A 56,776-nucleotide genomic window follows, 5' to 3' on the forward strand; every position below is an offset into this window, starting at 1 on the left:
CTTGGCCTTCGTGATCTTGCCCAGCGCCGACTTCTCGACGTCGCTGTCGGCGAGGTCCGTCAGACCGTTCACGTCGCCGACGACGCTCTTGCCCTGCGGGTCCGTCAGCAGGAGGGACAGGGCGCCCGTCGTGGGGTCCGTGCCCTCCTTGACCGCCACGCTGGCCTTGTAGCGGGTCGAGCCAGGCACGACCTGGACGGAGTTGGCGACGATCTGCTTGACCGCCTCGTCCTTGGTGCCGAGGTGACCGTCACCGTAGTTGGTGAAGGACACCATGATCGTGAAGATGATGGGCCACACCTGCAGCGCCAGCAGGCAGAGCATTCCGGGGAGCAGGTACTTCATGGGCACGGCACGGCGGGTCGCGTAGACCGCGAGGATGCACAGGCCGACGAAGGCCACCGTGCTCACGCCGAGCCACATGCCCTGGGCCGACATGCGCGTCGCGATCCAGAAGACGAGCGCCATCGCCAGCGCGATGCCACCCCACTTCAGGACCAGCGCGGGGGCCGAGGTCCGAGACATAGGAGGGTCCTAACCAGTACGTCGTCGTAAAGGGGGTGGTGCAGGCATGCCGGCCCGCAGGGCGCGAGCCGGCATACCTGTCATGCGGGGCTCGGTCAGCCCTTGGCGATGTTGGTGGTGATCTCCTTGGCAGCGGCGTCCAGGCGAGCCTTGGGCTGGGCCTTGCCGGAGATGATGTCGGCGGTGGCGAGGCCGAAAGGCTCCCACACGGCGTTCATGGCCGGGATGTTGGGCATCGGAGCGCCGTCCTTGCCCGCCTCGAACCACGCCTTGATATCCGGGTTGGACGCCGCGACCTCGTCGTAGGCCTCCTTGAGGGCCGGCGGGCGCTGCCCGGCCTCGAAGAGCGCCAGCTGGAGGTCCTTGCGCGGCACGTAGTTCGTGACGAACTCCTGCGCCATCTGCGCGTTCTTGGCCTTGGCCGAGACGTAGAACATCTGGACCCCGCTGAACGGCTTCATCGCGCTGCCGCCCTCGAGGGACGGGAGGTTCGAGATGGCGTACTTGACGCCGGCCTTCTTGGCGGGGGCGACCGACCAGGGGCCGGTGATCATGAACGGCACCTTGCCGGTGTCGAACAGCTGGTCCATGTTGGTGTCGTCGACGTTGGTCGACAGGACCTTCTGCTGGCCGAGCTTGGCGAGGACCTCGCCGCCCTTGACCGAGCCGGCGCTGTTGACCAGGACCTGCTTGGGGTCGTAGTCGCCGTTGGCGCCCTTGGCGAAGATGCCACCACCCTCGAAGGCCGAGAGGTAGGGGTAGGAGTAGTAGGCGTTGCCCTTCTTGCCCACGAACTGGATGAGCGGCTGCGTCGCCTTGCCGGCCTTGACCAGCTCCTGGCCCTTGGCGACGAGCTCGTCCATGGTCTTGGGGGCGTCGGGGGCGAGCGCGGTGTTGCGCAGCAGGCCGATGTTCTCGATGGCGTAGGGGACGCCGTAGATCTGGTTGTTGAACTTGGTGCCGGCCATGGCCTGCGGCAGGAACTTGTCCTGGGTGGCCTGGTCGAGCTGGATCGGGCTCACGGTGCCGTTCTGCACGAGCTCACCGGCCCAGTCGTGGGCGCCCACGACGATGTCCGGGCCCTTGCCCACCTTGGTGGCGTCCTTGAACTGCTGGCGGGTGTCGGTGGCGATCTGGACGGCGACCTTCACGCCGTTCTCCTCGCCGAAGGCCTGCGCGTACTTGGTGACGGCGGGGGCGCGGTCGGCGTCGGACCAGATCACGAGGTCGGCGTTGGCGTCGCGCGCCGCGTCCTTGGTGCTCATCGTGGTCGGTGCGGCGGCCGTGGCACCAGCGCTGGACGAGGCGGAGGCCGAACCGGCAGGCGTGGTGCTGGACGAGGTCGTGGTGGCGCCACCGCCGCCACAGGCGGTCATGAGCAGAGCTGAGGCACCGACGACGGCGACGGGCCCGAATGCACGCTTGTGCATGTCATCTCCCTTGATGTTGGTCTCACGCGAAGTGCGCGTTGGCAAGATCTTGCAGCATCGACCGGTGGTTTGCAAGAAGTTGCAGGGAACCCCGGTCTTGAACGTTCCTAAACCGTTGCAGCCCCCTGACTCAGGGTCAGAGCAGGTCGACAGAGCTGCAACCTGTTGCATACTGGCCCGAGCGACAACGACGTCCGCCACCTCATCGGCAACGCCGGATCGCCTCCTGGAGCCCGCCGGGTTCCAGGACCACCTTTGCAACGGATCGTCCGGCACGTTCCTGCCGGTGAAGGAAGGCAGACCATGGCAACGGTCAAGTTCGACAACGCAACCCGTCTCTACCCGGGCAACGACAAGCCCAGCGTGGACCGGCTCAACATCGACATCGAGGACGGCGAGTTCCTCGTCCTCGTCGGTCCCTCCGGCTGCGGCAAGTCCACGTCGCTGCGCATGCTCGCCGGCCTCGAGGAGGTCAACGGCGGCAAGATCTGGATCGGTGACCGCGACGTCACCAACCTGTCCCCCAAGGACCGCGACGTGGCGATGGTCTTCCAGAACTACGCGCTCTACCCCCACATGAGCGTCGCCGACAACATGGGCTTCGCGCTCAAGATCGCCGGCGTCGACAAGGGCGAGATCCGCAAGCGCGTCGAGGAGGCCGCCAAGATCCTCGACCTCGAGCAGTACCTCGAGCGCAAGCCCAAGGCCCTGTCCGGTGGCCAGCGTCAGCGCGTGGCCATGGGCCGCGCCATCGTCCGCAACCCGCAGGTCTTCCTCATGGACGAGCCGCTGTCCAACCTGGACGCCAAGCTGCGCGTCCAGACCCGCACGCAGATCGCCTCGCTGCAGCGTCGCCTCGGCGTCACCACCGTCTACGTCACCCACGACCAGGTCGAGGCCATGACGATGGGCGACCGCGTCGCGGTCCTCAAGGACGGCATCCTGCAGCAGTGCGACTCCCCGCGCCGCATGTACGACCACCCGGACAACGTCTTCGTCGCCGGCTTCATCGGCTCCCCCGCCATGAACATCATGGAGGTCCCGGTCGCCGACGGTGGGGTCCGCCTCGGGCAGCACACCACCCCGGTCCCCCGCGACGCGCTCAACGACGCCGGCCGCAAGGTGATCATGGGCGTCCGTCCCGAGGACCTCGAGCTGTCCAACGAGGGCCTGCCCGTGACCGTCGACGTCGTCGAGGAGCTCGGCGCGGATGCCTACGTCTACGGCTCCACCGACGACGCCCACGGCTCGGGCCAGATCATCGCCCGCGTCGACGGCCGCCGCCCCCCGATGAAGGGCGAGCAGGTCTTCTTCGCGCCCAAGGCGGACCACATCCACCTGTTCGACAGCGAGTCGGGCCTGCGCCTCAACGACTGACCCACCTCAGGTAGTCACATCCACCCGAGCTAGCACGCCAGGCGGATGTGACCGACCCAGGCGGATCCCCAGCGCGAGCGGCGGTCACCCCACAGCGGGGCGGCCGCCGCTCGCGGCAGTCGACCCTACGGTCAGGGCGCCGGGGTGAGGGGCTTGTCCTTGAACCACGGCTGGGCGGCCTTTGTGTAGGTCCCGTCCCGCTTGGCGATCGCGAGCCAGCCGTCCACGACCTCCTCCCAGACGACGTCGCCCTGCGGCAGGAGATAGCCCTTCTGGGAGAAGTCGAAGGGCTTGTCGGGGTGCACCGCGCACAGCCGCGCACAGCTGCGGGTGCGTCGACGCCACCCACACCGTCTCGGAGGCGTCCGTGGTCATGACGTCGGCCCGGCCCGCGATGATCTCGTCGAAGATCGTGTTGTTGTCCTTCCACCGGATGATCCGGCCCTGCGGGTAGTGCTTGACCGCGAACTTCTCGTTGGTGCCGCCGATGGGTGTGATCGACCGGACGCCGGGCCTGTTGATCTCCGCCACGGTGTCGTAGTTGGCGACCTTGCTGCACAACGTGATCGGCGTCTTGCCCTCGGTCAGCAACGGCTCGGTGAAGAAGGCCTGCTGCAGCCGGTCGGTGCTGATCGAGATGCCACCCATCCCGGTGTCGCACCGAGCCGTGAAGTCCGGCATGAGCGTCTTTCACGTCGTCGGGACCCACTCGACCTTGACGCCGAGCCGTGCGGCCAGGTCCTGCGCCATGGTCACGTCGATGCCGCTGTAGGCACCCGTCCGTGGGTCCTTGTAGGTGAAGGGGCGGTAGGCCCCGGTGGTGCAGACGCGCACGCTGCCTCACGGATGCGAATCACGGTGGCCCTCCTCGGCATACGGCGGTGTGTGCCGTTGAACCTAGACCCCCCCGGTCGCGCCGCGGCGAGGCTCGTCTCGCCCGCCAAGATGTGGCAACCGCCGCCGGACCGGGTGTTCTGCCACGATGGGGGGATGGCGCTCGAGATCACCGCGGTCCGCCCTGACCCCGCCCTGCTGGACCTGCCCTGGTCCACCCCTCTGGAGGACTGGCCCGAGGAGAGGCTGGCTGCGCTCCCCCGCGGCATCTCCCGGCACATCGTGCGATTCGTGCGCGTCCCCGAGGGTGTGGTCGCGATCAAGGAGATCAAGGACGAGATCGCCTTCCGCGAGTACCACATGCTCCGCGCGCTCAACCGGCTGATGATCCCGTGCGTGCGCCCCTACGGCGTGGTCAGCGGACGGGTGGGCGCCGACGGCGAGCCCCTCGACTCCTGCCTGATCACCCACCACCTGAAGTACTCCCTGCCGTTCCGGGCGCTGTTCAGCCAGACCCTGCGCCCCGACACCGCGACCCGCCTCATCGACGCCCTCGCCGTGCTGCTCGTGCGACTGCACCTGCAGGGCTTCTGGTGGGGCGACGTGTCGCTGTCCAACACGCTCTTCCGGCGCGACGCGGGCGCCTTCGCGGCGTACGTCGTCGACGCGGAGACGGGCGAGCTGCGCGACCGGCTGTCCGACGGCCAGCGCGACCACGACCTCGACATCGCCCGGGTCAACATCGCCGGCGAGCTGATGGACCTCGAGGCCGGCGGGCTGCTGCCCGAGGGCAACGACCCCGTCGAGATCTCCAACCAGATCATGGCCCGCTACACCCAGCTGTGGCACGAGCTGACGGGCGTCGAGTCCTACAACGTCGGCGAGCGGTGGCGCGTCGACGAGCGGATCCGACAGCTCAACCAGCTCGGCTTCGACGTGGACGAGCTGGCCATGTCCACCGACATCGACGGGACCACGCTGCGCATCCAGCCCAAGGTCGTCGACGCCGGTCACCACAGCCGCCGCCTCCTGCGCCTGACGGGTCTCGACGTCGAGGAGAACCAGGCCCGCCGCCTGCTCAACGACCTCGACGCCTATCGCGCGGCGCTGGACGTGCAGGGCGAGGACGAGGCCATCACCGCCACGCGCTGGCTCAACGAGATCTTCCTGCCGATCACCCGCGCCATCCCCGCCGACCTGCGCGGCAAGCTCGAGCCCGCCGAGCTCTTCCACGAGCTGCTCGAGCACCGGTGGTACCTCTCCGAGCGCAACGGCCACGACGTGCCGATCGGGCAGGCGATGGCCGACTACATCCTGACGATCCTGCCGACCAAGCCGGTCGAGGAGACCGTCGTCGGCGTCGACACGGTGGAGATGCCGGTCGTCGCGCACCTGGACGACTGACTCGTCACAGATCGTGATCACCTGGGGGCATTCACGCACGAGGGGCGCCCTGCCGGTCCTATGCTTCGCGTGAAGCCATCACGAGGAGTGATCATGACCGACAACAGCAACAACCCGTATGCCGGACCGCCCGCCGGCTCGACGCCGTCAGGCTCGTCGCCGTACGGCGCCACCACGCCCGAGCCTTCGGCCTACGGCCAGGCAGGGGCGTACGGGCAGGCCCCCGCCGATGGGGAGTCCCACTCCTACGGGCAGGCCCCGGCATACGGGCAGGTCCCGGCATACGGCCAGGGCTCGGGTCCGACGGCGACGGCGGCGCTGGCGCCCTGGGGCAAGCGTGTGCTCGCCTCGGTGCTCGACGGACTGCTGACGCTGCCCGGCGCCCTCCTCATGACGATCGGCGCCGGCGTGATGGCCAGCGGGTCGGGCACCTCGACCGTCGACCCCACGACCGGTGAGATCCTGACGACCGGCGGCGACCAGGGCATGATCACGACCGGCCTGGTGCTGGTGGGCGTCGGCTGGCTGCTGGCGCTGGTCATCCAGATCTACAACCGCTGGGTGCGCGGCGGGCGCGGCCAGTCCTGGGGCAAGAAGGTCGCCGGGACCTGGCTGGTCTCCGAGCGCACCGGCCAGCCGATCGGCACGGGCATGGCCTTCGTGCGAGACCTGGCGCACTACCTCGACAGCCTGCCGCTCTACCTCGGCTACCTGTGGCCGCTGTGGGACGAGCGACGCCAGACCTTCGCCGACAAGATGTGCGGGACCGTCGTCACGACCGTCCCGCCGCGCCAGTCGTAGCGGCCGCGCACTACGGCGCAGCACGTCGCACCACACAGATCAGCCGGCCTTCGTCACACCCGCCTGGGGGACGAAGGCCGGCTGCTGTGACTGCCGGGGGTAGGTCAGCGGGTGGCGGCGCGCTGGCGGGCGATCTCGTAGAGCGTGACGCCGCAGGCGATGCCGGCGTTGAGCGACTCGTTGCCGGACGCCATCGGGATCGACACGATCTGGTCGCAGGTCTCGCCCACGAGACGCGACAGGCCCTTGGCCTCGGACCCCACGACCACGACGAGCGGCTGGTCGGCGAGGTCCAGCTGCGGCAGCTCGACGTCCCCGTCCATGTCGAGCCCGATCACGAAGTAGCCCTGCTTGCGGTAGTCCTGCAAGGTGCGAGTCAGGTTGGTGGCCTGCGCGACGGGGACGCGGGAGGCGGCACCGGCGGAGGTCTTCCACGCCGAGGCGGTCATGCCCACGCTGCGACGCTCGGGGACGACCACCCCGTGACCGCCGAAGGCCCCGACCGAGCGGATGATCGCGCCCAGGTTGCGGGGGTCGGTGATGCCGTCGAGCGCCACGACGAGCGGGATCCCCGGCGTCTGGGGGTCGACGAGCTCGGAGGGGTGGCGGTAGTCGTAGGGCGGGATCTGCAGCGCGAGCCCCTGGTGCACCGCGCCGTCGGTGAGCCGGTCCAGCTCGCCGCGGGGCGTCTCGAGGATGGGGATGTTGCGCTCGGTCGCGATCTTGAGGGCCTCGCGGACGCGGTCGTCGGAGTCGATGCGGCTCGCGACGTAGACCGTGCTCGCCGGGATGTCCGCGCGCAGGGCCTCCAGGACCGAGTTGCGGCCCGCGACGGTCTCGGTGCTGGTGCGGTTGCGGCGACCGCCGTGACCACCGGCACCGCCGCGACCGCCGCCGGCCCCACCGGTGCCCGGGCGACCACCCGCGGCACCCGCGGCGCCGGCCTTGGCGGCACGCTGCGCCTGCTTGTAGGCCTTGTGGTTGGGACGCTCCTCGGCCTTGGGCGTGGGGCCCTTGCCCTCGAGCGAGCGGCGGCGCTGGCCGCCGCTGCCGACGGAGGCGCCCTTGCGGGAGGCGCCCTTGCGCATCGCGCCGCGGCGCTGGGAGTTGCCTGGCATGGGATCAGTCCTTGGTGTCGGTGTTGCCGGTGGAGCCGGTGGTGCCCGCGGCGGCGGGGCGGGCCAGGGTCCAGCGCGCTCCGGACGGCGAGTCCTCGACGAGGATCCCGGCGGCCGTCAGGTCGTCACGGATGGCGTCGGCCGTGGCGAAGTCCCGCTCCTTGCGGGCCGCCGCACGGCGGTCGAGCTGCGCCTGGACGAGGACGTCGAGGGCGGAGCGCGCCACGTCGCCCTCGCCACCGCTCGCGTCCCAGTGCGGGTCGAGGGGGTTGACGCCGAGCACGTCCGTCATGGCCATGACCTGCGCCGCGAGACGTCGGGCCAGCTCACGGTCGCCGTCGTCGAGCGCGGTGTTGCCCGCCCTGACGGTGTCGTGGACGACGGCCAGGGCCCCGGAGACCCCGAGGTCGTCGTCCATCGCCGCGCGGAACTCGGCGGGGAACGGCTCGGCGGGCGCGTCCGGCATACCGTGCTCGACCGCACGACGCAGGAAACCCTCGATCCGCTCGACCGCCGCCTCGGCCTCGGCCAGGGAGCCCTCGTGGAACTCGATGGTGGAGCGGTAGTGCGCGGCCCCGAGGTAGTAGCGCAGCGCGAGCGGCCTGGTCTGGCGGGCGATCTCGGTGACGATCAGAGAGTTGCCGAGCGACTTGCTCATCTTTTCGCCCTGGACGGTCACCCAGGCGTTGTGCATCCAGTAGCGCGCGAACCCGAGCCCGGCCGCGTGCGACTGGGCCTGCTCGTTCTCGTGGTGCGGGAAGCGCAGGTCGACGCCGCCGCCGTGGATGTCGAACTCGTCGCCGAGGTACTTGCGAGCCATCGCGGAGCACTCGAGGTGCCAGCCGGGGCGGCCCGTGCCGTAGGGCGTCGGCCAGCTGGCCGTGGCGGGCTCGCCGGCCTTCCACCCCTTCCACAGGGCGAAGTCGCGCGGGTCGCGCTTGCCGCGCGGGTCGGCGTCCTCGGCAGCCTCCATGTCGTCGATCGACTGGCGGGTCAGCGCGCCGTAGGCCGGGAAGGACCGCACGTCGAAGTAGACGTCACCGCTGCCGTCGGGCGCCGCGTAGGCGTGGCCCTTGTCGACGAGGGTGTCCATCAGCGTGACCATCTCGGGGACGTGCCCGGTCGCGCGCGGCTCGTAGGTCGCGGGCAGCACGCCGAGCAGGTCCAGGGCCTCGGAGGTCTGGCGCTCGTGGTCATAGGACCAGGCCCACCACTCGGCGCCGTTCTCGGCGGACTTGCGCAGGATCTTGTCGTCGATGTCGGTGACGTTGCGCACCAGGGTCACGTCGTAGCCGTGGCCGGCGGTCAGCCAGCGCCGCAGGATGTCGAACGCGACGGCGAAGCGCACGTGACCGATGTGGGGGGCGCCCTGGGTGGTGAGGCCACAGATGTAGATGCCGACCTTGCCCTCGTGCAGTGGCTGGAACTCGCGCAGCTCGCGCGTGGCGGTGTCGTAGATGTGGAGACTCACCCGCCCCATGCTACCGGCGGCAGGCGTGGGGCCTCGCCTCCAGCGGACCTGCCCGAGGTAGTCACGTCCGCCCGGGTTGGCAGCCAACGGGCACCCCAGCGGATGTGACCAGGGCGGGTCGATTCCGTCAACGCCCCAGATATCGCCGTATGCCGGCGGCCAGCGCCACGGCCTCGCGCTGCCGGAAGGCCGCTGACCCCAGCAGGCGGGCGTCCCGCGGGTGGCGCAGGTTGCCCGCCTCGAGCATCACGGCGGGGACGGTCGACAGGTTGAGGCCCCCGATGTCGGTGCGCCGGCTGAGTGCGGTCCCCCGCCCGACATAGGTCGAGCGCGGCATCCCGGTCCCGGCCGCGAACGCGTCCCGCACCGCCACGGCCAGCCGCTCGGACCGCTGCTGCACGGCCGGCCCGCCCGCCATGCGCGGCGAGTGGATGACGTGGAAGCCCCTGGCCCGCGGCGAGAGGTTGCCGTCGTCATGGATGGACACGACCAGCGTCGCCCGCGCCTGATTGCCGATGGCGGCCCGCCGGTCGATGCACGGCCCGAAGCCCCGATCGTCGGCCCGGGTCAGCACCACGCGCGCGCCCTGGGCCCGCAGCACCGTCGCGAGCCGGGTGGCCGTGTCCCACACCTGCGCGTGCTCGGGGTAGCCGGCCGCGGTCTGGGTGCCGACGGTGTTGCAGGTCTTCCACAGGCCGTTGCCGGAGTAGACCTTGCGGGCGAGCGCCCTGGGGTTGCGGCCGTTGCCCCCGTTGTGACCAGGGTCGACGACGATCGTGGTGCCCGCGAGCGGCGCTCGGTTGCCGGCTGACCGGACCGCGGACGGTGGGCCGGCTGACGGGAGGGCCGTCGCCCCTGGGGCGAGGGCGGACGCGGCCGCGACGGCGGCGGTGATCATGGCGGCGACCCACGCGTGCCGCGGGCCTGCGTGGTGGCGGGCGTGGTTCGTCATACGGCCAGTGTCCTCGTCGCAGGCGACTCTCCCAACCCCGGCGGCTCGCGCTGCCGGCGGGCGCCAGATCAGCCTGGGTTGGTCACATCCGCCTGCCGTGCGAAGCCGGGCCGATGTGCCTACCTGAGGTAGGTCTATCGGCCTGGCGTGCGAAGCCGGGCGAGTGTGACTACCTGAGGTAGACGAGGGCGGTCGCGATGCCCAGCACGCCCTCCTCGCGGCCCGGGAAGCCCAGCCCGTCGGTGGTCGCGCCGCTGATCGACACCGGAGCGCCGACCACCTCGCTCATCAGCGCCTCGGCCTCGGCCCGCCGCCGGCCGACCTTGGGGCGGGTGCCGACGACCTGGACCGCGACGTTGCCGATCTCGAACCCCGCCTCCCGCACGATCCGGCAGGCCTCGGTGAGCAGCGTGACCCCGCTCGCCCCCGCCCACTGCGGCCGTCCGGTCCCGAAGTGCTGCCCGAGGTCACCGAGCCCCGCCGCCGAGAAGAGGGCGTTGCACGCCGCGTGGGCGACGACGTCGGCGTCCGAGTGCCCCTCGAGCCCGACCTCCCCCTCCCAGAGCAGCCCGGCCAGCCACAGCTCGCGCCCCGACCCGGCCGCCGCGAACGCGTGGATGTCGGTGCCGATGCCCACGCGGGGGACGACGGGGTTCATGCGACGGTCTCCGGCTCGAGGTCGGGGGTGGTGGACAGCGAGGCCGTATGCCGGTGCGCACGGTCCAGGTCCGCAGGTGTGGTCACCTTGAACGACAGGGGATCTCCCTCGACGACGAGGACATGGTGCCCGAGCGCCTCGAGCAGGGCGGCGTCGTCGGTGGCGGAGATCCCGCTCGCGTGGGCGGCCTCGAGCTCGTCCCGCACGAAGCCCTGGGGCGTCTGCACGGCGCGCAGCTGCTCGCGCGGCGGGGTGGAGCGCACGACCCCGCGCTCGTCGACGGCCTTGACCGTGTCGACGACGGGCAGCCCGGGCACCACGGCAACCCAGCCGTCACGCACCGCGTCGACCACCCGCTCGTAGACGTCCAGCGGGGTGAAGCAGCGGGCGGCGTCGTGGACGAGCACGACCTGCGGCTCGGCGAGGTCCCCCTGCGCGTCGGCGTCGTCGAGCTCGTCACCGAGGCCGTCGTCGAGGGCGGCGAGACCGGCCGCCACGGAGGCCGTGCGGTCCGCGCCCCCGGCGACCACGTGCACGGCACTGCTGGTGCGGATGCCGTCGATCAGCTCGATGACCGCCTCGAGGTGGGTCGCCGGCGCGACGACGACGACCTGCACGAGGCCGGGCACCTCCAGCGCGGTGCGGAGGCTGTGCTCCAGCAGGGTGCGCCCGCCGACCTCGACCAGGGCCTTGGGCAGGTCGGCCCCGAGTCGGCTGCCCGACCCGGCGGCCACGATGATGACGGCGACGCTCACGAGGTCACTGTAGACGCGGCGAGGCCCCCACCGCGGGCAGCGGTGGGGGCCTCCGGACGTTGCGGGGTGGAGCGCCTCAGGAAGCGAGGACCTCGTCGAGGATCGACTCGGCCTTCTCCTCGTCGGTCTTCTCCGCGAGCGCGAGCTCGGACACCAGGATCTGACGAGCCTTGGCCAGCATGCGCTTCTCGCCGGCGGACAGGCCGCGGTCCTTGTCGCGGCGCCACAGGTCACGCACGACCTCGGCGACCTTGTTGACGTCACCCGAGGCGAGCTTCTCCAGGTTGGCCTTGTAGCGGCGGGACCAGTTGGTCGGCTCCTCCGCGCACGTGGCCCGCAGGACCTCGAACACGTGGTCCAGACCCTCCTGGCCGACCACGTCGCGCACGCCGACGAGGTCGCAGTTCTCGGCGGGGACCTCGATGGTCAGGTCACCCTGGGACACCTTCAGCTTTAGGTAGATCTTGTCGACACCCTTGATGGTCCGGGTGTTGATCTCCTCGATGAGCGCCGCCCCGTGATGCGGGTAGACGACCGTTTCTCCGACCTTGAACGCCATGTAGTCAAGCCCCTTTCGCGACCGCCATCATATCACGCAAATCAGCCCGGATAAAGCCCGAGTACGGGCATTTGTGCAGGTCAGGGCCCACGGACCATAACGTGGGATCGTTCAACAGGGTCTTGACGAATGGTCAACGACGCGCTACGCGCGCGCCGTCGGTCGTCGCCCGGTCTTGGACGTCGCTGCGGTGGACGCGTGGCCAGGGCCGGGTTTGGCGCGCGTGGGCCGGGCCGGGTGAGGCGCGAGGCGATATGGTGTCGCCGTGACCCGTGACGACTCCCACCGCCCCGCGACCCCGATGGCTCGTGCCGCCCGGGTCCGCCGCGCCACCCTGACCCTCGGCACCGCGGCCCTGGCCACGGTCGGCCTCACCGCGTGCAACATGATGTCCCCGCAGCAGACGGACGTCAGCTATGCCCCGGCCGACGGCGTCGAGCTCGACCTCGGCCCGGTCAAGGTCCGCGACCTGCTCGTCGTCAGCGCGGGCGAGGGCAAGGGCGGCGCCCTGAACGGCCTCGTCGTCAACCAGGGCAACCAGCCCGCTCAGGTGTCCTTCTCCCTCGGGGAGTCCGGCTCACCCGTGACCACGACCGTGGAGCCCGGCCAGGCGGTCTCCCTGGCGTCCGAGAAGGTCTCGGTCCCCAGCGTCCCGGTCAAGCCCGGCGCCATGGTCAACCTCCAGGTGGGCACCGCCACCAACGGCATGCAGAACCCCCTCGTCCCCGTGCTCCCGCCGACCGGGTACTACGCCACCATGACGCCGACCGCGTCGAGCGGATCCGGCAGCGCCACGGCGACGCCCACCGGCACCGCGACCGGCAGCGCCACGACCACCCCGAGCACCAGCGAGAGCGCCACCGCGCCGACGCCGAGCACGTCCGCGGCGACCCCGTCCGAGACCGCGACCACGTCTGCGGGCTGACGGACCGGCATACGGCCGGACCAGCACCCGCGGAACCCGACCCGCGCCCCGGAGGCTCCCGGGCGCGGGTCGGTGGGGATCAGACCTCGAACTTGTAGCCCAGCCCGCGCACCGTCACGATGTGCACCGGGGCGCCGGGGTCCGGCTCGATCTTGGCGCGGAGCCGCTTGACGTGGACGTCCAGCGTCTTGGTGTCCCCCACGTAGTCGCTGCCCCAGACGCGGTCGATGAGCTGCATGCGGGTGAGGACCCGGCCGGCGTTGCGCAGCAGCATCTCGAGCAGCTCGAACTCCTTGAGCGGCAGGGCGGTCGGACCACCGTTGACCGACACCGTGTGCCGCTCGACGTCCATGCGGACGGGCCCGACCTCGAGGGTTGCCGGCACGAGGTCGTCCGGCTCGCTCATCCGCCGCAGCACCGCCTTGATCCGGGCGAGGAGCTCGCGGCTGGAGTAGGGCTTGGTGATGTAGTCGTCGGCGCCGATCTCGAGGCCCACGACCTTGTCGATCTCGCTGTCCTTGGCGGTGAGCATGATGATCGGGACCGACGACCGCTGGCGGATCGAACGGCAGACGTCGACGCCGGACAGGCCTGGCAGCATCAGGTCGAGGAGCACCAGGTCGGTGCTCGACCGCTCGAACTCCGCCAGCGCCTCGGGGCCGGTCGCGGCGATCGCCACGTCGTAGCCCTCCTTGCGCAGCAGGTAGGACAGCGGGTCGGAGATGGACTCCTCGTCCTCGACCACCAGGATGCGGGTCATGCTCACTACCTTTCCTCGTCCGGAGACCTCCGGTCGTGCTCGATCCTAGGGGCGCGGCTGCTGCTCGCCCAGGTCGGTCAGCGCGGCGGCGGGGAAGGACAGGGTGAACGTCGACCCCTGCCCCGTCTGGCTCCACAGCCGCACCTCGCCGCCATGGTTGGCGACGACGTGCTTGACGATGGACAGGCCGAGGCCCGTGCCGCCGGTCGATCGTGACCGCGCGGGGTCCACGCGGTAGAAGCGCTCGAAGACGCGGTCCTGCTCGTCCGGGGGGATGCCCGCCCCGAGGTCGCTGACCACCACCTCGACCACGTCGCCCTGGCGCTCCACGATGACCCGCACGGGTGCACCGTCGTCGGAGTAGGCCACGGCGTTGTCGACGAGGTTGCGGATCGCGGTCGTCAGCAGCTCGCGGTCGCCGTAGACGATGGCCCGGTCCCCCGTGGTCACGCTGATCTCGATGCCCTTGCCCTCGGCCACGAGGCGGCACCGGTCCGCGGCGTCCGCGGCCGCCCCCGCCACGTCCACGGGCGCCGGCTCGGTCAGGGTGTCGGCCACCTGCAGGCGGGACAGGTCGACGATCTCCTTGACGAGGCGGGTCAGCCGCTCCGACTCGACCTTCATCCGGCCGGCGAAGCGGTGCACCGCCTCCGGGTCGTCCGCGGCACCTTGCACGGCCTCGGCCAGCAGCACGAGGCCGCCCACCGGTGTCTTGAGCTCGTGCGAGACGTTGGCGACGAAGTCGCGGCGGACCTCGTCGACCCGGTTGGCGTGCGTGCGGTCGTCGACGAGCAGCAGGACGTGCCCGCTCGAGAGCCGTGCGGCGCGGACGTGGGCGACCATCCGGCCCCGGCCCAGCGGGCCCCGCGGGAGGTCCAGCTCGGTCTCATGGATGTCCCCGGAGCGCCGCACCTCACGAGCGAGCGCGACCAGCTCACGATGGACCAGCTCGCCCTCGCGGACCAGCCCGTGCTGCACCGCGGCCTGCGTCGACCGGACCACCGCGTCGGAGGCGTCGAGGACGATGCCGATCGAGCGCAGGACCGCGAGGACGTCCTCGACCCCCGGCTGCAGCTCGGCGGTGTCCGGGCTCGTGCTCACGGGAGCCTGTCCCTCTCGGTGACGACGGCGGAAACGGTCCGACCAACCTGTGGTCATGGCGGACCCCGTCAGGGCACCGACCAGCGCGACTGCGCCGAACGTCACCACGGGATCCACGCGACGAGGATACGCAGCAGCGGAACCGGCCGACGCACGCCTCGCAGGTCAGCATGGCCGTGACGACCCCCGACACGCACGCCGGCGCGGTGATCACACGGTGTGATCGCCAAGTGTTCATCCGTGGTCCTCAGCTCGTTAACGCAGCCCTGGGACGCTCGCCGAGGCGCGATCCTGGGACACCCGTGCGCGCCTGCACCTACGATCTAGTTGGGCAGCCGACCGCGACTGCGCCGACGCCCCTGCACCGCAGTGAGAGGAATCCATGCGCGACGCGTTCCACGAGGAGCTCGACCAGATCTCGGACAAGCTCGTCGAGATGTCCCGCCTCACCGGCTCGGCGATGGGCCGGGCGACCATCGCCCTCCTCGACGCCGACCTCGAGCTCGCCGAGTCCGTCATCGAGGCGGACCAGGCCATCGACCAGATGCGTCGTGAGCTGGACGACACCGCGGTCGACCTGCTCGCCCGCCAGCAGCCCGTCGCCACCGACCTGCGCATGGTCGTGACGGCGATGCGCATGAGCGCCGACCTCGAGCGCATGGGCGACCTCGCCCGACACATCGCCAAGGTCGCCCGGCTCCGCTACCCCGAGTCGGCGATCCCGGCCACCCTGCGCGGAACCATCACCGAGATGGGCCACGCCGCAGACAAGATCGTGGCGCAGGCCGGCTCGATCATCGCCGGCAAGGACGTCGCGGCCGCCGTCGCCCTCGAGACGCAGGACGACGAGATGGACGCCCTGCACCGCCAGGTGTTCGAGCACCTCCTCGGCGGGCACTGGGACGCCGGCATCCAGGCCGCCGTCGACGTGACCCTCGTCGGGCGCTACTACGAGCGCTTCGCCGACCACGCGGTGTCGGTCTCCCGCCGCGTCGTCTACCTCGTCACCGGCGAGTGGGCGCAGGACGGCGTCGAGCTCCCGGGCATCGACGCCGGCGACGACGACTGATAGCCGCCTGTACGGCGAGAAGGCCCGACCCCGCGTGGGGTCGGGCCTTCTCGGCATACGGCCTGAGCAGATCAGCCTGGGTTGGTCACACCGGCCGGGGTTGGTCACACCCGCCTGGCGTGCCAACCCGGGCGGGTGTGACTACCTGAGGTAGGTCACTTGCCCTGGTTGGCGACGGCCTCCGCGGCGGCCTTGGCGGCCTCGGGGTCGAGGTACTCGCCGCCGGGGACGGTGGGCTTGAGCGACTCGTCGAGGCGGTAGACCAGCGGCATGCCGGTCGGGATGTTGAGGCCCGCGATGTCGTCGTCGCTGATGCCGTCGAGGTGCTTGACCAGGGCGCGCAGCGAGTTGCCGTGCGCGGCGACCAGCACGGTCTTGCCGTCCTTGAGGTCCGGCACGATGTCGGACTCCCAGTAGGGGATCATCCGGGCGACGACGTCCTTGAGGCACTCGGTCTTGGGCATCGCGTCACCGAGGTCGGCGTAGCGCGGGTCCCCGGCCTGGCTGAACTCGTTGTCGTCGGCGATCTCCGGCGGCGGGGTGTCGTAGGAGCGGCGCCAGAGCATGAACTGCTCCTCGCCGTACTGCTCCTTGGTCTGCTTCTTGTCCTTGCCCTGCAGGTCGCCGTAGTGGCGCTCGTTGAGGCGCCAGGACCGCTTGACCGGGATCCAGTGGCGGTCGCACTCGTTGAGCGCGGCGTTGGCGGTGTTGATCGCGCGACGCAGCAGCGAGGTGTGCAGGATGTCCGGCAGCAGCTCGGCGTCCTTGAGCTGCGTGCCGCCGGAGACGGCCTCGGCGCGGCCCTTGTCGGACAGCTCGACGTCAACCCAGCCGGTGAAGAGGTTCTTGGCGTTCCACTCGCTCTCGCCGTGGCGCAGGAGGATCAGCGTGTAGGTCATGCTCCGACCCTATCCCTCGTGGACGGAGCCCTCACCCGGTGCCTCGCCCTGCGGACCGGTGTCCAGGATGTGGCGGAAGGCGTCGAGGTTGCGGGTCGACTCGCCCCGCGAGATCCGCCACGCCCACTCCTTGCGCATCGAGGTGATGAAGCCGATCTCCAGCAGCTCGTCGAAGGGCTCGTCGGCCGCCTCGAGGACGGTGCCGAGCAGCTGGTCGAGGTAGGCCTCGTCCACCCCGGCGAGCGGGACGTGCGAGGTGACGTAGACGTCGCCGGACGCGTCGATGGCGTAGGCCACGCCCGCCATCCGCAGGTGGCGCCGCAGCAGGGTGCGGTAGAACCGCTCGTGCGCCTCGTCGGCGTTGCGGATCACGAACGCGCTGCCGGACAGGCCGCGCTCGCGCACCAGCAGGGACAGCACGGTCTTGAGCTTGTGCTCCCCCGGCAGCGTCACCACGACCTCGCCCTCGCGCGCTCCGCGCTCCCACTCGAGCTCCTGCCCGGTGACGAAGGCCTCGACGGCGGCGAGCACCTTGGCGGTGTCAGAGATGTCAGCGGTGCCAGAGGTGTCAGCGGGGTCGAGGCCGGCAGGGCTGGTGGTGGGGCTGCTGCTGTGCGCGTCGTCGGTCACGAGGCCAGGCTACGTCGTCGGGCGAGGACGTCCTGATAGACGGCGACCAGCCGGTCGGTGGTCGCCTCCCACGAGAACGTCTCGGCGTGCCGGGCGGCTCGAGCCCGTATGCCGGGGAGGTCGCCGTGGTCGAGCAGCGACGCGATGGCGTCGGCCCAGGCACGCGGGTCGTGCCCGTCCACGAGCACGCCCGCGTCACCGACCGCCGTCGGGAGGCCGCCCACGCGGGTGGCCGCGAGGGGCGCGCCGCACGCCAGCGCCTCGACGGCGACCAGCCCGAAGGACTCGTTGTAGGACGGGACGGTCACCACGTCGGCCGCCCGGAACCAGTCCGCGAGCTCGGCGCGGGTGCTCTGCTGGTGCCAGACCATGTGGTCGCCGACGCCGAGCTCGGCGGCCAGGCGTCGCAGGAACTCCGGGTCGCCATACCCGCCCCCGCTGTCACCGCCGAGGACGGCGACGCGCAGCCGTGGCCGCAGCTCGGGACGACGGGAGAGCAGCTCGGCGGCGGCGCGGACGAGGACGTCCGGGGCCTTGAGCGGCTGGATCCGCCCGACGAACAGCAGCAGCACCGCGTCCGACGGCAGCCCCAGCCGGGCTCGTGCCTCGCCCTGGTCGCCCGGGTGGAAGACGTCGAGGTCGACGCCCGGGGGGACGACGGCGACGCGGTGGGGCGCAGCGTCATACAGCTCGATCAGCTCGCGGCGCTCGATCTCGGTGTTGGCGACCAGGTGGTCGGCGGCCGCGACGACCTGCTCCTCGCCGATCTCACGACCGGGAGGCTCGGGCGAGTCCCCTTGGGCCAGCTGGAGATTCTTGACCTTGGCCATCGTGTGCATGCTGTGGACGAGGGGCACCTGCCAGCGGTCGGCGGCCAGCCAGCCCACCTGCCCGGACAGCCAGTAGTGCGAGTGGACGAGGTCGTAGTGCCCCTCGGGGTTCATCGCCTCGGTGCGCATGACCCCGGCGGCGAAGGCGCACAGCTGGCCGGGGAGGTCCATCTTGCCGAGGCCCTCGAAGGGGCCGGCGGTGACGTGGCGGACGGTGACGCCGTCGTCGAGCCGGACGGCGGGCGCCTGGCGACCCGAGGTGGCGCGGGTGAAGACGTCGACCTCGATGCCGCGGCGCGCGAGGCGGCGGGCGGTCTCGGCGACGTAGACGTTCATGCCGCCGGCGTCACCTCGGCCCGGCGTCGCGAGGGGTGACGTGTGGACGCTCAGCATCGCGACGCGGTGCAGCCCGGGCATGAGACCTCCGTGGGTGACGACGGGTGGCGTGCCGACGGAGACGCCGAGCGCTGCCGCTCGCGACAACCGGCCGGTGCCGGGCGGCATTCCCCTCGTGCGGGGCAGCGCGCGTGGATGTCCGGGGCGGGGTGGGCGCGACCTAGGCTGGACCGGTGGCCCGCACCTCCCCCATCGGCACCGTGACGCGCGGGACGACCAACCCCAACCGGCTGCGGCGCTGCGACCGCTGGCTGGCCGGCCCGCAGGCCTGGCGGCTGAGGTCGGCGGCCGCGTCTCCGATCGCGGTCGACCTCGGGTATGGCGCCTCCCCCGTCACCGCGGTCGAGCTGCACGAGCGGCTGTCGGCCGTGCGGCCGGACGTGCGCGTCGTGGGCATCGAGATCGAGCCGTCCCGCGTGGAGCTCGGTCGGCCGCTGGAGGTGCCGGGGCTGTCCTTCCGCCTGGGCGGGTTCGAGGTGCCCCTGGACGGCGAGTCCGCCACGGTGGTGCGGGCGTTCAACGTGCTGCGGCAGTACTCCGAGGAAGAGGTCCCGGACGCGTGGCGCCGGCTGTGCTCGCGCCTCACGCCCGACGGGCTGCTGGTGGACGGGACCTGCGACGAGATCGGGCGGCTCGCGTCATGGGCCACCCTCGACCGCTCGGGTCCGCTGTCGCTGACCTGCTCGTGGCACCTGCGGGGCCTGGTCCGGCCCGGTGTGGTGGCCGAGCGGCTGCCCAAGGCGCTGATCCACCGCAACGTGCCGGGCGAGCGGGTCCACGACTGGCTCTCCGCGGTCGACGCGGAGTGGGCCCGGCAGGCGCCGCTGGCGAGCTATGGGGCGCGACAGAGGTTCGTGGCGGTGGCGCGCGGGCTGCGTGAGGCGGGGTGGCCGCTGCTCGACGGGCCGGCCCGGTGGCGGCTGGGCGAGCTCACGGTGGCGTGGTCCGCGGTCGCCCCGTCCTGATCCGCCTGGCTTCGTCACACCGGCCCGGCTTCGTCATACCTACCTCAGGTCGTCACATCCGCCTGGCGTGCCAAGTCGGGCGAGTGTGACTACCTCGGGTAGGTCGTGGTGCCGAGGCGGAGATGGGTCGGGTGCTCCTCGTCGGGCACGTCCTCCCCGTCGAGGAGACGCCGCACCATGTCACCGAGATGGCGCCCCTTGCCCCGCCCGTCCTGCTCCACCGTCGTGAGCCGCCCCTCGAACCACGGCAGCTCGACACCGTCGAAGCCCACGACGCTCAGGTCCTGCGGCACGGACAGCCCTCGTTCGGCCGCCGCGCGGATCACCCCGGCCGCCAGCAGGTCCGACTGGGCCACCACGGCGGTGGGACGCGGCGAGACGTCGAGCAGGAGCGCGGCCGCCTCGGCCGCACCGTCGATCGACAGGCTCGCCGACTGCACCATCGGGCGGTCCGGACCCACCCGGTCGACGAAGGCCAGCGCCCGGTCTCGCGCGTCCGGGTAGGTCGCCGCCTCGATGTCCGCCACCGTCACCGGTCCGGTGCGGGCGCCGGGGTCGAGCGGCATGGCCAGCATCGCGACGTCCCGGTGGCCGAGCTCGAGCAGGTGGTCGACCAGCGCGGCGGTGGCGCCGCGGTCGTCGATGCGCAGCTGCACGACCCGGTCGTCGGCCGGGGCGCCCGTGCCGAGCATCGGGATCCCCCTGGCGGCCACCTGGTCGACGAGCGCCGAGGTCGTCGGCCCGCAGAGCGCGAACACCAGCGCGTCCAGGGCCTGTCCCGCCACGAGGCGGGCCGCGTGGGAGGCCTCCCCCGGCGCCTCCGGCACGAGCAGCATCCCCATCCCGAGCTCGTCGAGCGCCTGGCCGAGGCCGTCCAGCACGGAGACGGCGTAGGGGTCCTGGAAGGCATAGCCGAGCGTGCCCTCGAGGTGCACCCCGATCACCCCGGACCGCCCGTGCCGCAGCGACGAGGCGAGGGGGTCGGGGCCGGCATACCCGAGGGCCTCTGCGGCCTCGCGCACCCGCTCCGCCGTCGCCGGGGAGACGCCCTGCTTGCCGCTGTAGACGAGCGACGCGGTCGAGATCGACACGCCCGCCTGGTCGGCCACCTCGCGGAGGGTGGGCCGGCGCTGGGGCGAGCGCGTCGTGGATTGACCGGTCCGTGCCATGTCGGCATACTAATCGAAACGATTCGATCGAATCGATTCGATCGCCCCCGCCGCCGCTCACCAGACGCCAGGCACCCAGCCGTATGACGTGCCGAGCCACTGCCACACCCAGACCATCCCGGAGGACCCCAGATGACCACCACGACCCTGTCCCCCGAGCGCGTGCGCCAGGCCGTCTGGGCCGTGGTGGCGGTCTTCGCGGTCAACGGCATGGGCTTCGCCACCTGGTCGTCCCGGATCCCGGCCATCAAGTCCTCGCTCGGGCTCGACCCGGGGCAGCTGGGCGTGCTGCTGATGTGCGTGTCGGCGGGCTCCCTGCTGGGCCTCCCCGCCGCGGGCAGCATCACGTCCCGCATCGGCGCCGTCCGCACGGTCATGTCCGGTCTCGCGGTGTTCTGCGTCGGGCTGGTGGTCCTGGGCGTCGGCACCGACCTCGCGCACTCGGCGATCGTGGCAGGGGTCGGGTTGTTCCTCGTCGGCCTCGGCATCGGCACCTGGGACGTCTCGATGAACATCGAGGGCGCAGCGGTCGAGCAGCACCTCGGGCGCGCGATCATGCCGTGGTTCCACGCCGCGTTCAGCGGCGGCACGGTGCTGATGGCGCTCGCCGCGGCGGGCCTCGCCTGGGCCGGCGTCCCGGTCTGGGTGCACCTCACCGGCGTGGCGCTGCTGTGGCCGCTGCTCGGCTGGCTGTCCGTCCGCGGCTTCCTCCCCCGTGCGGTGGAGGAGGCGGACACCGAGGCCACCGACGACGAGGCCCGCCCGTCCAGCACCTCCGCGTGGCGCGAGCCGCGCACCCTGCTCATCGGCGTCGTCGTGCTCGTCGCCGCCATGACCGAGGGCACCGCCAACGACTGGGTGTCCGTCGCGCTCGTCGAGGGCTACGACCTGCCGCAGTGGGCCGGGATCCTCGGCTTCGCGACCTTCCTCAGCGCCATGACGATCGGACGCCTGCTGGGCACCTCCGCGCTGGACCGGTACGGCCGGGTGCCGGTGCTGCGCGTGCTGTTCGTGATGGCCGCGATCGGCTCGCTGGTGGTCGTCTTCGGCGGACCGGTCCTGGCCTTCGTCGGCGCAGCGATCTGGGGCGTGGGAGCCAGCCTCGGCTTCCCGGTCGGTATGTCGGCCGCCAGCGACGACCCTCGTCGGGCCGCGGTGCGGGTGAGCGTCGTCTCGACGATCGGCTACCTGGCGTTCCTCGCCGGCCCGCCGTTCCTGGGCTTCCTGGGCAACCACGTCGGGGTCCTGCACTCGCTGCTGCTGGTCGGCGGTCTCGCCGTGATCGCCCTGCTGCTGGTCCCCGTGACCCGCGAGCAGCGCGACTGACGCGACTGACGCGACTGACGCGACTGTGCGGACGGTGCGGACGGGCAGCTGGCGACCAGGGTCAGGAGCTCAGGAAGCCGCTGACCAGGGTCCGCACCGTCGCCCGGTGGGCCCACAGCAGCCCGCCCGCCGGGAGCACCTCGACCCGGGCCTGCGGCAGCAGCTCGCCCAGCCGGCGCGCGACCGAGGCGGGGTGGATCACGTCGTCCTCCTGGCCGACCACCAGCACCGGGACCGTCACCCGCGCCAGGAGTGCCACGTCCGGCACCGCGACCTGACCGGGGACCGTCGTGAGCGCACGTCCGATCCCCACCGCGCTGAGCCGCCCCGCGACGACCTCGTCGGCCATCTGCTCCGCCCAGGCGTCCGCCGCCGCGCCCGGGGCAGCCGACCCCGCGCCGCCGTCCCCCCGGTAGAACTCGACGGCGGCCGCGCGGTCCCCCTCGGCGATGCGGCGGCCCAGCCGCTGCAGCTCGTCGACGCCCGGTCCCCGGCGTGGCCGGTCGAGCCCCGCGGGCAGCACCAGCACCACCCGCTCGAAGCGGTCGGGATCGTCGCAGAGCAGGCGCAGCAGCGCGCCCGCGCCCAGGCTGACCCCCAGCGCGCGCGTGGCCCCCACCTCGTCGGCGACGGTCCGCAGCTCGGCGGCCAGGTCGGCATACGACCAGGGCAGGTCGGGCACGACCGACCGCCCGTGTCCTCGGAAGTGGAAGAAGGTGCGCGCCCCGCGCACCCCCGATGCGAAGGGCCGCGTCGTGTCGATGGAGGAGCCGGCGCCGTGCGCGAAGACCGTCGCCGGCTCGCCGCGGCCGACGGTGAGCAGGTCGAGGGGGCCGGCCGGGCCGGCCACCTGCGCCAGGCGACCGGCGGGGGTCACCACGGGCCGTAGGGACCGTCCTGACGTCCCCGGCCCTGGACCCGCTGGAGGGCCGGGCGGACGTCGACCCAGTAGACGATGATGGCGATGGCGGCCAGCAGGCCGAGCAGGTGCAGCACGCCGAAGGCCCCCGCGACCAGCGTCGCCACCACGATGATCGCCAGCCAGGCGCCCTTGGAGAGCTTGCTGGCCGCCGGGAACGCGTCCGGACGCGTCATGGCGACCTGGATGCACCCGACCACGCCGGCGACGACGGCCGCGAGCTGGAGCAGGGCGGCCACCAGGCCTTGGAAGGAGAAGGTCAGCTGGTCCACGGGGGTCAGCCTACGGCTCAGACCTCCACGATCACCGTGAACGGACCGTCGTTGACCGAGGCGACGTCCATCATCGCGCCGAACCTGCCGGTCTCGACGGTCACGCCGACGGCCCGGACGGCGGCCACGACCTGGTCGAAGACCGGCTCCGCCACCGGGCCCGGTGCCGCCGCGCTCCAGCACGGTCGACGCCCCTTGCGCACGTCGCCGTAGAGCGTGAACTGGCTGACCAGCAGCACCGGGGCCCCCACGTCGAGGACCGAGCGCTCGTCCCGCAGGATCCGCAGCTCGGTGAGCTTGCGGGCCATCGTCGCGACCTGGTCCGGCCCGTCGTCGTGGGTCACGCCGAGCAGGACGAGCAGTCCCGGCTCGGTGATCTGCCCGACGACCTCGCCCTCGACGACGACGCTGGCGGCGGTCACGCGGGAGACGACGGCACGCACGCAGGAGACTCCTCGAGGTGGGGGTGCGGGTGGTGGCTGGGCGGCGTCAGGACTGAGCGGCCTCGTCGACGGACGCCTGGACCGGGGCGGAGGTCGTCGTGCCCGTCGCCGGAGCCGTCTCGGTCGCGGCGGCGTTGCCCGAGGACGCGGCGACCGGGTCCGCAGCCTTGCGCGAGGGACGGGTGGACGCCTTGCGCGCCGTCGTCGAGGGCGACTTGCGGGCCGAGGTGGTGCCGCTGCCCGACTCGCCGGCGGCGGCCTTGGTGGTGACCGACGCGCGCGAGGGGCGCTTCGAGGCGGGCTTGGTGGCCGCCTTGGGCGAGCTGGACGACGCCGAGGACACCGAGGACGCAGGCGACGTGGCCGAGGCGTCGGTCGGCGTGACGTCCTCGACGGTCGTGGCGCGCCGGGTGGTGCGGCGGCGCGGGGTCGCGGGCGCGTCCTTGGCGCCGGCAGCGGCGGCGGCGGCGGCCCGGACGTTCTTGGCGGGCGCCGTCTCGGGCTGCTCGCCCTCGACGACCGTGCCCTTGACGGTGACGGCGGCGCTGTCCTTGCGTCCCATCGCCTTGTCGGCGAAGCCCTTGACGGTGGCGGCGGTCTCGGCGGCCACCTTGACGGTGGACTCGGCCCGCGCGGTGGCCTCCTTGACGCGCTTGTCCTCGCGGATGTCCTGCACGCCCTGGCCGACGACGCGCTGGCCGCGACGGGCCATCTCGTCATACGCGTGCGAGGCGAGGCTCGCGACGGTGAGTCCCTGGTTGAGGGCCTGCTCGGGAGCGTCCTGGGCGGCCTTGCCGGCCTTGGCGGCGGCCTCCTGGGCGTCGGCGCCGGCCCTGGCGACGCGGTCCTCGAGATCCCTGCGGACCTGGTCGGCCAGGACCTCGACCTGGGCCAGCGTCTTCTTGAGCTGCTCGATCGCGAGGTCGGCGGCACCGACGGCGGCATAGACGGGTGCGGCTGTGGGCTTCTTGCGGGACGGGCTCATCGGGTGCTCCTCGTGCGTCGGGTCCTTGCGTGTGCTCGGACGGGTGGGGTCGGGGGCGGGTCGGCCTCGTCGGTCGGCTCGGTGGAATGGGTGGACTCGGTGGCCTCGGAGAACTGGTGGTAGAGGTCCACCAGGGTGCGCCGCTGGCGAGCGCTCAGCCCCGGGTCAGCGGTGATGGCGTCGACGACGGTCGGGAGGCCCGGATGCCGACCGTCACGGGCGTCCGCGTGGCCCTGCGGATCGGAGCCGTCGCGCGGCCCGTCGAGGAAGCCGGCGCGGACGTAGAGCGACTCCGCAGAGATCTGCAGCCCCTTGGCCAGGGCGTTGAGGATCTCGGCGGAGGGGTGGCGCAGGCCGCGCTCGATCTGGGAGAGATAGGGGTTGCTCACCCCCGCGAGCTCCGAGAGCTGGCGCAGGCTGAGCTGGGCCGCCTCGCGCTGCTCGCGCAGGTAGGCACCGAGATCCGTGACGTGGATCCGGGAGACGGGTAGCCGTGCCATGACTCTCAGTATGCTTGCAGTTGCAAGCGCAGGGCAACTCTGGCAAGCAGTGAGTCACGCCACGCGCAGCAGGGCGCGCGCCTCGGCCGCCGTCATCGCGGGGCGCTGCATCAGCTCGGCGAGCCGCACGGCCCGCTCGACCAGCTGCACGTTGTGCTCGACCTTGACCCCGCGCGCGAGCAGGAGGTTGTCCTCCATGCCGACCCGCAGGTGGCCGCCGGCCGCGAGCGTCGTCGCCATGATCGGCAGGTGGCCCCGGCCGATGCCGGTGGCGGACCACGAGGTCGTCTCCGGGGGCAGCGCCGCCACGCCGGCCAGGAGCGCCTGCGGGGTCGCCGGAGCGGCCCCGGGCACGCCGAGGACGAAGTCGCAGTGCACCGCACCCCCGTGGGGCAGGCCGCACTCGTCGATCAGCCGCCGCAGCGCGTGCACGTGCCCGAGGTCGAACAGCTCGAACTCCGGCACCACCCCGAGGTCCTGCGCCTTGACGTAGAGGTCGCGCATGAAGGGATAGGGGTTGAGGAAGGTCCCGTCGCCGAAGTTGGTGGTGCCGCAGGTGAGCGAGCAGGAGTCGGGGCCGGCGTCGAGGACCGCCAGGCGCGCCTCGAAGGGGTCGGTGATCGCGCCCCCGGTCGACAGCTGCACGATCAGGTCCGTCGCCTCGCGCAGGGCAGCCACCGTCTCGGTCAGCCGGCCCACGTCGAGCGTGGGCTCGTGCCGGTCGTCGCGGACGTGCACGTGGATCAGGCGCGCGCCGGCGTCCTCGCAGCGGCGCGCCGTCTCGACGAGCTCGTCGAGGGTGGTCGGCAGCGTGGGCACGTCGGTCTTGCTGGACTCGGCCCCGGTGGTGGCCACGGTGATGAGGGTCGACGCTGACATGGACCCATCGTGGCACAACCACGACAGATCGTCCCGGACAGGGTCGTCAGCGCGGCACGATCTCCTGCTGAGACGCACTGATGCCGGAGATCGTGAGGTCGACGTCGGTCGGGGTGTTGCGCTTGAGGACGACCAGCCCGATGGGCCCGTCCTCGTGGTGCCGCGCCACGGAGGTCAGCCGGCCCACGACCCGGCCCTCGACCTCGACGGCGGCGTCCCGCTCGGGGAGCACGTGCCCGGAGCCGTCCAGGTGGACGAACGCGAGACGACGCGGCGGCCGGCCGAGGTTGTGGACGCGAGCCACGGTCTCCTGACCGCGGTAGCACCCCTTGTGCAGGTGCACGGCCGTGCGGAGCCAGTCGAGCTCGTGGGCGATGGTGCGGTGGTCGGTCTCGAAGCCCAGCCGCGGACGCCACGCGGCCACGCGCAGCGCCTCGGCGGCCCAGGTCCCCGCGAGCGGGCGGTCCGACATACGAGCCACGAGCTCTCCCCGGGGCACGATCACCTCGCGCCAGGCGCGCTCCTCCCCCGGGTGGCCGACGATCGGGCCGTATGGCGCCGAGTCCGGCCCCATCAGCGGCCAGGGGTCGCACCAGGTCGGCGGCTCGCCCTCCGCGCCCTCGCTGCGGATGGGCTCGCCGACCACGGCATACTGGTCGGTGACGTCCGTGACCTCGACCCGCAGCATGAACTGCATCGAGCGCAGCCACGCCACCAGGGCCGGCGCCGTGCCGGGCTCGACGGTGATCCAGGTGGTCTCGCCGTCGTCGACGAGGTGCAGGGCGTGCTCGACGTGACCCTTGGGGCTGAGGACCAGGTCCTCCGCCGAGGTGCGCGCGGCCAGCGTCGAGACGTGCTGGGTGGTGATGGAGTGGAGCCAGGTGAGCCGGTCCGGCCCCGTGACCGTCACGACCCCGCGGTGGGACAGGTCGACGGCGGCGAGCCCCTCGACGAGGAGCCGCTGCTCGCGCAGGGGGTCGCCGTGGTGGGCCGCGACGCCGGCGTCCTCGCGGTCTCCCGCGACGGCGCCGGGCCGGTCGAGCAGGGGCGAGCGGTAGGTCTCAGGCCCGGTGCTGGTGGGTGTGGTCATGCTGGTCGGTCCCTCCCTGGTCGGGGATCTCGGTGCGGCCCGGTGCGCAGCGCGCGCACCAGCCGTGCACCGGCAGGTGGCGCAGGTCGGCCACGAAGCCGTCGCGGTCGTAGACCGCCTCGGCCAGCTCGTCGGCCACCGCGAGGGGTGCCTCGGTGATGGCGCCGCACCCGTTGCACACGAGGTGCAGGTGCGTCGCGTGCTGGAGGAGGTGGTATGTCGGGGCGCCCTCGGTCAGCCGGGTCGCCGCGACGACGCCCAGCTCGGTCAGGGTGTCGAGGTTGCGGTAGATGGTCGACAGCGGGAGCGCGTCTCCCCCGTCGCCGTCCACCTCGCGCGACAGCTGGTCCGGGGTCGTGTGCTGCAGGCGGCCGATCGCCGCGAGGACGCGCCGACGCTGCGACGTGACCCGCAGGCCGTGGTTGCGAAAGATCGCGTCGACGTCGGCCGGGTCGTGCGGGGACGGGGTCAAGAGACCCTCTTGAGCTGCGCCGACAGGTGCGTCTGCAGGGCGTGGCCCTCGGCCGCCATGTCCATGGCCCAGAACAGCTCGCCGTTGACGTAGCCGTACATCCGCGAGCCGGCGGAGTACTCCTTGGCGTGCGGGGAGCGCATGACGCCGTCGGTCTTCATGATCAGGCGGGCGGGCTCGACGGTGCCGTAGTACATCTCGACGATGCCGGTGCTGTGCGCCAGGAGCAGCTCACACTCCTTGGACTCCTCGCCCACGGGGCGCAGGAACCCGAGCTCGGTGGCGCGGGGCCGGACCTTCTGCCCCTGCTCGTCGAGCTCCCAGGTGTGGGAGTGCCACTCCAGGAAGGGGCGGCCGTCGTGGCGGATCTCGAGCTCCTGCCCGAACCGGCCGTCCTCGATCGTCGGGTAGGAGAAGAGACCGACGCCCTCCCAGCGTCCGATCATCCAGGCGAGGGGCAGCAGCTCGGAGGGCAGGTCGGTGGGGATCTCGAAAGGCACGTCCCCGACTCTACCGCCGACGGGCCGCGCCGGGCCTCCCCGTCAGGGTGCCAGGAGGTGGCGGGCGGCCGTCTCGACGAGCGGGCCGACGACCAGGACGGAGGCGACCCCGCTCACCGCCTGCGCACGCAGGCTGACCAGGGCGGGCAGTGGGGCGAGGACGACGCGGAGCGCCAGGCTCGCGGCGGCGCACGCCGCACCGAGCAGCGCGCACCACGGCAGCGAGGCGTCGACCAGGGCTCCGACGACCCCGCCGGCGACGGCACCGGCCAGCAGCGCCGACGGGGCCAGCGCGGTGAACCAGCGCGCCCGGTGGCACAGCCACTCCGCCCCGGCCGCGCAGGCGAGCGCGGCCCAGGCCGCCACGGCGGCGTCCCGGCCGCCCTGCATCGACGGCAGGGCCACCCAGGTGACCCCCGCCGCGAGGATCCCGAGCGCGAGCAGGGTGCCGGAGAGGCTGACGACGACGCGCGGACGTCCGTCGCGGCGCACGAGCTGGTGGAGGAAGGACACGACGACCCCGACGGCGAGCGCAGCGGGCACCCAGCGCAGGGAGCCCCCGTCGTCCGGCAGCGCCACGGAGGCCAGGAGCAGGGCCGCCGAGATGCTGACCGTGACGAGCGTGCCGCGGCGGCTGGGCAGCCCGACGAGCCGGGTCCAGCCGAGGGCGATGACTCCCGAGGCCAGCGCCACCGACGCCACCGTCACGGCGGTCGCCGCGCCCCGGGCCGCCACCGCGACCACGAGCAGCGTGGCGAAGGCGACCACCGTCAGGGTCACGGGGGTGCGCGGTGGCAGCTGGCGGACCGTGGTGGGGCGGACGATCTCGAGGCGGCGGCGAGCGCGCTGCGTCAGGTCGTGCCGGACCGCGCCGGCGTGCTCGCGCAGGCCCCGCGGCTCCACCGTCAGGGGATCGGTGCGCGGCTCCGTCACACGCTGCGCGTCGCTGCCGTCGGCAGGGCGGGGCGTCGAGGGCTCAGGTGCGGGCACGTCTGCATCCTCGCATCAGCCGCCCGCAAAGGGCGGAAGCACCTCGACGAGCGTCGCCCCGGCCAGGGGTGCGTCCCGCTGCACTGCTCGGCCGTCGACGAGGACGCTGCAGGCGGGGATCACGGGCACGAGCGCCGGCCGCAGGAGGGCCGCGGCGTCGAGCGCCTCACGCACGGACGACGCACGGACCAGGTCCTCCTCGACCCCGGCCGCGGCCCGGGCGCCGGCCCAGTAGCGCAGCCGCACCTGGGGCCCCGGCGTCGTCGTGGGGCGGTCGGTCAGCTGGTCCATCGCAGTCCCTCCAGGTCGGCGTGTTCTCGCCCCATGGTCGCATCCGCCGCGATCGACGCCGCAGCGCCTACGCTGACCGGCGATGGCTCAGCTGCTCCTGCTCACCAACGCGCTCACCGCGAGCGCGGAGGTGCTGCCTGCGCTCGGCCTGCTGGCCCACCACGTCCGGGTGCTGCCCGCGGAGCCCGCGGCGCTCATCGACGCACCACGCGCCGACGCCGTGCTGGTCGACGCCCGGCGCGAGCTCGCGGTCGCCAAGTCGCTGTGCCGGGTCCTGCGGGCCACCGGCATCGAGGCGCCCCTGCTCGCCGTGCTGACCGAGGGTGGCCTGGTCGCCGTCAACGCCGAGTGGGGCCTCGACGACATCCTGCTGGACACCACAGGCCCGGCCGAGCTCGAGGCCCGCCTGCGGCTCGTCAGCAGCCGACGCACGGACACCGCCGAGCCCACGGACCGCGCCATCACGTCCGGCGCCCTGACCATCGACGAGGGCGCCTACACCGCCCGGCTCGGCGAGCGGGTGCTCGACCTGACCTACAAGGAGTTCGAGCTCCTCAAGCACCTCGCGCAGCACCCGGGGCGGGTGTTCACCCGGGCCCAGCTGCTGCAGGAGGTGTGGGGGTACGACTACTTCGGCGGCACCCGGACGGTCGACGTCCACGTGCGCCGCCTGCGGGCCAAGCTCGGCCCCGAGCACGACGCGGTCATCGGCACGGTCCGCAACGTCGGCTACCGGTTCGACGAGGTCCGTCCCCCGGTCGCCGCTGCCCAGGAGCACCCGGCCGGCTCCGGTCCCGACTCCACGGCGGGCGCCGGCAGGACCGACGCCGGGGCGTCCACGAGGTAGGGCTCCGACCGTCCTCCGCGGTCCTCCACCGTCGTCCGGCCGGCATGTCACCGGTCCGTGGTCCAATGTGCTGCATGAGCGTCGAAGCCCGCAGCGAGCTGTCCCCCGCCGAGGTCGAGGCCGTGGCGGACGTCGTCTCCGCGGCGACGGAGGCGGACGGCGTCGGGCCGCTGTCGGAGCAGGCCCGGCTCGACCTGGCGCGACCCGGCGAGCACGTCCTGGCGACGGTCCACGGGGAGATCGTCGGGTATGCCGGGGGCCCGCCGCACGCCATCGAGCTGGTCGTCGCGCCCGCCGCCCGAGGACGCGGGATCGGCGGGGCGCTGCTGGACGCCGTCCTGCCCGCAGGGCGAGAGGTCGCGGTCTGGGCGCACGGGGACCTTCCGGCAGCGCGGGCCTTGCTGCGCTCGCGAGGCCTCGCCCCCGTCCGAGACCTGCGCAAGCTCGGGCGCCCGCTCGAGCCGCGCGACAGCGAGCGGTCCCCCGTGGTCGTGCCCGACGGGTTCGCCGTGCGCACGTTCCACCCCGGGGACGAGGAGGCCGTGCTCGCCGTCAACGCGGCGGCCTTCGCCCACCACCCCGAGCAGGGGTCGCTGGACCTGACCGGGCTGCGGGAGCGGATGACGAGCCGATGGTTCGAGCCGCAGGGCCTCATCCTGGTGGAGGACGTCTCGAGGCCCGAGCCGAGGCTGGCGGCCTTCCACTGGACCAAGGTCGACCCCGAGGACGCCGGCCCCGGCACCGGGGAGGTCTACGTCGTGGGGGTGGACCCGGCATACCAGGGTCGCGGGCTCGGCGCCCTGGTCACCCGGCTGGGTCTGGACCACCTGCGCGACCGCGGGCTCGAGCGGGTTGTGCTGTACGTCGAGGCGGACAACGCCCCGGCCATGGCGACGTACACCCGTCAGGGCTTCACGACGGTGTCCACGGACGTGCAGTACTCGCGCCGCCCCTGCGGGGAGTGCAACGATGACGCCATGCAGGCTGACGACGCGACCGCTTCGACCACCACCGCCGAGGCGCCGCAGGCGTCCCCATCCCCCGTCGTCGGCCCCGACGACGACCCCAACCGCACGGCGCCGGCGCGACCTCGGTCCTCCGACGGCCGGTTCGTGCGGGTCGCCGCCGACGCGCAGGAGCCCACCGACGAGCTCCCTGACGACCGCTTCCTGGACCGCGAGCTGTCCTGGCTGCAGTTCAACGAGCGCGTGCTGCAGCTGGCCGCCGACCCGGACGTGCCGCTGCTCGAGCGGGCCCGCTTCCTGGCGATCTTCGCCAGCAACCTGGACGAGTTCTTCATGGTGCGCGTCGCGGGCCTCAAGCGGCGCATCGCGACCGGGCTGGCGATCCGGTCGGCCTCGGGCCTCGAGCCCGACGAGCTGCAGGACGAGATCAGCCGGGTCGCCCACGAGCTGATGCTGCGGGCGCACGGCCTGCTGCGCGACCAGGTCGAGCCCGAGCTCGAGAGCAACGGCATCCGCATCGTGCGCTGGCACGAGCTGACCGAGGACGAGCAGACGCAGCTCTCCGCGGTCTACCGCAGCGAGATCTTCCCCGTCCTCACGCCGCTCGCCGTGGACCCGGCGCACCCCTTCCCCTACATCTCGGGGCTGTCCCTCAACCTCGCGGTGACGCTGACCAACCCCCGCACGCAGGCCGAGCACTTCGCCCGCATCAAGGTTCCCGACCTGCTCCCCCGCCTGCAGCAGGTGTCCGCGTCCGGGGAGGTCGACCTCTACCACGTGCGGTTCGTGCCTCTCGAGGACATCATCGCGGCGCACCTCGACCTGCTCTTTCCCGGCATGCAGGTGCAGGAGCACTTCCTGTTCCGCGTCACCCGCAACGAGGACCTGGAGGTCGAGGAGGACGACGCCGAGAACCTCCTCAAGGCCCTTGAGAAGGAGCTCACCCGCCGCCGCTTCGGCCCCCCGGTGCGCCTGGAGGTCGAGGAGGGCATGGACGCGCACGTCCTGGAGCTCCTGGTCCGCGAGCTCGGCGTCGAGCAGCACGAGGTCTACCGCCTGCCCAACCCGCTGGACCTGCGCAGCCTCAACACGGTGGCCGACCTGCAGCGCACCTCGCTGCACTACCCCGCCTTCCGTGCGCGCACCCACCCGGACCTGGCACCTCGCGAGCGCTCCGAGGCCGGCGACGTGTTCGGTGCCATCCGGCGCAAGGACATCATGCTGCACCACCCCTACAACTCCTTCAGCACCTCGGTGCAGGCCTTCCTCGAGCAGGCGGCGGCCGACCCCAAGGTGCTGGCGATCAAGCAGACGCTCTATCGCACCTCGGGCGACTCCCCGATCATCGACGCCCTCATCGCCGCCGCCGAGGCGGGCAAGCAGGTCGTCGCCGTGGTCGAGATCAAGGCGCGCTTCGACGAGTCCAACAACATCGCCTGGGCCCGCCGCCTCGAGCACTACGGCGTCCACGTCGTCTACGGCATCGTCGGGCTCAAGACCCACGCCAAGCTGTCGCTGGTCGTGCGGCAGGAGCCGGACGGCCTGCGCCGCTACTGCCACGTGGGGACGGGCAACTACAACCCCAAGACCGCCCGCCTCTACGAGGACCTCGGCGTCCTCACCTGCGACCCGCAGGTCGGCGAGGACCTGACGCGCCTGTTCAACCAGCTCTCCGGCTGGGCGCCGCGCAGCAAGTTCAAGCGCCTGCTCGTGGCCCCTCGCTCGCTCCGCTCCGGGCTGATCGAGCTCATCGAGCACGAGGCCGAGCTCGCCCGCGCCGGCCGGCCCGCCCGCGTCGCCCTCAAGGCCAACTCCATCGTCGACGAGGCGATCATCGACGCGCTCTACCGCGCCTCGCAGGCTGGCGTGCAGGTCGAGGTGCTGGTGCGCGGCATCTGCGCGCTTCGGCCCGGCGTGCCCGGCCTGTCGGACAACGTGCGGGTACGGTCGATCCTCGGACGATTCCTGGAGCACTCGCGGATCTTCATCTTCGGCAACGACGGCGACCCCGCCGTCTACATCGGTAGCGCCGACATGATGCACCGCAACCTCGACCGCCGCGTGGAGTCGCTGATGCGCATCACCCGTCCCGAGCACGTCAAGCAGCTCGAGGAGCTCATGGCGCAGGGCATGGCCGACACGACCTCGAGCTGGCACCTGCAGGACGACCGCTGGGTGCGCCACCACCGCGGCGAGGACGGTCAGCCCCTGCTCGACCACCAGGCGGCGCTCATCGAGATGCACCTCAAGCAGCGGCGCAAGCGCACCCGGGTCTGACCTGGGCCGGCACCACACCAGCGAGCACGAGCGAGGAGCGCGATGACAGTCCAGGCACCGGGAGCGGGTGCGGGAGGGCGCGCGTCCGGGGCCGCGAGCGCCGACGCGCCGTTCATCGCCGCGGCCGGCGCCGTCCCCTGGCGGCGACGACGCGGCACCCTCGAGGTGGCGATGGTGCACCGACCTGCCTACGACGACTGGGCGTGGGCCAAGGGCAAGCTCGACGCGGGCGAGGACTGGCCCACGGCCGCCGTCCGCGAGGTCGAGGAGGAGACCGGCCTGCAGGTGCGGCTCGGCCGGCCCCTCCCCCTGTCGTCCTACTCCTTCGTCGACCGCAAGGGCGAGGTGGCCCGCAAGCAGGTGCGCTACTGGGCAGCGGAGGTCGTCGGCGGCTCCGGCGAGCTGCTCAACGAGATCGACGAGGTGGCCTGGCTGCCCGTCTCGGACGCGATGGCGCGGCTCGACTACGCCCGCGACCGCGAGCAGCTCCGCGCCATGGTGCGGTATGCCGCCCAGGGGGCCCTCACGACCTGGCCGCTGGTCCTGGTCCGCCACGCCAAGGCCCGTCCCCGCAACCAGTGGCGCCAGGACGACCGCCTCCGACCGCTCGACGCCAGGGGCGAACGCCGCGCCGAGGCGATCGTGCCCATGCTCGGAGCCTTCGGCGTGAGCCGTCTGGTGACCTCGTCCTCGACACGATGCGTGGACACGCTGGCGCCATACGCCGCCTCGGCCGGGCTGGAGCTCAAGACCAAGGAGGGGCTCACCGAGGAGGCCTTCGTCGAGGACCCGGACCGAGCGGTCAAGCACCTGCGCAAGGCGCTGCAGCGCGGCGTGCCCGGCGCCCTGTGCTCCCACGGCCCGGTCCTGCCGCTGCTGCTGGAGGAGCTCTCGGTGCTCGGCTCGGTGGAGCAGCCGGAGGGCGAGGCGGTCGTGAGCACCCTGCTCGAGGCGGCCGACCTCGGCATGAGCAAGGGTGAGCTCCTCGTCTGCCACGTGAGCGGGACCGGCGAGGCCGCCCGGATCGTCGCCGTCGAGCGTCACCTGCCCTGACCCGGCCTCCCGCACCATGAGCTCGGTCGCAGCGAGTGGCCAGCGCGAGCAGGAGTCCTTAGCTCATTCGGGCGTACCTCCGACAGGTGGGGCCGCGGAATCAGCGCGGTAGACGTCCGGCGTTCACGCGTCGTTCAACTGGGCCAAGCCGCCTGGTCACCCTGCGTCCCTACCTTGGCATCGATGGCGCCCGTGCGCCCGATCAACGTCTCCTGCTGTGGAAGGTACTTCTAACGTGAAGACTCAGCGTCTTGCCGGTCTGTCGACGATCGCCCTGGCTGGTGCTCTCGCGCTGACCGCGTGCGGTTCCGACAACAACACCTCCTCCGGCTCCTCGAGCGGCGCCTCCTCCTCTGGTGCGTCCTCGTCGTCCGCCGCCTCCGGTGGCGACGCCGACTGCGGCAAGGGCACCCTGAACGCCGAGGGTTCCTCCGCGCAGAAGGCCGCCTTCGAGGAGGCCGCCAACAGCTACCAGGAGAAGTGCTCCGGCACGACCGTCAACTACAACGCGACGGGCTCCGGCGCCGGCATCAAGCAGTTCATCGCCAAGCAGGCCGACTTCGCCGGCTCCGACTCCTCGCTCAAGACCAAGGAGAAGGACGGCAAGATCGAGCAGGCCGAGGCCGACAAGGCCTGCGCCTCCCCCGCCTGGAACCTCCCCATGGTCACCGGCCCCATCGCGGTCGGCTACAACCTCAAGGGTGTCGAGGGCCTCGTCCTCAACGCCGACGTGATGGCCGACATCTTCAACGGCAAGATCACCAAGTGGAACGACCCGGCGATCGCCAAGCTCAACTCCGGCGCCTCGCTCCCGGACAAGGACATCAAGGTCTTCTTCCGCTCGGACGAGTCGGGCACCACGGAGAACTTCACGAAGTACCTCCAGGCCGCCGCCCCTGCCAAGTGGACCGCCGAGCCCGGCAAGAAGTGGACCGGCAAGGGTGAGGGCAAGGAGAAGTCCGCCGGTGTCGCAGGCGCCGTCGCCTCCACCGAGGGTGGCATCACCTACGCCGAGTGGTCCTACGCCAAGGACAACAAGCTGGGCATCGCCAAGGTCGACACCGGCGCGGGCCCCGTCGAGCTGACGGGCGAGTCCGCCGGCAAGGCCGTGGCCGCCGCCAAGGTCGCCGGCGAGGGCAACAACCTCGCGCTCAAGCTCGACTACGCCACCAAGGAGGCCGGGGCCTACCCGATCGTCCTCGTGACCTACGAGATCGTCTGCTCCAAGAACGCCGACGCCGAGAAGGGCAAGAACGTCAAGGCCTTCCTCAAGCACATGTCGTCCGCGGACGTGCAGAAGTCCTTCGAGCAAATCGGCTTCGCCCCGCTGCCCACCGAGGTGCAGGGCAAGGTCTCGACCGCCATCGACGCCCTCAAGTGATCTGACGGAGCCGGGTGACCCAGGGTCCTCCCTGGGTCACCCGGCTCTCCGCCTGTCCGGGACGTCGTCCCGGCCGGGCTCCCCCTCGTAGCACCTCGGACAGTTAGGTAGCACTCGTGTCCTCCGTGACCGGCGTCTCCGCCGTCGACTCCTTGCCAGACGATGACGGTCGTCCGCCTCTGCTCGGCGACCAGGCCTCGACCGGCCGCCTCGGTGACCGGCTCTTCGGTGGCGCCGCCACCGGTGCGGGCGTCCTCGTCATCGCCCTGGTCACCCTCGTCGGCGTCTTCCTGCTCTGGCAGGCCATCCCCGCCCTCGCCAACAACGAGGCCAACTTCCTCACCTCGCGCGAGTGGAACGTCTCGGGCGACAACCCCCGCTTCGGCATCGCGGACCTGCTCTGGACGACGGTCCTCAGCTCGATCCTGGCCATGGGCATCGCCGTCCCCCTCGGCGTCTGCGTGGCGCTGTTCATCACGCAGTACGCCCCGGCCTGGCTGCGCAAGCCGGCCGCGCAGCTGATCGACCTGCTGGCTGCCGTGCCCTCGATCGTCTACGGCCTGTGGGGCGTCGCCCAGTTCACGCCCTTCATCGACCCGCTCCAGCAGAAGCTGCAGCAGTGGCTCGGCTGGTTCCCCCTGTTCCGGGAGACCAGCATCACGGCCACGATCTTCGTCATCAGCCTCGTGCTCGCCATCATGATCCTGCCGATCGTCACCTCGCTGTCGCGCGAGGTGTTCGCCCAGACGCCGGCCCCTCACAAGGAGGGCGCCCTCGCCCTGGGCGCCACCAAGTGGGAGATGATCAAGACGGCCGTGCTGCCCTACGGCCGGCCCGGCGTCATCTCCGCGGCGATGTTGGCCCTCGGCCGTGCGCTCGGTGAGACCGTCGCGGTGATGATGATCCTGAGCACGCTCGCGGTGGGCACGCCGTTCAACCCCTCGATCTTCAACGGTGGCGAGACCTTCGCGTCCCGCATCGCCAACAACGCCTCGGAGTTCGACTCCCCGCAGAAGGCCGGCGCCTTCATCGCGGCCGGTCTGGTCCTGTTCATCCTCACGTTCGTCGTGAACGCGATCGCGCGCGTCGTGATCGAGCGTCGGAAGGCCTTCACCGAATGAGCACCGCCGTCACCGCCAACGAGTCGACCCACCTCGACAAGGCCTCCGGGGGCCGCAAGGCCAAGGACCAGCTGGCCCAGATCATCATGTGGCTGGCCTTCCTGGTCGCCCTGGCCCCGCTCGCGTGGATCCTCTACGAGGTCCTGTCCAACGGCCTCGACAACCTGCTCACCAGCACCTGGTGGACCAACTCCCAGCGCGGCATCTCCGTACGCCGCGAGGGCGGCGGCGCCTACCACGCCATCATGGGCACCCTGCTGCAGGGCCTGGTCACCGCGGCGATCTCGGTGCCGATCGGCATCTTCACCGCGATCTACCTCGTGGAATACGGCCGCGGCAAGCTGGCCCGCGCCGTCAGCTTCATGGTCGACATCCTCACCGGGGTGCCGTCCATCGTCGCGGCCCTGTTCGTCTATGCCCTGTGGGTGACGGTGATGGGCTTCAACCGGGTCGGCTTCGCGGTGTCGCTGTCCCTGGTGCTGCTCATGATCCCGACGATCGTGCGCTCCACCGAGGAGATGCTCAAGCTGGTCCCCAACGAGCTGCGGGAGGCGTCATACGCCCTCGGCGTGCCGAAGTGGAAGACGATCGCCTCGGTCGTGCTGCCGACCGCCCTGTCCGGCATCGTGACCGGCGTCCTGCTCGGCCTGGCTCGCGTCATGGGCGAGACGGCCCCGCTGCTGATCCTCGGTCCCTACACCAAGAACATCCACTGGGACCTCTTCGGCGGCAACATGGCCACCCTGCCCACGATGATCAACGAGGAGCGTCAGTTCCTCACCCTCGACGCCGCCCATGACCGTGTCTGGGCCGCGGCGCTCACCCTGATCCTGCTCGTCCTCCTGCTCAACCTGCTGGGCCGCGTCATCGCGCGCTTCGGCGCGGTCAAGAGCTGACCCACCCAGAAAGCGAACTGACATGGCCAAGCGCATCGACGTCGAGAACCTCAACATCTTCTACGGCAAGTTCCAGGCGGTGCAGGGCGTCTCGATGACCATCGAGCCGCGATCGGTGACCGCCTTCATCGGCTCGTCCGGCTGCGGCAAGTCCACCGTGCTGCGCACCCTCAACCGCATGCACGAGGTGATCCCCGGCGGCCGGGTCGAGGGCCAGGTGCTGCTGGACGGCCAGGACCTCTACGCCTCCGGCGTGGACCCCGTCGGCGTCCGCCGCACCGTGGGCATGGTCTTCCAGCGGCCCAACCCGTTCCCCACCATGACCATCCGCGACAACGTCGCCGCCGGGCTGCGCCTCAACGGCGTCAAGAACAAGAAGAAGCTCGACGAGGTCGTGGAGCGCTCCCTGCGCGGCGCGAACCTGTGGAACGAGGTCAAGGACCGTCTGGACAAGCCGGGCGCCGGCCTGTCCGGTGGTCAGCAGCAGCGCCTGTGCATCGCCCGCGCCATCGCCGTGGAGCCCCAGGTCCTCCTGATGGACGAGCCCTGCTCGGCCCTGGACCCCATCTCGACCCTGGCGATCGAGGACCTGATCACCGAGCTGAAGCCGAAGTACACGATCGTGATCGTCACGCACAACATGCAGCAGGCGGCCCGCGTCTCGGACCGGACGGCCTTCTTCAACCTGGAGGCCCAGGGCAAGCCCGGCCGCCTCATCGAGATCGACGACACGACGCGCATCTTCAACAACCCGAAGGAGAGGGCGACGGAGGACTACATCTCCGGCCGCTTCGGGTGAGTGACGGGCCTCCGAGGACACGAGCGAGGAACGAGCGAGGCCCGCAGGAGGCCGCGGAACGAACCCAATGGGCTCGGGTGAGTGACAGCCGCGTGAGGACCCGACGAGCTTGCGAGGAGGCCCGGAGCGCGGCGTGGAACGAACCCAATGGGCGCGGGTGAGTGACAGCGGGAGCGAGGCGCGAAGGGGGCGGATGCGGGTGCATCCGCCCCCTTCGTCACGTTCCGGGGTGGTTGCGCAGCAATCGGTTAGGGCATTGGAGCGGACTCCTGGCCCCCTTGGCTACTGGCGGGTACGTAAGGCATCCTCGGATCATGAGCCTCACCGCCCGTTGGGCCTCCCGTCGTGAAACCACCGCGGCATCTGACCTTGCACCGATCATCGAGACGGAGCCGCGAGATCCCTCGCACGAGCCGACCTGGCACGTGATCGAGAACGGCAGCTTCTGCCACGGCGAGTGCCTCGAGTGCCGATGGCACGGTCCCGGGCGGCGGTCCAGGGGCAGCGCCCGCAAGGATGCCGAGCTGCACGCCCTGACCGGCTGCGGCGACGAGGCGCAGCTGCGAAGCCTGTTCCCGGCGGGCGCCTTCGAGGGCACCGCCTGATCACAGCTCGTATGGCGAAGGCCGCTACCCGCGTGGGTGGCGGCCTTCGCCATACGACCAGACGGGCACGACCCCCGACGAGCCGAACCGCGGCGTGGGTGCCATCCTGGACTCCCACGCGCCGGAGCCAAGGGGCTGACCAATGCTGATCGTCCTCCACACCACCATCGCCATCGTCCTGGTGATCCTGCTGATCATCAGGTTCAAGGTGGACCCGATCATCTCGCTGGTCCTGGCATCCCTCTATCTCGGCCTCGCGTCGGGCATCGGCTTCGGCAAGACGGTCGACGCCATCACGGGCGGTTTCGGCGACATCATGGCCAAGATCGGTCTGCTCATCGGCTTCGGGGTGCTGATGGGCGCCCTGCTGCACGCGATGGGGGCCTTCAAGACCATGGTCGAGGCGCTGGTCCGCGTGGTCCCACCCGGGAAGCTGCCGTATGCCCTGGCCATGGCGCTCGCGACGATCTTCCCCTCGATCTACGTCGACGTGCAGGTGGTCCTCGCCGCCCCCGTGGCCCGCTCGTCGGCGCCGTTCATCGGCAAGAGGGGGCTTCCGTTCCTGGCCGGCGCGCTGGGCACGGGCATCTTCTGCGGCTACGTCTTCGTGATCCCCGGACTCGCGGCGATCTCCATCGCCGGCCTGCTCAAGGTCCCGCTCGGCACCTACCTGCTCTACGGCATCGTCATCGGACCGCTGACGGCGCTGATCACGGTCTGGGTGTTCGGCCGGATGCTCGCGATGGGCTGGTGGAAGGCCGACCGGGACGAGGAGGAGTCCCAGGCACTCACCGAGTCCGAGCAGGCCGACGACCACGTCGCGGCCGACCGTCGCCCCTCCCTGCTGCTGTCGCTGCTGCCGATCATCGTGCCGCTGCTGATGATCGCCTTCGGAGCGTTCGCCGAGCTGCTGGACTTCTCCAACGACGTCATCGCGTTCATCGGCGACGCGAACGTCGCGCTGTTCCTCGGCCTGGTCGGGGCCTACGTGATGGCGCGGCGGTTCATCGGGACGACCCAGACCAACGACGCCTTCGCCGACGGCCTCCACACCACCGGCGAGATCCTCCTGGTCACCGGCATCGGTGGCTCCCTCGGCGCGGTCATCAAGGCCACGGGCCTGGCCAAGGTGCTCGGCGGGCTCTTCTCGGTCAACGAGTCCGCGCCTGTGATCCTCAGCATCCTGCTGGCGTGGGTCATCGCGGCGGTCCTGCACCTGGCGATCGGATCGGTGTCGGTGGCGGCCATCACCGCGGCGGGGATCATCGCGCCCATCCTCGGGTCGATCCAGGTCGAGCCCGTGGTGATCGGCCTGGCCATCGCCTCGGGGTCGTTGTTCGCGCTGCAGGTCAACAGCAACTTCTTCTGGATGTTCAAGTCCCTGCTGGGGCTGTCGACCCAGGGAAGCCTCAAGACCATGACCACCGTGACGACCATCGCGTCGATCGTGTCGCTGCCGCTCGCCATGGCCGCAGCCATCATCGCCTGAGGGGCGGCGTCGGGGCAGACGCTGGTGGAGTGAGTACGCCGGGCCGGGAGCGCCTCTCGGCACGTGGCCGCTCGTAGCGGCTGAATTTGGGACCCGGGGCTACCGCGGCCCGGCGCGCTTCCATTGTAACGAGGGGCCCCCGGAGCGCGCACATCCAGCGATCCGCCAGTCCGTGACCGCGCCCGTGCCCGTGCCCCGGGGGGCGGGTCAGGTCAGGTCGCCGGCTCGCCAGAGCCGGGCGCAGGACTCGAGGTCCTCCCCCGTCGCCAGGATCGACCCGGCCGAGCGGAGCCACTCCGCCGGCGACGTCACGGCCACCGCGTCGCTGCGGTGGGCCCGGCCCGAGGCGACGACCCGGCAGAAGGCGCCGGCCCGCTCCAGCGCCACGTCGAGCTCGCCGTCGTAGACGCCGGTGAGGATCGCGTCGGCGAGGCCGCGGATCTCGTCGGGTCCGGGCGGCTCGGCCGCGCCCGCGACGGCGTGCAGGACCACGGCGTGCGGCATACCGGCCTGGTAGTCCGACGAGGCCCCCTCGGGGTCGCGGCGCACCCACTCGCGCAGGGCGTAGAGCCGCCACAGGGCGCCGGGCAGGGAGCGCGCCGGGAGCTGCGCCCACAGCTCGGCCAGGGTGCTGAGGCCGATGTCCTCGACCAGGGTGACGAGGCGGGCCGTGACCTCGGGGTCCTCCGAGGCACGACCCGTGTGCACCAGCACCTGGGCCGTCTCGTGGGCGATCTCGGACACGACGGCGGGGTCGGGCAGCTGCCCGCCGTAGGCCTCCATCGCCTCCGGCGAGTAGAACGCCGGGCGGCGAGGAGGCGTGCGCCGGTCGGTCATCGGGGGCCGATCACGAGGGCACCCGGTCCGTCGAGGTGGACGACCCCTTCGGTCCCACCGGAACCGGCAGTGTCAGCGGCAGACGCGTGAACGGCGTCATTCCACGAGGCGACGACCCGGCCGCCGTCGAGGGGGACGTCCAGCGGGCCGTCCCCGAGGTGGGCGACGACGCGGTGGGCGCCGCGGTGCAGCACGGCCGTGCGGCCCTGGGCGTCCCAGTCGAGCGACACCTGGTCCATGGCGGCGGAGCGCAGGTCGGGGACGTCGCGGCGCAGGCGCAGCAGCGTGCGGTACCAGTCGAGCATGCGGGCGTGGATGCCCTGGTCGAGCTCGGTCCAGTCGAGGCGGGAGGCCTCGACGGTGCCGGCGGCCTGCGGGTCGGGGACCTCGTCGGCGCCCCAGCCGTGCGAGGCGAACTCGGCGGCGCGGCCGTTGCGGATGGCCTCGACGAGCGTCTCGTCCTGGTGGTCGGTGAAGTACTGCCAGGGGGTGCTCGCAGCCCACTCCTCGCCCATGAACAGCATGGGCGTGAACGGCGAGGTGAGCAGCAGCGCGGCGCCGGCGGCGAGGCGTCCCGGGTCGGTGCCCATGGACAGGCGGTCGCCGAGAGCCCGGTTGCCGACCTGGTCGTGGGTCTGCAGGGACGCGACGAAGCGCCACCCGGGCACGGTCGCGCGGTCGATCGGTCGGCCGTGCGCGCGTCCGCGGAAGGTCGAGTAGCTGCCGTCGTGGTAGAAGGCGCCGGTGAAGACCTTGGGCAGGGCGTCCGGGGACGCGAAGTCGGCGTAGTAGCCGTCGGTCTCGCCGGTCAGGGCGACGTGCAGGGCGTGGTGGATGTCGTCGGTCCACTGCCCGTGGATGCCGGTGCCGGCCGCGACCGCCCCCTCGCCGCGGGGCGTCGTCGTGCGGGCGTCGTTGCGGTCGTCCTCGGCGATAAGGGTGAGCGGGCGCCCGACCTCGGCCGCGAGGTCGTCGGCGGTCCGCGCCATCTCCTCCAGGATCGGCAGCGCGCGCTCGTCGATTAGCGCGTGCACGGCGTCGAGGCGCAGCGCGTCGACGTGGAAGTCGCGCAGCCAGGTCGAGACGTTGTCGAGCAGGTAGCGGCGCACCTCGTCGCTGCCCGGACCGTCGAGGTTGACCGCGGCTCCCCAGGGCGTGTGGTGCGCCTCGGTGAAGTAGGGCCCGAACTCGCGCAGGTAGTTGCCGTCCGGCCCGAAGTGGTTGTAGACGACGTCGAGCGCGACGGCGAGGCCCTTGCCGTGCGCCGCGTCGACGAAGCGCTGGAGGCCGGCCGGACCGCCATACGGCTCGTGCACGGCAAAGAGCGCCACCCCGTCGTAGCCCCAGTTGTGCACGCCCGGGAAGGACGCCACGGGCATCAGCTCGACGGTGGTGACGCCGAGGTCGACCAGGTGGTCGAGGCGCCCGATCGCCGCGTCGAAGGTGCCCTCGGGGGTGAACGTGCCGACGTGCAGCTCGTAGATCACCGAGCCCTCGAGGGGCTGCCCGGCCCAGTCCTGGTCGGTCCAGGCGAAGGTCGTCGGGTCGTAGGGGGTGGTGAGGCCGTGCGGGCCGTCGACGAGGCGGCGGCCCCGCGGGTCCGGGCGCGGGTCGCCACCGTCGAGGCAGTAGCCGTAGGGGGCGTCGGCCGCGACGGCGTCCGTCTCGAGGTGCCACCAGCCGCCCTCGCCCCTGGTCATGGGCAGGCGCTGGTCCTCGACGGCGACCTCGACGAGGTCGGTGGCCGCGGGGGCCCAGAGCGTGTATGACGTCACAACGGTGCCTTTCGGGGGTGAGGCTGGGGTGTCGGGGAGGTGAGGTGAGGTGGGCGTCAGGAGCGGACCAGCAGGGCCACCGGGCGCTCGGTCAGCACGTCGGCCACGAGGACCTCGCCCGTCGCGGGCACGGTGATCTCGCGGCCCGTGAGCCGGTCGGTCCACGTCCCGGTCGGCAGCACGACCCGGGCGTCGCCGAAGCCACCCTCGCGGGCGAGACGGTGCGGTGCGCGGGTCACGATCGTCGCGACGGACGCCGCCCGGATGAAGCCGATCGCGTGCTCGGTGGTCGTGGTCAGCGGGACGTAGAGCCCGGCGACGCCGAACGCGTCGGGCCGCTCGCGGCGCAGCCGCAGCGCGGCCGAGGACACGAGGAGCTTCTCGGCGGCGAGGGTGTCAGCGGGCTCTCCGGCGTCGAGCCGCGCGAGGCTCTGCTGCAGGCCGTCGTAGTCGACCGGCCGGCGGTTGTCGGGGTCGACGAGGGACCGGTTGACGGTCTCGCAGCCCTGGTAGACGTCGGGGACGCCGGGCATGGTCAGCTGCAGGAGCTTGGCGCCGAGGACGAGGGCGCGGATGGACTCGGCGTGGCTGTCCCACAGCGAGACGAGGGCGTCGTGCCGCTCCCCCGCCCGCAGGGCCTTGTCCGCGAACTCCAGGACGCGTGCCTCGTAGTCCTCGTCGCCGTCGACCCAGGCGGTGTGCTGCTTGGCCTCGCGGACCGCCTTGAGCAGGTAGCCGTTGAGCCGCTCGGGGTCGATGAGGCCGACGCCGGCGATGGTCTGCCAGATGAGGTGGGCCGTGGGCTTGTCGATGCCGAGCTCGGTCGCCGCCGACCGGAAGCGCATCGACAGCTCCTTCCACGCGACCGGGTCGCCCGCGATGGCCAGGACGAAGGCGCGGGTGTCCTCGCTGCGCTTGGTGTCGTGGGTCGACAGCGTGGTCATCCCGAGCGGCCAGTAGCGCCGCTGGTGCAGCGCCCACTCGTGCAGCGCCGCGGGCGAGGCGGTCTCGAGCGCGCCGGGGTCGCCGCCGACCTCGTTGAGGGCGATGAGGCGGTGCCAGCGGTAGAAGGTGGTGTCCTCGATCCCCTTGGCCATCACCGGTCCCCACGTCTGCTGCAGACGCACCGCGAAGTCGACCGCGTTGGCGTCGGCCTCCTCGGCGGTCGCCAGCTCGTGCAGCTGCGCGAGCTCGGCCTCCAGGTCGGGGCGGGCGGCGACGGCTCCGTCATACGCCTCCTGCAGCCGGCGACGGGCCAGGGGCGAGAGACGCTGGTCGGGCTGGATGTAGGCGCGGTAGACCTCGCCGGCGACGAGCAGCTCCACCACGGCGAGCTGCAGCCGAGTCGGGTCCGCCTCGGGCAGGGCCTCGCGGGCGCGGCGGACGAGCCGCTCGACCTCGGGGCCGAGCAGCTCCTCGACGACCTGGCGCTTGGCCTTGGTGACGTCGCGCTCGACGTCGAGGCGGCCGCCGCAGGCCTCCCACTGGGCGGTCAGCTCGGGCTCGGACGCCGGGTCGACCAGCGCGGTCTGGACCGCGAGCATCGCGTCGTAGCCGGTCGTGCCGTCGCAGGCCCAGTCGCGCGGCAGGCGCTCGTGGCCCTCCAGGATCTTTTCCACCCAGATGATCGTGTCCTCGCGGGACCGCGTGCGCAGTCGGTCGAGGTAGCCCGCCGGGTCGGCCAGGCCGTCCGGGTGGTCGATGCGGAAGCCGTCGATCAGGCCGCGGTGGTTGAGGTCGAGCAGCAGCGCGTGCGTCTCGTCGAAGACGTCGTCCTCCTCGACGCGGACGGCGATGAGCTCGTCGACGTCGAAGAAGCGGCGGTAGTTGAGGATCGACTCCTTCTGCCGCCAGGACGCGAGCTGGTAGTGCTGGCGCGCGAGCACGGCCTCGACGTCGTTGCTCTCGGTGCCGACGGCGATCGGGAAGACGTGCTCGAAGTAGCGGATGACCGGCTGGCCGTCCTCGAGCTCGTCGATGGTGAGGTCGCCGGCCTGGATGGTGCTGACCAGCGTCTCGCCGAGGATCGGCAGGCCGAGCCGCCCGCCGCCGGACTTCCAGTCGATGTCGAACCAGTGGGCGGTCGGCGCGTCACGACCGTCCTTGAGCACCTGCCACAGGGGCCGGTTGAGGTTCTCCGGGGCGACCAGCGCCATGTGGTTGGGGACGACGTCGACCACGATGCCCAGGCCGTGCTCGTGCGCCACCGCCGCGAGCCGCTCGAAGCCCTCGAGCCCGCCCAGGTCCTGGCTCAGCTCGGAGTGGTCCTGCACGTCGTAGCCGTGCTGGCTGCCCGTGACCGCGCGCAGGATCGGCGACAGGTAGAGGTGGGAGATGCCGAGGTCCGCGAGGTAGGGGACGCGCGCCGCGGCGTCGTCGAACGTGAACTCGTGGTGCATCTGCAGGCGGTAGGTCGCCGTCACGGTCATGGAGGGGTGCACTCCCTAGGAGCTGGGTGGTGTGGTGATGGGGATCCGCGCCGGTGCGGCCCCTCATTGTCCCAAAGCCCAGGCCGTATGGCGAAGTTGCGCCCGCCCCCGTCCGGGGTCACCGTCGCCGGCGCCCCCACCCGCAGCCGGGTCAGGTCTTGTCGAGGTTGGTGGTGATCAGGACCAGCTCGCCGGTCTCGTCGGTCGCGTCGAGGTCGACCTCGGCCTGGATCCGCCAGTCGTGGTCGCCCTCGGGGTCGTCGAGGATCTGGTCGACGAGCCAGCGCCCCGGCTCCTTGGTCACCATCAGCAGGGCCGGACCACGGGCGTCGGGCCCCGTGCCGATCGCGTCGTACTCGGCATACAGGTCCTCGATCGCCTCCTGCCACAGCTCGGCGTCCATGGGCTCGACGTCGACGGGGTCGAGGTCGGCGTCGGCGCGGGCCTGCTTGGCCACGGCGTAGGCGGCCGCGTCGAGCTCGCCGAGGTCGTTCCAGCGGCGCAGCGCCAGGAGCTCGACCTTGCGGAACATGGCGGTGCGCACCATGACTCGCAGCGCGCGCTCGTTGGCGGACAGGGGCCGAGCGCCACCGGGCAAGGGCGTCGAGAGGGCGTCGAGGGCAGCCTGCGACAGCGGCTCGTCCTCGCCGCTCGTGAGCTGCTCCCACTCCTCCAGCAGCGAGGAGTCGGTCTGGCGCACGACCTCGCCGAGCCACTCGATCAGGTCCTCGAGCTCGACCGTGCGATAGCTCGCGGGGACGGTCTGGCGCAGCGCCTTGTAGGCGTCGGAGAGGTAGCGCAGCACCATGCCCTCGCCGCGGGCGAGGTTGTAGAAGGCGACGAACTCGCCGAAGGTCATGGCGCGTTCGTAGAGATCGCGGACGACGGTCTTGGGCGACAGGTCGTCCTCGCTGATCCACGGGTGCGAGCGGCGATAGGTCTCCAGGGCGGCCAGGAGCAGCTCCTCGAGCGGCTTGGGCCAGGTGACCTCCTCCAGCAGCTCCATGCGCTCGTCGTACTCGATGCCGTCCATCTTCATCTCGGCGACGGCCTCGCCACGCGCCTTGAACTGCTGGGCCATGAGCACGCCGCGCGGGTCGTCCAGGGTGGCCTCGATGATCGACAGCAGGTCGAGGGCATAGGTCGGGCTCTCGGGATCCAGCAGCTCGAACGCCGCCAGCGCGAAGGTCGACAGCGGCTGGTTGAGGGCGAATCCGCGCTGCAGGTCGTCGGTCAGCACCACCTGGCGACCGGTCTCGTCGGGCTCGTCGAGCTGGGCCACGACCCCCGCGTCGCGCAGCGACCGATAGATCTCGATCGCCCTGCGCTGCAGGCGAGCCCGGCGGCGGTCGTCCTCGTGGTTGTCCCGCAGCAGGTCCCGTATGACGGGGAAGGGGTTGCCCTCACGCTGGATCACGTTGAGCAGCATGGAGTGCGTGACCTGCATGCGGGACTGGAGCGCCTCCGGCTCGGCGGCGGTGATGCGCTCGAACTGGTCCTCGGTCCAGCTGACCTGACCCTCAGGAGCCTTCTTGCGCTGGACCTTTCGCTGCTTCTTGGGGTCGTCGCCGGCCTTGAGCAGGGCGCGGTGGTTGTCGATCACGTGGTCCGGCGCCTGGACGACGACGGTGCCCGCCGTGTCGTAGCCCGCTCGCCCGGCCCGCCCCGCGATCTGGTGGAACTCGCGCGCCTTGAGCGGCCGCTGACGCGTGCCGTCGAACTTGGTCAGGCCGGTCATGAGCACCGTCCGGATCGGGACGTTGATGCCGACGCCCAGGGTGTCGGTGCCGCAGATGACCTTGAGGAGTCCTTGCTGCGCCAGGGTCTCGACGAGGCGGCGGTACTTGGGGAGCATGCCGGCGTGGTGCACGCCGATGCCATGGCGGACGAGGCGCTGCAGCGTCGCCCCGAAGCCCTTGGCGAAGCGAAAACCCTTGAGCTCCGCAGCGATCGCCTGCTTCTCCTCCTTGGTGCACATGTTGACCGACATGAGCGCCTGGGCCCGCTCGAGGGCCGCCGCCTGGGTGAAGTGCACGACGTAGACCGGCGCCTCCTTGGCCAGCAGCAGGTCCTCGATCGTCTCGTGCACCGGGGTCAGGACCCACTTGTAGGACAACGGGATCGGCCGCGTGGCGCTCGAGACGACGGCGGTGTCGCGGCCCGTGCGGCGGGCCAGGTCCTCCTCGAAGAAGGACGTGTCGCCGAGCGTCGCGCTCATCAGCAGGAACTGCGCCTGGGGCAGGGTCAGCAGCGGCACCTGCCACGCCCAGCCGCGCTCTGGCTCGCTGTAGAAGTGGAACTCGTCCATCACGACCTGACCGATGTCGGCCCGATCCCCTTGGCGCAGAGCGATGTTGGCGAGCACCTCGGCCGTGCAGCAGATGATCGGGGCGTGCGAGTTGACCGCCGCGTCACCGGTCATCATGCCGACGTTCTCGGCGCCGAAGGCGTCGCACAGGGCGAAGAACTTCTCGCTCACCAGGGCCTTGATCGGCGCTGTGTAGTAGGTGCGCACGCCCTGGGCCAGGGCCATGAGGTGAGCGCCCAGCGCCACCATGGACTTCCCCGACCCCGTCGGCGTCGCCAGGATGACGTTGGCCCCCGTCGCCAGCTCCAGCAGTGCCTCGTCCTGCGCGGGGTACAGCTCGATCCCCCGCTCCAGCGTCCAGTCGACGAAGGTCGAGTAGACCGCGTCCGCGTCGTAGGCGTCGGCGGTGCGGTCGGCAGGGGGCGGGAGCAGGTCGGTGAGCGTCATCGTGGACCCATCGTCCCAGATCGGACGGGCGCGACCCCCACGCGCGAGCGCCCCGGCATACGGCCGGCGCAGCACGACCACCGGGCGTGGCGGGGAGCCGAGCAGGCTGCGCGGCCACTGACCATCCGCCCTAGGCTGAGGTCGCACCGACCTCGACCTGGGAGCCCACGATGAAGTACGTCCCCAACAAGATCGTCCTCGTCGGCACGGGCGCCGTCGGCATGGCCTATGCCTATGCCCTGGTCAACCAGGGGATCTGCGAGGAGCTCGTGCTCATCGACCTCAACGAGGCCAAGTCGCGCGCGGACGTCCTCGACCTCAACCACGGCGAGGCCTGGGCCCCGAGCCCGGTGCAGGTGAGCTTCGGCAGCTACGCCGACTGCCAGGACGCGGCGATGGTCGTGATCTGCGCCGGCGCCGCCCAGAAGCCCGGCGAGACGCGGCTCGACATCGCGGACATCAACCTGCGGATCTTTCGCGAGATCGTGCAGCGCGTGACCGCGTCGGGCTTCGACGGGATCTATCTCGTCGCGACCAACCCGGTGGACGTGCTGACCTATGCCACCTGGCGGTTCAGCGGACTGCCGCCCGAGCAGGTCATCGGCTCGGGCACGACGCTGGACACCGCGCGGCTGCGCTACCACCTCGGCGAGTACTTCGAGGTGAGCACGTCCAACGTGCACGCCCTGATCATCGGCGAGCACGGCGACTCCGAGCTCCCCGCCTGGAGCGCGGCCTCGGTCGCCGGCCGCTCGATCAGCAAGCGGATCGCCGCCGACCCGGGGCTGCGCGACGAGCTCGACGCGATCTTCCAGCGCACCCGGGACGCGGCCTACCAGATCATCGACGCCAAGGGCTCGACCAGCTATGGCATCGGGATGTCCCTGGCCCGCATCACCCGCGCCATCCTCAAGAACGAGAAGTCCACCCTGCCCGTCAGCACGCTCCTGCGCGGCGAGTACGGCCACGAGGACGTCTGCGTCGGCGTCCCCACGATCCTGAGCCGCGGCGGCGCCAAGCACGTCGTCGAGCTGGACCTGGACGAGGAGGAGCAGGCGGCGTTCGACGCGAGCGTGGCGACGCTGCAAGGCTTCCGCGAGCGCGTCGACGCGCTCGCGACCTCTCTCGGGTAGCGCCCGCCTGCAGGGTTGGCCGCCAGGGCGATGCCGGGCCGAGCGGTATGCCGGGAGCGCCCGCCGCCTGGCGGTGGTCGGCGTGAGGGCGCGCGGTCCGGCATACGAGCACGTCCGCCACGATCCCGTCTCGGCGACTGCCCCGGTCTGCGTGGCCGCACTCCGTCTCCGGCGGCGCTCCCCGTCTCGAGCTGCAGCCGGAGACCGGAGCCGCTGGTCGAGACGGGAGACGCACCCCCAGACGGACGGCGCAGACCTACCGGGGGCCGGATCATCAGCCTGGCGAACGAAGCCCGGCCGATGCCCCTACCCCCGGCGGGATCATCAGCCTGGCGAACGAGGCCCGGCTGATGCCCCTACCCCCGGTGGGTCAGACGAGGAACCGGTAAAAGGGGCTGTCGGGGTCGACGCGCTCCACCCGGATCGGGCTCTCCTCCAAGCGTTGCAGCAGCCCGCCGAGGTCCGACGGCCGCCCGAGCTCGATGCCCACCAGCGCAGGACCGATCTCGCGGTTGGAGCGCTTGACGTACTCGAACAGCGCGATGTCGTCGTCGGGCCCGAGCACCTCGTCGAGGAAACGCCGCAGGGCGCCCGGCTCCTGCGGGAAGTTCACCAGGAAGTAGTGCTTGCGGCCCTCGTACACCAGGGAGCGCTCCACGATCTCGCTGTAGCGCGAGACGTCGTTGTTGCCGCCCGACACGATCACCACCACCGACGAGCCCGGCTCCACGTGGACGATCTCCTCGCGGTCACCCCCACCGAGCGCCGCCGCCGCGAGCGCCCCGGCGGGCTCGGCGATGATCCCGTCGACCTGGTAGAGGTCGAGCATCTCGGTGCAGATCTTGCCCTCGGGCACCTGCACGAGCTCGGCGCGGCCGGCCTCGACGGCGTCGCGCGCGATCGGATAGGTGACGTCCCCCGCCCGGCGCACGGCCGCGCCGTCCACGAAGGAGTCGATGGCGGGCAGGGCGATCGGCTCGCCGGCCGAGAGGGCCGCGGCGAGGCACGCGGCACCGGAGGGCTCGACGCCGACGACGCGCGTCGACGGCGCGTGCTCGGCGACCCAGGTCAGGCAGCCCGCGAGCATGCCGCCGCCACCCACCGGCACGACCAGCACGTCGGGGGCGTGCCCCAGCTGCGCGACGATCTCGGGCACGACGGTGCCCTGGCCGACGAGGGTCCGCGGGTCGTCGAACGCCGGCACCAGGGTCGCCCCCCTGACCGTGGCCTCGACCGCCGCCGCACCCGCCGCCTCGTCGTAGGTGTCGCCCGTGACGACCAGCTCGACCGCGTCGCCGCCGAGGGCGAGCATCCGGTCGCGCTTCTGCCGGGGCGTGGTGCTGGGGACGAAGATCCTGGCCCGGATGCCGAGCCGGCGGCACGCGAAGGCGACGCCCTGACCGTGGTTGCCGGCGCTCGCGCAGATGACCCCGGCGGCCCGCTGCGCGGCGTCGAGCTGCGACACGAGGTTGTAGGCCCCGCGCAGCTTGTAGGACCGCACGGGCTGCAGGTCCTCGCGCTTGAGCCAGACTTCCGCGCCGGTGCGGTCGCTCAGCCGCTCGTTGCGCTGCAGCTCCGTGGTCCGGACGACGCCCGCGAGCCGTGCGGCCGCTGCCTCGACGGCGGCGGCGGAGACGACGGGCAGCGCGGTGGTCATGGGCTCACCATGGCGCGCGCCTCTCGTCAGGCGGACCACCATCCCGTATGCCGGAACCTCCGCCTCCCCCACGCTGTCACGCTTGGATAACGCCTCGCGCGTGCAGGTAGGCCACCTGGGGGAATGAGCGAGAAAGCCCCTGGCTTTAGGCAACCTCTACGACCGACGCTACGTCTGCAAGGTGTGTGAGCGGACGAGGGGGAGGCTCACACGCACCGCGAGGCGGTGCTGACGGACTTGGGGGTCGTCAGCACCGCCTCGGCGTGCGTCCGGGTCAGCCCTCAGGCGCCGGGCTTGAGGACCACCTTGATGCAGCCGTCCTGCTTCTTCTGGAAGGTCTCGTAGGCGCCGGGCGCCTCGTCCAGCGACAGTCGGTGGGTCGCGAGCGTCTCGGTGCCGAACACGTCCCCGTCCTGACGGACGAGCTCGAGCAGCTCGTCGGTCCACCGGCGGACGTTGCACTGGCCCATCCGGATCGTGAGGTTCTTGTCAAACATCGTCAACATCGGCATGGGGTCGGCCGCCCCGCCATACACCCCGACGACCGAGACCGTGCCGCCCCGCCGCACCGCCTCGAAGCTGCCGTGCAGCGCCGCGAGCTGGTCGAAGCCCACCGTCTCGATCATCGGCTTGGCCAGCGCCTTGGGCAGCCGCGGCACGACGTCGAAGGCGGTCTTGCCGGCCGGGGAGCCGTGCGCCTCCATGCCGACGGCCTCGATGACCGAGTCGGCGCCCCGGCCGCCGGTCATCTCGCGGATGGCCTCGGCGGGGTCGTCCACCTCGCGCATGTCGACGGTCTCGACGCCGAAGCCGCGCGCCATCGCCAGCCGCTCGTCCACCCGGTCGACGCCGATCACGCGGCCGGCGCCGAGCTGCAGGGCGCTGCGGGTGGCGAGCTGGCCGACCGGGCCGAGGCCGTAGACCGCGACGGTCGAGCCCGGCTCGATGTCGGCGTACTTCGCGGCCTGCCACGCCGTGGGAAGGATGTCGGACAGGTAGAGGTAGCGCTCGTCGCTGCCCTCCTCGGGCACGACGACCGGGCCGTACTGGGCCTGCGGGACCCGGACGTACTCCGCCTGGCCGCCGGGGACGGCGCCATACATGCTCGTGAAGCCGAACAGCGCCGCTCCCTTGTCCTGGTCCTTGACCTGGGTGGTCTCGCACTGGGACTGCTTGCCGATCGAGCACATGAAGCAGTGGCCGCAGGAGATGTTGAACGGCACGACGACCCGGTCGCCCACCCTGAGCGAGCCAGCCTGGGAGCCGACCTCCTCGACGATCCCCATGAACTCGTGCCCGAGCACGTCACCGCGCTGGAGGAAGGGCGCCAGCACGCGGTAGAGGTGCAGGTCCGAGCCGCAGATGGCGGTGGACGTGACGCGGACAATGGCGTCGGTGGGCTGCTCGATCCGGGGGTCGGGCACCTCCTCGACCGCGACCTTCTCGACGCCCTGCCAGGTCAATGCCTTCACGATGGTGGTCCTTCCGCTTACGGGCCGAGCGACGGTGTGCCGGGGCCCTCCCCGGTGACGTACCCGCGGCGGATCGGCTGCAAACCCGTGGGACCGTTGTCACCGGCGACCCGCCGCAGACAGCCCTGCGGGGATAGCCCCGCCCCCCGACGGGTACGAGAGCACGGAGCCGGGCGCCAAGACGCGTGCACACCCCGGCCAGGCATGTCACACCACGTCGCCCCGTCCCCCGGAGGCGACCGTCAAGGAGGACCGATGTCGCACGACACTTCTTACACGCCGCCCCTGGAGGAGCCCACGGACCCCCGCGGCCCGCTGCCCCCCACGCCCGACACGCGCGCCCCCGAGATGCGGACGGCCACCGGCGCCGAGGCCAGCAAGGACCCCAACGCCCGCGCCCAGCAGGGCGACTACCTGACCACCGCCGTGGGTCGGCGGGTCCCCGACACGGACCACTCGCTGCGCGCCGGCGACCGGGGCCCGACGCTCCTGCAGGACCACCACCTGCGGGAGAAGATCACGCACTTCGACCACGAGCGCATCCCGGAGCGTGTGGTCCACGCCCGCGGCACCGGCGCGCACGGCACCTTCACGGCCTACGGCTCCGCCGAGAGCATCACCCGCGCGGCCTTCCTCAAGAAGGGCGTCGAGACGCCGGTCTTCCTGCGCTTCTCCACGGTCCTCGGCTCGCGGGGCTCTGCGGACACCCCGCGCGACACCCGCGGCTTCGCCGTGAAGTTCTACACCTCCGAGGGCAACTTCGACCTCGTCGGCAACAACATCCCCGTCTTCTTCATCCAGGACGGCATCAAGTTCCCCGACATCGTCCACGCGGCCAAGCCCGAGCCGGACCGTGAGATCCCGCAGGCCGCGAGCGCCCACGACACCTTCTGGGACTTCGTGTCGCTGCACACCGAGGCCCAGCACCACACGCTGTGGAACATGTCCGACCGGGGGCTGCCGCTGTCCCTGCGCACGATGGAGGGCTTCGGCGTCCACACCTTCCGCGTCATCGACGAGGCGGGCGCGACCAAGCTGGTCAAGTGGCACTGGAAGCCCAAGGCCGGCGTCCACTCCACCCTCTGGGAGGAGGCGCAGCTCATCATGGGCGGCGACCCCGACTTCCAGCGCCGTGACCTGTACGACGCCATCGAGGGCGGTCACCTCCCGCAGTGGGAGCTGGGCGTCCAGGTCTTCGACGACACCGAGGACCAGATGTTCTCCGGCATCGACCTGCTCGACCCCACCAAGCTGGTCCCCGAGGAGCTCGCCCCCGTGCAGCCGGTCGGCCTGCTGACCCTGGACGCCAACCCGACGAACTTCTTCGCCGAGGTCGAGCAGGTCATGTTCAACCCCGGCCACCTGGTGCCGGGCATCGACGTCGTCAACGACGCCCTCCTGCAGGCCCGCCTGTTCTCCTACGTGGACACGCAGATCACGCGCCTCGGCGGCCCGAACTTCCAGCAGCTGCCGATCAACCGCCCGCACGTCGATGTCAACGACAACCAGCGGGACGGATTCCACCAGCACGCCGTCCACGCGGGCGTCGCGCCCTACCGCCCCAACTCCCTCGGCGCGGGCAATCCCTTCCCCGCGCCCGCCGAGCAGGGCGGCTTCGTGGACCACCCCGCCGTCGTCGCGGCCTCGCAGACGGTCCGGGCGGTCCCGGCGTCGTTCGCGGACCACTACTCCCAGGCCCGGATGTTCTACCGCTCGATGACGCCGGTCGAGAAGGACCACATCGTCTCGGCCTACACCTTCGAGCTCGGCAAGTGCACGGTGCCGGTCGTCCGGGAGCGCCAGCTGCAGTGCCTGGCCAACATCGACGCCGACCTGTGCGCCGCGGTCGCCAAGGGCCTCGGCCTGCCGGCGCCCGAGGCCACGGAGAAGGTCGCCGACGTGGAGCCCAGCCCCGCCCTGTCCCAGGTCGGCAAGCCGTTCCCCGTCGACGGGCGCAAGGTCGGGATCGTGTGCGACGAGCAGAGCGACGACGCCACGGTCACGGCCCTGGTCAAGGCCGTGGAGAAGGCCTCGATGGTGCCCTTCGTCGTCGGCCCGCACGGCGGCCAGGTCGGGTCGGTCGAGGTCGACAAGACCTTTGCCACCGCCCGGTCGGTGGAGTTCGACGCCATCGTCCTGGCCGGGCAGATCGCCCCGGCGCCGGACGCCGTGCCGTCGTACGACGCCCGCAACGGCGACCAGGCCGCCCTGGGCACCCAGACCGACCCGCGCATCGCGCTGATGCTCGGCGAGGCCTTCCGCCACTGCAAGGCGATCGGCGCGGTCTCCGCGGAGGCGATCACCTCGGCGGGTCTGCCCGCCGACGCCAAGGGGGTCGTGGTGGCCGACGGCGCCGCGATCATCGACCAGGTGGCCGAGCTCCTGACGCTGCACCGCGTCTGGGACCGCTACCCGACCGTGTCGAAGTGACCGACGCTGTCGACGTGACCGCCGGTCGCGGCTGACGCGACAGGCACCGTCCGTGGGGCGGCTGGGCTCAGGCCCAGCCGCCCCACGCGGCTTCCAGGGGCGGTGGGTCGGTGACCGGCCGTATGCCGACCGCGGCCGACGACATCGCAGGGATGCCGTCATCGCCGCCGGCGCCGGTCTGCGAGCGGGGACGCGCGCGGTGGCGGGCGAGGTCCCGGGTACGGCGGACGACGACGAGCTCGGTGCGGACCGGCCCCCGGTCGACGAGCTCGGTGAGGGTGCCGTCCAGCTCCACGGGGACGAGCACGTCGACCTGCTCGCGGCAGCGCTGGAGCACCTCGCGGGACGGCTCGCCGCGGTGGACGCGCGGATCGGTGATCAGGGTCTGGTCGCCGCCTGATGGAGTGTTCGAGTCCCCATCCAGGTCGGCGTCCACGAGCCACACGCCGGCGTCCGTGCCGTCCAGGAGCGACGCCACGCACGTGGCCACGGCCGCAGGGCCCGCGTCACCCACCTGCAGGCGCACCACGACGCGGGGACAGTGCCAGACCAGGCGTGGGTCGCGGGCCAGCGGGTCGGTGAGGACCCGGGCGAGGCGCAGGGTCTCGAGGTCCTTGGTGCGGCGGCGGTCCTCGTCGTCGCGCCCCGCGAAGTCCGGTCCGTCGTGCCACGCCACGGCGTCGGGGACGTGCCGCAGGTCCGCGCCGGCCAGCCAGCAGCGGTGCGCGAGGTCCCAGTCCTCGCCGCCGTAGCCCACGAACGACGGGTCGAACCCCCCTGCGGCGTCGTAGAGCTCGCGCGGCAGGGCCATCACGGCGCTGATGACGAAGCGGTAGGACCGGTCGTCCGCGTCGCGCAGGTCGTCGCTGGCGGCGTAGGCCTCGCGGAGCCACGCCGGCTCCGGCAGCGCCGGCAGCCCGGGCTGCACGGATGCGCCGCGGCCGACAGCGCCGGCGCCGAGCCGGTCGACCACGTCGGCAGGCGACAGCCCCGACAGGTCGGTGTGCCGACGCCGTCCCACCGCCAGCGTCCCGCACGGCCCCTCCCCTGACCGCACCGCGCCGACCAGCCGGGCGAGGTAGTCCGGGGTCGGGAGCGTGTCGCCGTCGAGGAAGGCGAGGATTCGCCCGGTCGAGCCGGTGGCCCCGAGGTGCCGGGCCGCCGAGGCCCGGAACCCCGCGTCGGGCTGACGCACGAGGCGCACGGCATACGGCTGGTCGGTCAGCACCGGCGGCTGGGGCGACCCGTCGTCGGCCACGACCACCTCGAACGACCCGGTGGGGAGCGTCTGGCGGGCGAGGGCGGCGAGCAGCAGGTCGAGCCCGCGCTGGTCGTCGTAGTAGGGCACGACCACGCTGATCTCGGGACGCGTCGCCCAGTCGGCGAACGTGTCGGAGTACGACCGAGCAGCCTCGTCGCGATCGGGCCCGAGCACGACCTCGGGTCCCAACCAGGTGAGCGTGGGGTCCTCCAGCGCCTGTCCGACGGCGACGTGGAGGTCGTCGTAGACGAGCAGGGCGCCGGGACAGCGCGCCTCCAGCTCCTCGACGTAGCGCGACC

The 56,776-nt window shown here is 71.9% G+C and carries 52 protein-coding genes (2 of these 52 cut by a window edge); 18 read left to right on the plus strand and 34 right to left on the minus strand.

The features are described 5' to 3' along the window. Window positions 1-525, minus strand: partial view of an ABC transporter permease subunit gene (locus K313_RS0107025; protein WP_029211021.1) — the start only. Its footprint begins 1,020 nt before the window's first position; only the first 525 of its 1,545 coding nucleotides appear in the window; its start codon is at window positions 523-525; its stop codon lies off the left edge, out of view. Between the two features lie 95 nt (window positions 526-620). Beyond that, the gene (locus K313_RS0107030) at window positions 621-1,955 is read right to left on the minus strand and encodes a sugar ABC transporter substrate-binding protein (RefSeq protein WP_029211022.1); all 1,335 of its coding nucleotides are present in this window, start codon (window positions 1,953-1,955) and stop codon (window positions 621-623) included. A gap of 303 nt (window positions 1,956-2,258) precedes the next feature. Here K313_RS0107030 and K313_RS0107035 point away from each other — a divergent pair, with 303 nt between their 5' ends. Beyond that, window positions 2,259-3,332 carry an ABC transporter ATP-binding protein gene (locus K313_RS0107035; RefSeq protein WP_029211023.1) on the plus strand — a complete coding sequence of 358 codons (1,074 nt, stop codon included), beginning with the start codon at window positions 2,259-2,261 and terminating at the stop codon, window positions 3,330-3,332. Window positions 3,333-3,463: 131 nt separating this feature from the next. On the opposite strand, the gene K313_RS24455 is transcribed toward K313_RS0107035, so the two are convergent. Then, the gene (locus K313_RS24455; RefSeq protein WP_240483952.1) at window positions 3,464-3,637 is read right to left on the minus strand and encodes a type 2 periplasmic-binding domain-containing protein; all 174 of its coding nucleotides are present in this window, start codon (window positions 3,635-3,637) and stop codon (window positions 3,464-3,466) included. Window positions 3,638-4,022: 385 nt separating this feature from the next. Then, window positions 4,023-4,166, minus strand: coding sequence for a transporter substrate-binding domain-containing protein (locus K313_RS24855; RefSeq protein ID WP_376783704.1), 144 nt, complete (start codon window positions 4,164-4,166; stop codon window positions 4,023-4,025). A 156-nt stretch (window positions 4,167-4,322) separates the two neighbouring features. On the opposite strand from K313_RS24855, the gene K313_RS0107055 reads away from it, so the two are divergent. Both K313_RS0107055 and K313_RS20360 read left to right on the plus strand, forming a co-directional pair. Further along, window positions 4,323-5,570 (plus strand): DUF4032 domain-containing protein, encoded by a 1,248-nt coding sequence (locus tag K313_RS0107055; RefSeq protein ID WP_029211024.1) that lies wholly within the window; start codon window positions 4,323-4,325, stop codon window positions 5,568-5,570. Window positions 5,571-5,663: 93 nt separating this feature from the next. After that, window positions 5,664-6,371, plus strand: a complete 708-nt coding sequence (locus K313_RS20360; protein ID WP_029211025.1) for an RDD family protein — start codon at window positions 5,664-5,666, stop codon at window positions 6,369-6,371. Between the two features lie 104 nt (window positions 6,372-6,475). Here K313_RS20360 and rlmB read toward each other — a convergent pair whose 3' ends face one another. From rlmB to K313_RS0107090, 6 genes are all read right to left on the minus strand, one after another. Continuing rightward, on the minus strand, window positions 6,476-7,489 hold the full coding sequence (rlmB, locus tag K313_RS0107065) for a 23S rRNA (guanosine(2251)-2'-O)-methyltransferase RlmB (protein WP_029211026.1): 1,014 nt from the start codon (window positions 7,487-7,489) through the stop codon (window positions 6,476-6,478). A gap of 4 nt (window positions 7,490-7,493) precedes the next feature. Continuing rightward, window positions 7,494-8,960, minus strand: a complete 1,467-nt coding sequence (gene cysS / locus K313_RS0107070) for a cysteine--tRNA ligase (RefSeq protein ID WP_029211027.1) — start codon at window positions 8,958-8,960, stop codon at window positions 7,494-7,496. Window positions 8,961-9,087: 127 nt separating this feature from the next. Continuing rightward, complete coding sequence (locus tag K313_RS0107075; protein WP_029211028.1) at window positions 9,088-9,912, minus strand: N-acetylmuramoyl-L-alanine amidase; 825 nt, start codon at window positions 9,910-9,912, stop codon at window positions 9,088-9,090. 169 nt (window positions 9,913-10,081) lie between these two features. Then, on the minus strand, window positions 10,082-10,570 hold the full coding sequence (gene ispF, locus K313_RS0107080; RefSeq protein WP_029211029.1) for a 2-C-methyl-D-erythritol 2,4-cyclodiphosphate synthase: 489 nt from the start codon (window positions 10,568-10,570) through the stop codon (window positions 10,082-10,084). After that, window positions 10,567-11,325 carry a 2-C-methyl-D-erythritol 4-phosphate cytidylyltransferase gene (ispD, locus tag K313_RS0107085; protein ID WP_029211030.1) on the minus strand — a complete coding sequence of 253 codons (759 nt, stop codon included), beginning with the start codon at window positions 11,323-11,325 and terminating at the stop codon, window positions 10,567-10,569. Before ispD ends, ispF begins: the two co-directional genes overlap by 4 nt. Before the next feature lie 76 nt (window positions 11,326-11,401). Then, the gene (locus K313_RS0107090; RefSeq protein WP_019286970.1) at window positions 11,402-11,884 is read right to left on the minus strand and encodes a CarD family transcriptional regulator; all 483 of its coding nucleotides are present in this window, start codon (window positions 11,882-11,884) and stop codon (window positions 11,402-11,404) included. A 265-nt stretch (window positions 11,885-12,149) separates the two neighbouring features. Between K313_RS0107090 and K313_RS22230 the strand changes: the two genes are divergently transcribed. Further along, a complete protein-coding gene (locus K313_RS22230) occupies window positions 12,150-12,809 on the plus strand; it encodes a hypothetical protein (RefSeq protein WP_029211031.1) in 660 nt (219 codons plus the stop codon). Between the two features lie 79 nt (window positions 12,810-12,888). Here the strand turns inward: K313_RS22230 and K313_RS0107100 are convergent, their stop codons facing one another. Both K313_RS0107100 and K313_RS0107105 read right to left on the minus strand, forming a co-directional pair. Beyond that, window positions 12,889-13,569: a response regulator transcription factor gene (locus K313_RS0107100; protein ID WP_029211032.1), complete on the minus strand. Its 681-nt coding sequence runs from the start codon at window positions 13,567-13,569 to the stop codon at window positions 12,889-12,891. A 45-nt stretch (window positions 13,570-13,614) separates the two neighbouring features. Beyond that, complete coding sequence (locus K313_RS0107105) at window positions 13,615-14,670, minus strand: sensor histidine kinase (RefSeq protein ID WP_051274038.1); 1,056 nt, start codon at window positions 14,668-14,670, stop codon at window positions 13,615-13,617. 382 nt (window positions 14,671-15,052) lie between these two features. Between K313_RS0107105 and phoU the strand changes: the two genes are divergently transcribed. Continuing rightward, complete coding sequence (phoU, locus tag K313_RS0107110) at window positions 15,053-15,739, plus strand: phosphate signaling complex protein PhoU (RefSeq protein ID WP_019286966.1); 687 nt, start codon at window positions 15,053-15,055, stop codon at window positions 15,737-15,739. Between the two features lie 155 nt (window positions 15,740-15,894). Here the strand turns inward: phoU and K313_RS0107115 are convergent, their stop codons facing one another. The 3 genes from K313_RS0107115 to mshA are packed head-to-tail and all read right to left on the minus strand — an operon-like array spanning window position 15,895 to window position 18,515. Beyond that, the gene (locus K313_RS0107115; protein WP_019286965.1) at window positions 15,895-16,638 is read right to left on the minus strand and encodes a phosphoglyceromutase; all 744 of its coding nucleotides are present in this window, start codon (window positions 16,636-16,638) and stop codon (window positions 15,895-15,897) included. 9 nt (window positions 16,639-16,647) lie between these two features. Beyond that, window positions 16,648-17,268 carry a type III secretion system chaperone family protein gene (locus tag K313_RS0107120; RefSeq protein ID WP_420804898.1) on the minus strand — a complete coding sequence of 207 codons (621 nt, stop codon included), beginning with the start codon at window positions 17,266-17,268 and terminating at the stop codon, window positions 16,648-16,650. After that, window positions 17,265-18,515 (minus strand): D-inositol-3-phosphate glycosyltransferase, encoded by a 1,251-nt coding sequence (gene mshA, locus K313_RS20370; RefSeq protein WP_034252234.1) that lies wholly within the window; start codon window positions 18,513-18,515, stop codon window positions 17,265-17,267. The genes K313_RS0107120 and mshA overlap by 4 nt, the downstream gene beginning before the upstream one ends. Window positions 18,516-18,667: 152 nt before the next feature. Here mshA and K313_RS0107130 point away from each other — a divergent pair, with 152 nt between their 5' ends. After that, window positions 18,668-19,459: a class I SAM-dependent methyltransferase gene (locus K313_RS0107130; protein WP_029211035.1), complete on the plus strand. Its 792-nt coding sequence runs from the start codon at window positions 18,668-18,670 to the stop codon at window positions 19,457-19,459. Window positions 19,460-19,548: 89 nt separating this feature from the next. Here the strand turns inward: K313_RS0107130 and K313_RS0107135 are convergent, their stop codons facing one another. Next, window positions 19,549-20,628: a LacI family DNA-binding transcriptional regulator gene (locus tag K313_RS0107135; protein ID WP_029211036.1), complete on the minus strand. Its 1,080-nt coding sequence runs from the start codon at window positions 20,626-20,628 to the stop codon at window positions 19,549-19,551. A gap of 132 nt (window positions 20,629-20,760) precedes the next feature. Here K313_RS0107135 and K313_RS20375 point away from each other — a divergent pair, with 132 nt between their 5' ends. Next, window positions 20,761-21,954, plus strand: coding sequence for an MFS transporter (locus K313_RS20375; protein WP_034252202.1), 1,194 nt, complete (start codon window positions 20,761-20,763; stop codon window positions 21,952-21,954). 61 nt (window positions 21,955-22,015) lie between these two features. Here the strand turns inward: K313_RS20375 and K313_RS0107145 are convergent, their stop codons facing one another. Genes K313_RS0107145 through K313_RS0107195 form a run of 11 tightly spaced genes read right to left on the minus strand, consistent with a single transcriptional unit; the run spans window position 22,016 to window position 29,295 of the window. Continuing rightward, window positions 22,016-22,834 carry an alpha/beta fold hydrolase gene (locus K313_RS0107145; protein WP_051274039.1) on the minus strand — a complete coding sequence of 273 codons (819 nt, stop codon included), beginning with the start codon at window positions 22,832-22,834 and terminating at the stop codon, window positions 22,016-22,018. Then, entirely contained in the window at window positions 22,828-23,145 is a 318-nt protein-coding gene (locus K313_RS23880; RefSeq protein WP_029211038.1) for a DUF2516 family protein, read from the minus strand. Before K313_RS23880 ends, K313_RS0107145 begins: the two co-directional genes overlap by 7 nt. Window positions 23,146-23,162: 17 nt before the next feature. Continuing rightward, complete coding sequence (dtd, locus tag K313_RS0107155; RefSeq protein WP_029211039.1) at window positions 23,163-23,588, minus strand: D-aminoacyl-tRNA deacylase; 426 nt, start codon at window positions 23,586-23,588, stop codon at window positions 23,163-23,165. 46 nt (window positions 23,589-23,634) lie between these two features. After that, window positions 23,635-24,573, minus strand: coding sequence for a hypothetical protein (locus K313_RS0107160; RefSeq protein WP_029211040.1), 939 nt, complete (start codon window positions 24,571-24,573; stop codon window positions 23,635-23,637). Beyond that, the gene (locus K313_RS20380) at window positions 24,570-25,073 is read right to left on the minus strand and encodes a helix-turn-helix domain-containing protein (RefSeq protein WP_029211041.1); all 504 of its coding nucleotides are present in this window, start codon (window positions 25,071-25,073) and stop codon (window positions 24,570-24,572) included. The genes K313_RS0107160 and K313_RS20380 overlap by 4 nt, the downstream gene beginning before the upstream one ends. Before the next feature lie 54 nt (window positions 25,074-25,127). After that, window positions 25,128-25,952, minus strand: a complete 825-nt coding sequence (locus K313_RS0107170; RefSeq protein ID WP_019286955.1) for a beta-keto acid cleavage family enzyme — start codon at window positions 25,950-25,952, stop codon at window positions 25,128-25,130. 46 nt (window positions 25,953-25,998) lie between these two features. Further along, window positions 25,999-27,042, minus strand: coding sequence for a CAF17-like 4Fe-4S cluster assembly/insertion protein YgfZ (gene ygfZ / locus K313_RS0107175; RefSeq protein WP_029211042.1), 1,044 nt, complete (start codon window positions 27,040-27,042; stop codon window positions 25,999-26,001). After that, the gene (locus K313_RS20385; RefSeq protein ID WP_029211043.1) at window positions 27,014-27,514 is read right to left on the minus strand and encodes a Fur family transcriptional regulator; all 501 of its coding nucleotides are present in this window, start codon (window positions 27,512-27,514) and stop codon (window positions 27,014-27,016) included. The genes ygfZ and K313_RS20385 overlap by 29 nt, the downstream gene beginning before the upstream one ends. Next, a complete protein-coding gene (locus tag K313_RS0107185; protein WP_029211044.1) occupies window positions 27,511-28,014 on the minus strand; it encodes a heme-binding beta-barrel domain-containing protein in 504 nt (167 codons plus the stop codon). Before K313_RS0107185 ends, K313_RS20385 begins: the two co-directional genes overlap by 4 nt. A gap of 42 nt (window positions 28,015-28,056) precedes the next feature. Continuing rightward, window positions 28,057-29,004, minus strand: a complete 948-nt coding sequence (locus K313_RS0107190; RefSeq protein ID WP_029211045.1) for a hypothetical protein — start codon at window positions 29,002-29,004, stop codon at window positions 28,057-28,059. A 15-nt stretch (window positions 29,005-29,019) separates the two neighbouring features. Beyond that, window positions 29,020-29,295 (minus strand): MoaD/ThiS family protein, encoded by a 276-nt coding sequence (locus tag K313_RS0107195; RefSeq protein ID WP_051274040.1) that lies wholly within the window; start codon window positions 29,293-29,295, stop codon window positions 29,020-29,022. Window positions 29,296-29,377: 82 nt separating this feature from the next. On the opposite strand from K313_RS0107195, the gene K313_RS0107200 reads away from it, so the two are divergent. The 9 genes from K313_RS0107200 to K313_RS0107240 all read left to right on the plus strand — a co-directional run bounded on the left by K313_RS0107200 (window position 29,378) and on the right by K313_RS0107240 (window position 40,728). Next, window positions 29,378-30,142, plus strand: a complete 765-nt coding sequence (locus tag K313_RS0107200) for a winged helix-turn-helix transcriptional regulator (RefSeq protein ID WP_029211047.1) — start codon at window positions 29,378-29,380, stop codon at window positions 30,140-30,142. A gap of 74 nt (window positions 30,143-30,216) precedes the next feature. Further along, entirely contained in the window at window positions 30,217-33,384 is a 3,168-nt protein-coding gene (locus K313_RS20390) for an RNA degradosome polyphosphate kinase (RefSeq protein ID WP_029211048.1), read from the plus strand. Window positions 33,385-33,426: 42 nt separating this feature from the next. Continuing rightward, a complete protein-coding gene (locus tag K313_RS0107210) occupies window positions 33,427-34,437 on the plus strand; it encodes an NUDIX hydrolase (protein WP_029211049.1) in 1,011 nt (336 codons plus the stop codon). A 235-nt stretch (window positions 34,438-34,672) separates the two neighbouring features. Further along, window positions 34,673-35,818, plus strand: a complete 1,146-nt coding sequence (gene pstS, locus K313_RS0107215) for a phosphate ABC transporter substrate-binding protein PstS (RefSeq protein ID WP_019286946.1) — start codon at window positions 34,673-34,675, stop codon at window positions 35,816-35,818. Between the two features lie 116 nt (window positions 35,819-35,934). Then, window positions 35,935-36,939: a phosphate ABC transporter permease subunit PstC gene (pstC, locus tag K313_RS0107220; RefSeq protein ID WP_019286945.1), complete on the plus strand. Its 1,005-nt coding sequence runs from the start codon at window positions 35,935-35,937 to the stop codon at window positions 36,937-36,939. Then, window positions 36,936-37,835, plus strand: coding sequence for a phosphate ABC transporter permease PstA (gene pstA, locus K313_RS0107225; RefSeq protein WP_029211050.1), 900 nt, complete (start codon window positions 36,936-36,938; stop codon window positions 37,833-37,835). Before pstC ends, pstA begins: the two co-directional genes overlap by 4 nt. Before the next feature lie 22 nt (window positions 37,836-37,857). Then, window positions 37,858-38,634, plus strand: a complete 777-nt coding sequence (gene pstB, locus K313_RS0107230) for a phosphate ABC transporter ATP-binding protein PstB (protein WP_029211051.1) — start codon at window positions 37,858-37,860, stop codon at window positions 38,632-38,634. 314 nt (window positions 38,635-38,948) lie between these two features. Further along, window positions 38,949-39,239 carry a hypothetical protein gene (locus K313_RS20395; RefSeq protein WP_019286942.1) on the plus strand — a complete coding sequence of 97 codons (291 nt, stop codon included), beginning with the start codon at window positions 38,949-38,951 and terminating at the stop codon, window positions 39,237-39,239. Window positions 39,240-39,381: 142 nt separating this feature from the next. Further along, window positions 39,382-40,728 (plus strand): GntP family permease, encoded by a 1,347-nt coding sequence (locus K313_RS0107240; RefSeq protein ID WP_019286941.1) that lies wholly within the window; start codon window positions 39,382-39,384, stop codon window positions 40,726-40,728. A 207-nt stretch (window positions 40,729-40,935) separates the two neighbouring features. On the opposite strand, the gene K313_RS0107245 is transcribed toward K313_RS0107240, so the two are convergent. From K313_RS0107245 to K313_RS0107260, 4 genes are all read right to left on the minus strand, one after another. Beyond that, a complete protein-coding gene (locus K313_RS0107245; protein ID WP_029211054.1) occupies window positions 40,936-41,565 on the minus strand; it encodes a hypothetical protein in 630 nt (209 codons plus the stop codon). Further along, window positions 41,562-43,340 (minus strand): malto-oligosyltrehalose trehalohydrolase, encoded by a 1,779-nt coding sequence (gene treZ / locus K313_RS0107250; protein WP_029211055.1) that lies wholly within the window; start codon window positions 43,338-43,340, stop codon window positions 41,562-41,564. The genes K313_RS0107245 and treZ overlap by 4 nt, the downstream gene beginning before the upstream one ends. A 56-nt stretch (window positions 43,341-43,396) precedes the next feature. After that, window positions 43,397-45,769 carry a malto-oligosyltrehalose synthase gene (treY, locus tag K313_RS0107255; RefSeq protein WP_029211056.1) on the minus strand — a complete coding sequence of 791 codons (2,373 nt, stop codon included), beginning with the start codon at window positions 45,767-45,769 and terminating at the stop codon, window positions 43,397-43,399. Between the two features lie 151 nt (window positions 45,770-45,920). Beyond that, window positions 45,921-48,524, minus strand: a complete 2,604-nt coding sequence (locus tag K313_RS0107260) for a DEAD/DEAH box helicase (RefSeq protein ID WP_029211057.1) — start codon at window positions 48,522-48,524, stop codon at window positions 45,921-45,923. A gap of 170 nt (window positions 48,525-48,694) precedes the next feature. On the opposite strand from K313_RS0107260, the gene K313_RS0107265 reads away from it, so the two are divergent. Next, on the plus strand, window positions 48,695-49,657 hold the full coding sequence (locus K313_RS0107265; protein WP_029211058.1) for an L-lactate dehydrogenase: 963 nt from the start codon (window positions 48,695-48,697) through the stop codon (window positions 49,655-49,657). 370 nt (window positions 49,658-50,027) lie between these two features. Here K313_RS0107265 and ilvA read toward each other — a convergent pair whose 3' ends face one another. Together ilvA and K313_RS0107275 are read right to left on the minus strand one after the other, a co-directional pair. Then, window positions 50,028-51,314, minus strand: coding sequence for a threonine ammonia-lyase IlvA (gene ilvA, locus K313_RS0107270; RefSeq protein WP_029211059.1), 1,287 nt, complete (start codon window positions 51,312-51,314; stop codon window positions 50,028-50,030). Between the two features lie 281 nt (window positions 51,315-51,595). Further along, window positions 51,596-52,786: a zinc-dependent alcohol dehydrogenase gene (locus tag K313_RS0107275; protein ID WP_029211060.1), complete on the minus strand. Its 1,191-nt coding sequence runs from the start codon at window positions 52,784-52,786 to the stop codon at window positions 51,596-51,598. A 255-nt stretch (window positions 52,787-53,041) separates the two neighbouring features. Between K313_RS0107275 and K313_RS0107280 the strand changes: the two genes are divergently transcribed. After that, window positions 53,042-55,216 (plus strand): catalase, encoded by a 2,175-nt coding sequence (locus tag K313_RS0107280; protein WP_019286931.1) that lies wholly within the window; start codon window positions 53,042-53,044, stop codon window positions 55,214-55,216. Between the two features lie 67 nt (window positions 55,217-55,283). Here K313_RS0107280 and K313_RS22235 read toward each other — a convergent pair whose 3' ends face one another. Then, a protein-coding gene (locus tag K313_RS22235) for a glycosyltransferase (RefSeq protein ID WP_051274041.1) crosses the window boundary here: on the minus strand, window positions 55,284-56,776 show its 3' portion. The gene runs 883 nt beyond the window's last position; 1,493 of the gene's 2,376 nt are visible here — the last part of the coding sequence; the start codon falls outside the window, past its right edge; the stop codon is at window positions 55,284-55,286.

The sequence above is a fragment of the Arsenicicoccus bolidensis DSM 15745 genome (genome assembly GCF_000426385.1).
GTDB classification, from domain to species: Bacteria; Actinomycetota; Actinomycetes; order Actinomycetales; family Dermatophilaceae; genus Arsenicicoccus; species Arsenicicoccus bolidensis.

Excerpts from the sequence above, each read along its gene's own strand:
- K313_RS0107265 (WP_029211058.1), top strand. The coding sequence starts at position 48,695 with ATGAAGTACGTCCCCAACAAGATCGTCCTCGTCGGCACGGGCGCCGTC.
- K313_RS20360 (WP_029211025.1), top strand. The coding sequence starts at position 5,664 with ATGACCGACAACAGCAACAACCCGTATGCCGGACCGCCCGCCGGCTCG.
- K313_RS20375 (WP_034252202.1), top strand. The coding sequence starts at position 20,761 with ATGACCACCACGACCCTGTCCCCCGAGCGCGTGCGCCAGGCCGTCTGG.
- ygfZ (WP_029211042.1), bottom strand. The coding sequence starts at position 27,042 with ATGACCACACCCACCAGCACCGGGCCTGAGACCTACCGCTCGCCCCTG.
- ilvA (WP_029211059.1), bottom strand. The coding sequence starts at position 51,314 with ATGACCACCGCGCTGCCCGTCGTCTCCGCCGCCGCCGTCGAGGCAGCG.
- K313_RS20395 (WP_019286942.1), top strand. The coding sequence starts at position 38,949 with ATGAGCCTCACCGCCCGTTGGGCCTCCCGTCGTGAAACCACCGCGGCA.
- K313_RS0107160 (WP_029211040.1), bottom strand. The coding sequence starts at position 24,573 with ATGAGCCCGTCCCGCAAGAAGCCCACAGCCGCACCCGTCTATGCCGCC.
- K313_RS20390 (WP_029211048.1), top strand. The coding sequence starts at position 30,217 with ATGAGCGTCGAAGCCCGCAGCGAGCTGTCCCCCGCCGAGGTCGAGGCC.
- K313_RS0107030 (WP_029211022.1), bottom strand. The coding sequence starts at position 1,955 with ATGCACAAGCGTGCATTCGGGCCCGTCGCCGTCGTCGGTGCCTCAGCT.
- K313_RS0107100 (WP_029211032.1), bottom strand. The coding sequence starts at position 13,569 with ATGACCCGCATCCTGGTGGTCGAGGACGAGGAGTCCATCTCCGACCCG.
- ispF (WP_029211029.1), bottom strand. The coding sequence starts at position 10,570 with ATGAACCCCGTCGTCCCCCGCGTGGGCATCGGCACCGACATCCACGCG.
- K313_RS0107260 (WP_029211057.1), bottom strand. The coding sequence starts at position 48,524 with ATGACGCTCACCGACCTGCTCCCGCCCCCTGCCGACCGCACCGCCGAC.
- K313_RS0107210 (WP_029211049.1), top strand. The coding sequence starts at position 33,427 with ATGACAGTCCAGGCACCGGGAGCGGGTGCGGGAGGGCGCGCGTCCGGG.
- K313_RS0107170 (WP_019286955.1), bottom strand. The coding sequence starts at position 25,952 with ATGTCAGCGTCGACCCTCATCACCGTGGCCACCACCGGGGCCGAGTCC.
- K313_RS0107135 (WP_029211036.1), bottom strand. The coding sequence starts at position 20,628 with ATGGCACGGACCGGTCAATCCACGACGCGCTCGCCCCAGCGCCGGCCC.
- rlmB (WP_029211026.1), bottom strand. The coding sequence starts at position 7,489 with ATGCCAGGCAACTCCCAGCGCCGCGGCGCGATGCGCAAGGGCGCCTCC.
- K313_RS0107035 (WP_029211023.1), top strand. The coding sequence starts at position 2,259 with ATGGCAACGGTCAAGTTCGACAACGCAACCCGTCTCTACCCGGGCAAC.
- K313_RS0107240 (WP_019286941.1), top strand. The coding sequence starts at position 39,382 with ATGCTGATCGTCCTCCACACCACCATCGCCATCGTCCTGGTGATCCTG.
- K313_RS0107195 (WP_051274040.1), bottom strand. The coding sequence starts at position 29,295 with ATGGACCAGCTGACCGACCGCCCCACGACGACGCCGGGGCCCCAGGTG.
- K313_RS0107200 (WP_029211047.1), top strand. The coding sequence starts at position 29,378 with ATGGCTCAGCTGCTCCTGCTCACCAACGCGCTCACCGCGAGCGCGGAG.
- pstA (WP_029211050.1), top strand. The coding sequence starts at position 36,936 with ATGAGCACCGCCGTCACCGCCAACGAGTCGACCCACCTCGACAAGGCC.
- K313_RS0107075 (WP_029211028.1), bottom strand. The coding sequence starts at position 9,912 with ATGACGAACCACGCCCGCCACCACGCAGGCCCGCGGCACGCGTGGGTC.
- K313_RS20380 (WP_029211041.1), bottom strand. The coding sequence starts at position 25,073 with ATGGCACGGCTACCCGTCTCCCGGATCCACGTCACGGATCTCGGTGCC.
- phoU (WP_019286966.1), top strand. The coding sequence starts at position 15,053 with ATGCGCGACGCGTTCCACGAGGAGCTCGACCAGATCTCGGACAAGCTC.
- K313_RS0107245 (WP_029211054.1), bottom strand. The coding sequence starts at position 41,565 with ATGACCGACCGGCGCACGCCTCCTCGCCGCCCGGCGTTCTACTCGCCG.
- treY (WP_029211056.1), bottom strand. The coding sequence starts at position 45,769 with ATGACCGTGACGGCGACCTACCGCCTGCAGATGCACCACGAGTTCACG.
- pstB (WP_029211051.1), top strand. The coding sequence starts at position 37,858 with ATGGCCAAGCGCATCGACGTCGAGAACCTCAACATCTTCTACGGCAAG.
- K313_RS0107090 (WP_019286970.1), bottom strand. The coding sequence starts at position 11,884 with ATGGCGTTCAAGGTCGGAGAAACGGTCGTCTACCCGCATCACGGGGCG.
- K313_RS0107280 (WP_019286931.1), top strand. The coding sequence starts at position 53,042 with ATGTCGCACGACACTTCTTACACGCCGCCCCTGGAGGAGCCCACGGAC.
- mshA (WP_034252234.1), bottom strand. The coding sequence starts at position 18,515 with ATGCCCGGGCTGCACCGCGTCGCGATGCTGAGCGTCCACACGTCACCC.
- K313_RS0107055 (WP_029211024.1), top strand. The coding sequence starts at position 4,323 with ATGGCGCTCGAGATCACCGCGGTCCGCCCTGACCCCGCCCTGCTGGAC.
- K313_RS0107115 (WP_019286965.1), bottom strand. The coding sequence starts at position 16,638 with ATGACCTACACGCTGATCCTCCTGCGCCACGGCGAGAGCGAGTGGAAC.